At 66.0% G+C, this 41,414-nt stretch carries 43 protein-coding genes and 1 pseudogene; 24 read left to right on the plus strand and 20 right to left on the minus strand.

Translation table 11 applies throughout. From position 1 onward, the window contains the following. Positions 1 to 129 precede the first annotated feature (129 nt). Complete coding sequence (locus tag ABZV44_RS43945) at positions 130 to 1,878, minus strand: proline--tRNA ligase (RefSeq protein WP_354850833.1); 1,749 nt, start codon at positions 1,876 to 1,878, stop codon at positions 130 to 132. A gap of 58 nt (positions 1,879 to 1,936) precedes the next feature. Between ABZV44_RS43945 and yaaA the strand changes: the two genes are divergently transcribed. Next, the gene (gene yaaA / locus ABZV44_RS43950; protein WP_354850836.1) at positions 1,937 to 2,683 is read left to right on the plus strand and encodes a peroxide stress protein YaaA; all 747 of its coding nucleotides are present in this window, start codon (positions 1,937 to 1,939) and stop codon (positions 2,681 to 2,683) included. A 64-nt stretch (positions 2,684 to 2,747) separates the two neighbouring features. Next, the gene (locus ABZV44_RS43955) at positions 2,748 to 3,140 is read left to right on the plus strand and encodes an ankyrin repeat domain-containing protein (RefSeq protein ID WP_354850838.1); all 393 of its coding nucleotides are present in this window, start codon (positions 2,748 to 2,750) and stop codon (positions 3,138 to 3,140) included. 217 nt (positions 3,141 to 3,357) lie between these two features. Here ABZV44_RS43955 and ABZV44_RS43960 read toward each other — a convergent pair whose 3' ends face one another. Then, a complete protein-coding gene (locus ABZV44_RS43960) occupies positions 3,358 to 3,486 on the minus strand; it encodes a hypothetical protein (protein ID WP_354850841.1) in 129 nt (42 codons plus the stop codon). Positions 3,487 to 3,677: 191 nt separating this feature from the next. On the opposite strand from ABZV44_RS43960, the gene ABZV44_RS43965 reads away from it, so the two are divergent. Together ABZV44_RS43965 and ABZV44_RS43970 are read left to right on the plus strand one after the other, a co-directional pair. Beyond that, the gene (locus ABZV44_RS43965; RefSeq protein WP_354850844.1) at positions 3,678 to 4,949 is read left to right on the plus strand and encodes an alkaline phosphatase family protein; all 1,272 of its coding nucleotides are present in this window, start codon (positions 3,678 to 3,680) and stop codon (positions 4,947 to 4,949) included. Beyond that, on the plus strand, positions 4,949 to 6,037 hold the full coding sequence (locus ABZV44_RS43970; RefSeq protein ID WP_354850846.1) for an alkaline phosphatase family protein: 1,089 nt from the start codon (positions 4,949 to 4,951) through the stop codon (positions 6,035 to 6,037). Before ABZV44_RS43965 ends, ABZV44_RS43970 begins: the two co-directional genes overlap by 1 nt. Before the next feature lie 57 nt (positions 6,038 to 6,094). On the opposite strand, the gene ABZV44_RS43975 is transcribed toward ABZV44_RS43970, so the two are convergent. Together ABZV44_RS43975 and ABZV44_RS43980 are read right to left on the minus strand one after the other, a co-directional pair. Beyond that, the gene (locus ABZV44_RS43975; RefSeq protein WP_354850849.1) at positions 6,095 to 6,586 is read right to left on the minus strand and encodes a carboxymuconolactone decarboxylase family protein; all 492 of its coding nucleotides are present in this window, start codon (positions 6,584 to 6,586) and stop codon (positions 6,095 to 6,097) included. After that, complete coding sequence (locus ABZV44_RS43980; RefSeq protein WP_354850852.1) at positions 6,583 to 7,659, minus strand: dihydrodipicolinate reductase; 1,077 nt, start codon at positions 7,657 to 7,659, stop codon at positions 6,583 to 6,585. Before ABZV44_RS43980 ends, ABZV44_RS43975 begins: the two co-directional genes overlap by 4 nt. 56 nt (positions 7,660 to 7,715) lie before the next feature. On the opposite strand from ABZV44_RS43980, the gene ABZV44_RS43985 reads away from it, so the two are divergent. Continuing rightward, complete coding sequence (locus ABZV44_RS43985) at positions 7,716 to 8,204, plus strand: nuclear transport factor 2 family protein (RefSeq protein WP_354850854.1); 489 nt, start codon at positions 7,716 to 7,718, stop codon at positions 8,202 to 8,204. A 136-nt stretch (positions 8,205 to 8,340) separates the two neighbouring features. Here the strand turns inward: ABZV44_RS43985 and pip are convergent, their stop codons facing one another. Beyond that, positions 8,341 to 9,348 (minus strand): prolyl aminopeptidase, encoded by a 1,008-nt coding sequence (gene pip, locus ABZV44_RS43990; protein WP_354850857.1) that lies wholly within the window; start codon positions 9,346 to 9,348, stop codon positions 8,341 to 8,343. A 500-nt stretch (positions 9,349 to 9,848) separates the two neighbouring features. After that, complete coding sequence (locus ABZV44_RS43995; protein ID WP_354850860.1) at positions 9,849 to 10,322, minus strand: hypothetical protein; 474 nt, start codon at positions 10,320 to 10,322, stop codon at positions 9,849 to 9,851. 314 nt (positions 10,323 to 10,636) lie between these two features. On the opposite strand from ABZV44_RS43995, the gene ABZV44_RS44000 reads away from it, so the two are divergent. Further along, positions 10,637 to 11,077: a hypothetical protein gene (locus tag ABZV44_RS44000; protein ID WP_354850862.1), complete on the plus strand. Its 441-nt coding sequence runs from the start codon at positions 10,637 to 10,639 to the stop codon at positions 11,075 to 11,077. A 192-nt stretch (positions 11,078 to 11,269) separates the two neighbouring features. Here the strand turns inward: ABZV44_RS44000 and ABZV44_RS44005 are convergent, their stop codons facing one another. The 4 genes from ABZV44_RS44005 to ABZV44_RS44020 form a co-directional block, all read right to left on the minus strand. Continuing rightward, on the minus strand, positions 11,270 to 11,647 hold the full coding sequence (locus ABZV44_RS44005) for a hypothetical protein (protein ID WP_354850865.1): 378 nt from the start codon (positions 11,645 to 11,647) through the stop codon (positions 11,270 to 11,272). A gap of 278 nt (positions 11,648 to 11,925) precedes the next feature. Continuing rightward, positions 11,926 to 12,492 (minus strand): DUF2199 domain-containing protein, encoded by a 567-nt coding sequence (locus tag ABZV44_RS44010; RefSeq protein WP_354850868.1) that lies wholly within the window; start codon positions 12,490 to 12,492, stop codon positions 11,926 to 11,928. Positions 12,493 to 12,908: 416 nt separating this feature from the next. Beyond that, positions 12,909 to 13,442: a dihydrofolate reductase family protein gene (locus ABZV44_RS44015; RefSeq protein WP_354850871.1), complete on the minus strand. Its 534-nt coding sequence runs from the start codon at positions 13,440 to 13,442 to the stop codon at positions 12,909 to 12,911. Position 13,443: 1 nt separating this feature from the next. Next, positions 13,444 to 14,367, minus strand: coding sequence for a helix-turn-helix domain-containing protein (locus ABZV44_RS44020; RefSeq protein WP_354850874.1), 924 nt, complete (start codon positions 14,365 to 14,367; stop codon positions 13,444 to 13,446). A gap of 370 nt (positions 14,368 to 14,737) precedes the next feature. Between ABZV44_RS44020 and ABZV44_RS44025 the strand changes: the two genes are divergently transcribed. From ABZV44_RS44025 to ABZV44_RS44055, 7 genes are all read left to right on the plus strand, one after another. Then, positions 14,738 to 15,016, plus strand: coding sequence for a GreA/GreB family elongation factor (locus ABZV44_RS44025; RefSeq protein ID WP_354850876.1), 279 nt, complete (start codon positions 14,738 to 14,740; stop codon positions 15,014 to 15,016). Positions 15,017 to 15,653: 637 nt separating this feature from the next. After that, the gene (locus tag ABZV44_RS44030) at positions 15,654 to 16,604 is read left to right on the plus strand and encodes a hypothetical protein (RefSeq protein WP_354850879.1); all 951 of its coding nucleotides are present in this window, start codon (positions 15,654 to 15,656) and stop codon (positions 16,602 to 16,604) included. Positions 16,605 to 16,832: 228 nt separating this feature from the next. Next, the gene (locus ABZV44_RS44035; RefSeq protein WP_354850882.1) at positions 16,833 to 17,720 is read left to right on the plus strand and encodes an LLM class flavin-dependent oxidoreductase; all 888 of its coding nucleotides are present in this window, start codon (positions 16,833 to 16,835) and stop codon (positions 17,718 to 17,720) included. Positions 17,721 to 17,753: 33 nt separating this feature from the next. Then, positions 17,754 to 18,809 carry a dihydrodipicolinate reductase gene (locus ABZV44_RS44040; RefSeq protein ID WP_354850885.1) on the plus strand — a complete coding sequence of 352 codons (1,056 nt, stop codon included), beginning with the start codon at positions 17,754 to 17,756 and terminating at the stop codon, positions 18,807 to 18,809. Between the two features lie 151 nt (positions 18,810 to 18,960). Continuing rightward, the gene (locus ABZV44_RS44045) at positions 18,961 to 19,155 is read left to right on the plus strand and encodes a hypothetical protein (RefSeq protein ID WP_354850888.1); all 195 of its coding nucleotides are present in this window, start codon (positions 18,961 to 18,963) and stop codon (positions 19,153 to 19,155) included. Between the two features lie 497 nt (positions 19,156 to 19,652). Then, entirely contained in the window at positions 19,653 to 20,084 is a 432-nt protein-coding gene (locus tag ABZV44_RS44050) for a nitroreductase/quinone reductase family protein (protein WP_354850891.1), read from the plus strand. Positions 20,085 to 20,342: 258 nt separating this feature from the next. Continuing rightward, positions 20,343 to 21,581, plus strand: coding sequence for a thiolase family protein (locus ABZV44_RS44055; RefSeq protein ID WP_354850894.1), 1,239 nt, complete (start codon positions 20,343 to 20,345; stop codon positions 21,579 to 21,581). Between the two features lie 332 nt (positions 21,582 to 21,913). On the opposite strand, the gene ABZV44_RS44060 is transcribed toward ABZV44_RS44055, so the two are convergent. Then, positions 21,914 to 23,437: a carboxylesterase family protein gene (locus tag ABZV44_RS44060; RefSeq protein WP_354850897.1), complete on the minus strand. Its 1,524-nt coding sequence runs from the start codon at positions 23,435 to 23,437 to the stop codon at positions 21,914 to 21,916. Here ABZV44_RS44060 and ABZV44_RS44065 point away from each other — a divergent pair. Both ABZV44_RS44065 and ABZV44_RS44070 read left to right on the plus strand, forming a co-directional pair. Continuing rightward, entirely contained in the window at positions 23,421 to 25,004 is a 1,584-nt protein-coding gene (locus tag ABZV44_RS44065; RefSeq protein WP_354850899.1) for a hypothetical protein, read from the plus strand. The two genes, ABZV44_RS44060 and ABZV44_RS44065, sit on opposite strands and share 17 nt — an antisense overlap. 224 nt (positions 25,005 to 25,228) lie before the next feature. Next, positions 25,229 to 25,639, plus strand: a complete 411-nt coding sequence (locus ABZV44_RS44070) for a hypothetical protein (RefSeq protein WP_354850902.1) — start codon at positions 25,229 to 25,231, stop codon at positions 25,637 to 25,639. A gap of 129 nt (positions 25,640 to 25,768) precedes the next feature. Here ABZV44_RS44070 and ABZV44_RS44075 read toward each other — a convergent pair whose 3' ends face one another. Then, complete coding sequence (locus ABZV44_RS44075; RefSeq protein ID WP_354850905.1) at positions 25,769 to 26,785, minus strand: hypothetical protein; 1,017 nt, start codon at positions 26,783 to 26,785, stop codon at positions 25,769 to 25,771. Positions 26,786 to 27,476: 691 nt separating this feature from the next. On the opposite strand from ABZV44_RS44075, the gene ABZV44_RS44080 reads away from it, so the two are divergent. From ABZV44_RS44080 to ABZV44_RS44090, 3 genes are all read left to right on the plus strand, one after another. Continuing rightward, on the plus strand, positions 27,477 to 28,052 hold the full coding sequence (locus ABZV44_RS44080) for a hypothetical protein (RefSeq protein WP_354850908.1): 576 nt from the start codon (positions 27,477 to 27,479) through the stop codon (positions 28,050 to 28,052). Between the two features lie 388 nt (positions 28,053 to 28,440). Next, positions 28,441 to 28,671, plus strand: coding sequence for a hypothetical protein (locus ABZV44_RS44085; RefSeq protein ID WP_354850911.1), 231 nt, complete (start codon positions 28,441 to 28,443; stop codon positions 28,669 to 28,671). A 317-nt stretch (positions 28,672 to 28,988) separates the two neighbouring features. Beyond that, complete coding sequence (locus tag ABZV44_RS44090; protein WP_354850914.1) at positions 28,989 to 29,780, plus strand: CPBP family intramembrane glutamic endopeptidase; 792 nt, start codon at positions 28,989 to 28,991, stop codon at positions 29,778 to 29,780. Positions 29,781 to 29,837: 57 nt separating this feature from the next. Here ABZV44_RS44090 and ABZV44_RS44095 read toward each other — a convergent pair whose 3' ends face one another. Together ABZV44_RS44095 and ABZV44_RS44100 are read right to left on the minus strand one after the other, a co-directional pair. Next, positions 29,838 to 30,821, minus strand: coding sequence for a hypothetical protein (locus ABZV44_RS44095; RefSeq protein ID WP_354850916.1), 984 nt, complete (start codon positions 30,819 to 30,821; stop codon positions 29,838 to 29,840). Positions 30,822 to 30,890: 69 nt separating this feature from the next. Continuing rightward, the gene (locus ABZV44_RS44100; protein ID WP_354850919.1) at positions 30,891 to 31,721 is read right to left on the minus strand and encodes an oxidoreductase; all 831 of its coding nucleotides are present in this window, start codon (positions 31,719 to 31,721) and stop codon (positions 30,891 to 30,893) included. Between the two features lie 100 nt (positions 31,722 to 31,821). Between ABZV44_RS44100 and ABZV44_RS44105 the strand changes: the two genes are divergently transcribed. From ABZV44_RS44105 to ABZV44_RS44115, 3 genes are all read left to right on the plus strand, one after another. Beyond that, positions 31,822 to 32,397 (plus strand): helix-turn-helix domain-containing protein, encoded by a 576-nt coding sequence (locus tag ABZV44_RS44105; RefSeq protein ID WP_354850922.1) that lies wholly within the window; start codon positions 31,822 to 31,824, stop codon positions 32,395 to 32,397. A 224-nt stretch (positions 32,398 to 32,621) separates the two neighbouring features. Continuing rightward, complete coding sequence (locus tag ABZV44_RS44110; protein ID WP_354850925.1) at positions 32,622 to 33,467, plus strand: alpha/beta fold hydrolase; 846 nt, start codon at positions 32,622 to 32,624, stop codon at positions 33,465 to 33,467. A 143-nt stretch (positions 33,468 to 33,610) separates the two neighbouring features. Further along, positions 33,611 to 34,027 carry a VOC family protein gene (locus ABZV44_RS44115; RefSeq protein WP_354850928.1) on the plus strand — a complete coding sequence of 139 codons (417 nt, stop codon included), beginning with the start codon at positions 33,611 to 33,613 and terminating at the stop codon, positions 34,025 to 34,027. Positions 34,028 to 34,170: 143 nt separating this feature from the next. Here the strand turns inward: ABZV44_RS44115 and ABZV44_RS44120 are convergent, their stop codons facing one another. Then, entirely contained in the window at positions 34,171 to 35,067 is an 897-nt protein-coding gene (locus ABZV44_RS44120; protein WP_354850931.1) for a LysR family transcriptional regulator, read from the minus strand. Positions 35,068 to 35,115: 48 nt separating this feature from the next. On the opposite strand from ABZV44_RS44120, the gene ABZV44_RS44125 reads away from it, so the two are divergent. After that, positions 35,116 to 35,841, plus strand: coding sequence for an SDR family oxidoreductase (locus tag ABZV44_RS44125; protein ID WP_354850934.1), 726 nt, complete (start codon positions 35,116 to 35,118; stop codon positions 35,839 to 35,841). A 73-nt stretch (positions 35,842 to 35,914) separates the two neighbouring features. Continuing rightward, positions 35,915 to 36,838 (plus strand): NADP-dependent oxidoreductase, encoded by a 924-nt coding sequence (locus ABZV44_RS44130; protein WP_354850936.1) that lies wholly within the window; start codon positions 35,915 to 35,917, stop codon positions 36,836 to 36,838. Positions 36,839 to 37,276: 438 nt separating this feature from the next. Here the strand turns inward: ABZV44_RS44130 and ABZV44_RS44135 are convergent, their stop codons facing one another. The 5 genes and pseudogenes from ABZV44_RS44135 to ABZV44_RS44155 form a co-directional block, all read right to left on the minus strand. After that, positions 37,277 to 37,564 (minus strand): hypothetical protein, encoded by a 288-nt coding sequence (locus tag ABZV44_RS44135; RefSeq protein WP_354850938.1) that lies wholly within the window; start codon positions 37,562 to 37,564, stop codon positions 37,277 to 37,279. Positions 37,565 to 37,585: 21 nt separating this feature from the next. Then, positions 37,586 to 38,155, minus strand: coding sequence for a helix-turn-helix domain-containing protein (locus ABZV44_RS44140; protein WP_354850941.1), 570 nt, complete (start codon positions 38,153 to 38,155; stop codon positions 37,586 to 37,588). Positions 38,156 to 38,561: 406 nt separating this feature from the next. Further along, positions 38,562 to 39,017, minus strand: a pseudogene (locus ABZV44_RS44145) (sodium:proton exchanger); the annotation flags it as partial. 561 nt (positions 39,018 to 39,578) lie between these two features. After that, positions 39,579 to 39,782 (minus strand): DUF5988 family protein, encoded by a 204-nt coding sequence (locus tag ABZV44_RS44150; protein ID WP_354850943.1) that lies wholly within the window; start codon positions 39,780 to 39,782, stop codon positions 39,579 to 39,581. Positions 39,783 to 39,988: 206 nt separating this feature from the next. After that, on the minus strand, positions 39,989 to 40,123 hold the full coding sequence (locus ABZV44_RS44155; protein ID WP_354850945.1) for a hypothetical protein: 135 nt from the start codon (positions 40,121 to 40,123) through the stop codon (positions 39,989 to 39,991). A gap of 267 nt (positions 40,124 to 40,390) precedes the next feature. On the opposite strand from ABZV44_RS44155, the gene ABZV44_RS44160 reads away from it, so the two are divergent. Next, the gene (locus tag ABZV44_RS44160) at positions 40,391 to 40,789 is read left to right on the plus strand and encodes a PPOX class F420-dependent oxidoreductase (protein WP_354850948.1); all 399 of its coding nucleotides are present in this window, start codon (positions 40,391 to 40,393) and stop codon (positions 40,787 to 40,789) included. Positions 40,790 to 41,414 lie beyond the last annotated feature (625 nt).

Genomic DNA, 41,414 nt, shown 5'->3' on the forward strand with positions numbered 1-41,414 from the left:
ACGTCGTCGAGGGACAGCAGGTTCGAGTCCAGCGCACGCAGGGCGGCCAGCTCCGCGATGCGCGGTTCCACCAGATCACGCAATTCGATGGCGTGCGGAAGGTGATGCGCCACTCGGGATTCGGAAGCGTCAGCCGCGGATCTTGGCCGCGACCGAGGCCACGGCGGACTCGGCCGGGAGTTCCTCGGCGGTGCCGGCGAAGCGGTCGCGGAGTTCGATCTTGCCCTCGGCCCAGCCGCGGCCGACGACCACGATGTAGGGCATGCCGAGGAGTTCGGCGTCCTTGAACTTCACGCCCGGGGAGGCGGTGCGGTCGTCGAGGAGGACCTCGAAGCCGAGGGAATCGAGTTCGGCGGCAACCTGTTCGGCGCCGGCGCGGGCGCCCTCGTCCTTGTTGGCGATGACGACGTGGACGTCGAACGGGGCGACCTCGCGGGGCCAGCGCAGGCCCTTGTCGTCGTGCATCTGCTCGGCGAGCACGGCGACCATGCGGGACACGCCTACGCCGTAGGAGCCCATCGTGAGACGGACCGGCTTGCCGTTCTCGCCCAGCACGTCGACCTCGAAGGCGTCGGTGTACTTCTGGCCGAGCTGGAAGATGTGGCCGATCTCGATGCCGCGGGCGGCCTCCAGGACGCCGCGGCCGTCGGGCGAGGGATCGCCGTCGCGAACCTCGGCGGCCTCGATGGTGCCGTCGGGGGTGAAGTCACGTCCGGAGACCAGGCCCACGTAGTGCTTGCCCTGCTCGTCGGCGCCGGTGATCCAGGCGGTGCCGGAGACCACGCGCGGGTCGACGAGGTAGCGGACGCCGTTGGCCTGCAGGGCCTTCGGGCCGATATAACCCTTCACCAGGAACGGGTTGGCCTTGAAGTCGGTCTCGTCGAGCAATTCCACCTCGGCCGGCTCGACGGACGCCCCGAGGCGCTTGTCGTCGACCTCACGGTCGCCGGGGATGCCGACGCCGAGGATCTCGGTCTTGCCGTCGGGGTAGCGCAGCTTGACCATGACGTTCTTGAGGGTGTCGGCGGCGGTCACCTCGCGGCCCAGCACGTTGGCGGTATTGGCCCAGTCGACCAGCGTCGCGATGGTCGGCGTGTTGGGGGTGTCGTGGACGACGGCGTCGGCCTGTCCCTCGAGCGGGATCGCCGGGGGCGCGGTGGTGACCACGGCCTCCACGTTTGCGGCGTAACCGGATTCGCGGCAGATCACGTAGGTGTCCTCGCCGACGGGGCTGTCGGCCAGGAACTCCTCCGACGCCGAGCCGCCCATGGCGCCGGAGGTGGCGGCCACGATGACGTACTTGACGCCGAGGCGGTCGAAGATCTTCTGGTAGGCCTCGCGGTGGGCGTTGTAGCTGTTCTTCAGCCCGTCCTCGTCGAGGTCGAAGGAGTACGAGTCCTTCATGATGAACTCGCGCCCGCGCAGGATGCCCGCGCGCGGGCGGCCTTCGTCGCGGTACTTGGTCTGGATCTGGTACAGCGTGACCGGCAGATCCTTGTAGGAGCTGTACTCGCCCTTCACGGTGAGGGCGAACAGCTCCTCGTGGGTGGGGCCGAGCAGGTAGTCCTGGCCCTTGCGGTCCTTGAGCCGGAACAGGCCGTCGCCGTACTCGGTCCAGCGGTTGGTGGTTTCGTACGGTTCGCGCGGCAGCAGCGCCGGCAGCGAGATCTCCTGGGCCCCGATGGCGTTCATCTCCGACCGGACGACATCCTCGACCTTGCGCAGCGTGCGCAGGCCGAGCGGCAGCCACGAGTAGACGCCGGGCGCGATGCGACGCACGTAACCGGCACGCACCAGCAGCTTGTGGCTGGGCACCTCGGCGTCGGCGGGGTCGTCGCGCAGCGTGCGCAGGAACAGGTGGGAGAGACGGGTGATCACGGCTCAACACAGTAGCCGCTGCTCTCGCACAGTTCACAAGGCATTACCGTGTTGGCTCGTGCTGGTGCTGCTGCCTCCCTCAGAAACCAAGTCCGACGGTGGTTCGGGCGGTCCCCTGGACCTGGATTCCCTGGCGATGCCGCAGCTCACAGCGGTGCGCGACAAACTCGTCACCGAGTTGATCGCGCTGGCCGCCGATCCCGACGCCTCGCGTGCCGCGCTGGCACTGGGCAAGGGGGCTGACGCGGAAATCGCGCGCAATGCCGCCCTGCGCACCTCCGCCACCCGGCCGGCCCTGGACCGATACACGGGTGTGCTCTACGACGCACTCGACGCGGCCCGGTTCACCAAGGCCCAGCGCGCCAAGGCCGAGGCCCGCCTGGGCATCGGCTCGGCGCTGTTCGGGGTGATCCGCGCGGGCGATCCGATTCCGGCCTACCGGCTTTCGGGCGGGTCGAAGCTGCCGGGTCTGCCGACGCTGCAGTCGCTGTGGAAGGCGGTGCTGCCGGCGGCGCTGCGCGCGGAGGCGGCCGGGCACCTGGTGGTGGATCTGCGGTCGGGGACCTATCAGAATCTGGGCCGGGTTCCGGGCGCGGTCACCGCGACGGTGCTGACCGAGCGTCCGGACGGGAAGCGAACCGTGGTGAGCCACTTCAACAAACACCACAAGGGACTGCTGGCGCGGGCGCTGGTGCTGTCACGGTCGGAGCCGTCGGATATCGCCGGGCTGGCCCGGGTGGCCGAGAAGTCCGGACTGCGCACCGAGATCGCCTCGCCGACCGAGCTGCTCATCATCACTTCCTGAGCAACCCGATCTCCTATAGGGAACTTCGCTCGGCCGCGGCGGTCCCGCTGGCTAGAGTGGCCTGGTGGAACCCAAAGACCTGGATCCGGAAGTGCTCGAACTGGCGAGCAAGATCTTCGATCTGGCCCGCAGCGGCGATGCCGCCACCCTGGGCGCCTACCTCGACGCCGGGGTGCCGGTGAACCTGACCAACGACAATGGCGACACGCTGCTCATGCTGGCCGCCTACTACTCGCACCCGGAGGCGGTGAACGCCCTGCTGGAACGCAAGGCGGACCCCAACTTCGGCAACGACAAGGGCCAGACCCCGCTCTCGGGCGCGGTGTTCAAGGGCTCGGACGAGATCGTCCACGCCCTGCTCGCGGCCGGGGCCGATCCGAACGCGGGCAGCCCGTCCGCGCGCGACGCGGCCGAGATGTTCGGGCAGACCAAGTATCTGGCGCTGTTCGACAAGTAGGGTGACCAGCCAACTCTCGTAACTCTCAGGGGCTTCGCCCTCGGACCTCCTGAGAGGCACGACTCTCGTAGCTTCCAGAGGCTTCGCCCCTGAGCCTCCTGAGAGGCACGACTCTCGTAGCTCTCAGGGGCTTCGACCCCGAACCTCCTGAGAGGCACGATGTCCGGCCCGCGGGCGAGATCGCCACGCAGGCACAACTTTTCGCATGTTCGGCCGGTTACTGCGTCCGCTGCTGATAGGTGCGGAAGGCCGACAGCGCCCAGAGGAAGGCGAGCGCTGCCAGGGCGGTCAGGTAGCGCGCACGCGCCAGGAAGGTGATGTAGTTGGCCGCCCCGAATCCCGGCATGTCGCCTGCGGATTTGAAGACCTGCCCCGAACTGGAGACCGCGCCGGCCGGGTGCCCCCGGACATCGGCGACAAGCAGCCTCGGTCGCGATAGATTGGTCGAACGTCCAATAGTTGAGGCGTTCATCTAATTCTCATTCGAATTCGCCCCACTGGTTACTCGCCGGTAATCGCCGGCGCGATGTATGACTCGTGACAGATTCCCCTCGAAGTACCACCAACCGCCGAACCGTCCTCGCCGGCGCCGGAGCCCTCGCGGTCGGCGCGGCCCTCGGCTCGACAGCCCCCCGCGCCACCGCCGCCCCGCTGCCCGCGCCCGCTGCCTCCGGGATCGACCACATCATCGTGGTGATGATGGAGAACCGCTCGTTCGACCACTATCTGGGCTGGCTGCCCGGGGCGAACGGCAAGCAGGCCGGTCAGATCTTCACCGACCGGAACGGCGTGGCGCACAAGACCTTCCACCTGGCCACCACTCAGGGCTGCCAGTACAACGACCCGGACCATTCCTTCGAGGGCGGGCGCGTGGAGTACAACAACGGCGCGTGCGACGGCTGGCTGCGCGCCGGAACCAACGACGAATTCGCCATCGGCTACTACGAACAGGGCGATCTCGGCTTCTATGGCAATGCCGCGCCGGCCTGGACGGTCTGTGACAACTATTTCTCGGCGATCATGGCCGAGACGTATCCCAACCGCTTCTATCAGCACGCCGCCCAGACCGACCGCATCCACAATTCCTCGACGATCTCGACGCTGCCGACCATCTGGGACCGGCTGGCGGACGCGGGTGTGCCGGGGCGCTACTACTTCTACGACACCCCGTTCCTGGCACTGTGGGGCGCGAAGTACCTGTCCATCAGCCGCCCGTTCGCGACCTTCCTGGCCGACTGCGCGGCGGGCACGCTGCCCGCGGTGTCGTTCGTCGACCCCAAGTTCCTGGACGAGGACACCGGCACTTCGGCCGACGATCACCCGCACGCGGATATCCGCGCGGGGCAGGCGTTCCTGAACCAGGTGTATCAGGCGGTCACCAAGAGCCCCGCCTGGTCGCGCACGCTGCTCGTCATCAACTACGACGAGTGGGGCGGCTTCTTCGACCACGTGCCGCCGCAGGTCGCGCCGGATGCCAACCCGGACTGGGGGCTGCGCGGATTCCGGGTGCCGTGCCTGGTGATCTCGCCGCTGGCCCGGCGCGGGCACGTGGCCCACGATGTGTACGACCACACCTCGGTGCTCAAGGCCATCGAATGGCGGTGGGGGCTACCGTCCCTCACCCCGCGCGACGCCGCCGCCCGCAATATCGCCGAGGTGCTCGACTTCGGCAGCGCCCCGAATCTCGCTGCGCCGCAATGGAATGTGCCGCCCACACCGCCCGGGGTGTGCGCTCCGGCCGTGGTCGCCGACCTCGAAGAGTGGAATACCTTGCGCGCCTTGGCCGCATCGACGGGATGGAGTCTGTGATGCGCCGGTTCGGCCAATTCATCGTGGTGCTGGTGTTCACGATCGCCGCGCTGGCGGTGGGCTACGGTCCGCACGCGACGGCGGATCCGGGCGCGCCGCACATCTTCGTGATCCAGTTGGAGAACAAGGGGTACGACGAGACCTGGGGACCCGCCTCGGCCGCACCGTATCTGAGCAAGACGCTGCGGTCGGAGGGGGTGCTGCTGAGCCAGTACTACGGCACCGGGCACAACAGTCTGGACAACTACATCGCTCAGCTGTCCGGTCAGGGACCGAACGCCGAGACCCAGGCCGACTGCCAGATCTACAGCGACTTCGTCGGCGCGGGAACGGTTCCGCCCGGCCAGGCCGTCGGTCAGGGCTGTGTGTACCCCGCGTCGGTGCAGACGCTCGCCGGGCAACTGACGGGGGTGGGCCGCAGTTGGAAGGGCTATATGGAGGATATGGGCACGCCCTGCCGTCATCCCGCCCTGAACAGCCAGGACACCACCCAGAAGGCGACCGTCGCCGGCCAGTACGCGGCCCGGCACAACCCGTTCGTGTACTTCCACGAGATCATCGACTCGCCCGCCTGCCGGCAGCAGGTGGTCGATCTCGGTGCGCTGAAGAGCGATCTGGCACAGCCGGATACGACGCCGAACTTCGCCTACATCACCCCGGACCTGTGCGACGACGGGCACGACTCCCCCTGTGTCACGGGCGCCCCGGGCGGGCTGGCGTCGGCGGATCTCTGGCTGCGGCAGTGGGTTCCGGTGATCACCTCGGCGCCGGCCTTCCAGCAGAACGGGATCCTGATCATCACCTTCGACGAATCCGATGGGCCGCAACAGGATTCCTCGGCCTGCTGCGGTGAGGGCCCCGGGCCCAACAGTCCGCTGCCGGGCATCGTGGGTCCGGGTGGCGGCCGGGTGGGCGCACTGGTGATCTCACCGAAGTCGGTGACGCCGGGCACCTTCAGCGACACCCCGTACAACCACTATTCACTGCTGGCGAGCATCGAGGATCGCTTCGGCCTGCCCTATCTGGGCTTCGCCGCCTCCCCGGGACTGCCGCGCTTCGGAACCGACGTGTTCAACAAGCGGAACTGACGCGGCTGCCGGTCGGGGTGCTGCCGAGCAGGGGCGGGCAGCACTCCGGCCGGTGTTCTACTGCTGTGCCGTATGACCGGGAAGGACGCAGACAGCGTCCAGGCCCAGCACGTGGTTGAGGCGGCCGAAGGCCAGCCAGGAGCCGAGGCACATGGACAGTTCGACGATCTCGGCGTCGGAGTAGAGCGACTTCATCCGCTCGAAGAACTCGTCGTCGAGGTTGTGGTGGTCGAGGGCGTAGCGCTCGGCGTACTCGGCGGCCATCCGGGTGCGGTCGTCGAAGGACTCGGCGGTGCGCCACTCGGTCACGCCGTCGGCGAAGGACTCCTCGACCTTCTCGCCATTGCGATCGGTGCGCCAGTCCAGGCAGAACAGGCAGCCGTTGATCTGGGCGATGCGCAATCGCGCGGCCTCGAATTCGCGCAGCCCCAGGGTGCTGTGCGAGTAGACGGCGAGGGAGAAGTTGGAGGCCGCGACGCCGATGCCGGGCACCATTTCGCCCCACACGTAGCCGATGGGGTCCTTGCCCTCGGGAATGTCGATGATCATGCCGATGGGTTCCTTCCGAGAGTGCCGAACGGCAGCGGGACGTCGAGGGCGTCGTACAGGCCGGGCTCGGCGTCGGCCAGCCACGGGATGGCGTTCACCAATCTGCCCACGGCGGTGGCGTTTCCGCCCGCGGAGTGATTGCCGTCCTCGTCGGTGGCCTGCACGGTGATCTCGATGCGCGGGCGGCCCTCGATGAGCACGCGGTGCGCGCCGGCGCCGCTGGGCGGGTGCGGCCAGTCGGGGGCGCAGCTCGCGTGGATGCGGGTGATGTGCTCGATGACGATGCGCGGGCTGCCGTCGACGATGCCCTGCACCTCGAACCGCACCGCGCCCTGGGTGCCCGCCTCGAATTTGCCCATGCGCTCGGTCTCGACGGTCTCGTCCAGCGCGCGCCGCTCCACCACCTCGCGAATGTCGGTGAGCGCCACGCCCAGTCCGCGCGCGATCATCCGAATCTGCCCGCCCCACACCATGGTCGGGATGGTGGGCGCGAGCATGGGCGGCTGATAATCCAGGGGCTGGCCCATGCCGACCAGGTAGCGCACCGAGTCGGGCTGGTCGTAGGTGGAGTAGTCGAAGATCTCCTGGCAGCGCAGCACATCCACGCTGCTGCCGAGGCCGCTCATGAGCAGCGGCAGGACGTCGTTGCCCCAGCCGGGGTCGATGCCGGAGACGAACAGGGCGCCGCCGCCCTCCGCGATGGCCGCCGACACCCGGTCCTGCAGTTCGATCGGGGCGCTGCGGTGGTCGTAGAGCGCGTAGAGCGCGGGCGTCACCACCACGGCCCCGGTGCGCAGGGCGCGTTCGATGTCGGCGAGAGCGTCGTCGGGACGGATGTCGCCGGACGCGGCGTAGACGATGGCGCGGGGTCCGGCCGCGAGCGCGGCGTCGACATCGGCGGTGGCCGCGATCCCCACCGCGGTGTCCAGCCCGGCGAGTTCACCGGCGTCGCGGCCGACCTTGGCCGGGTTGTGGACCAGGACGCCGGTCAGCTCCAGACCCGGATGCGCCGCGACGGCCCGGATGGCGGCACGGCCGACATTGCCCGTGCCCCAGACCAGGGTGGAAATCATGTCCGAAACGTAGCAAATGCTTGGTAGGTAGATGTCCGATTCGGCTACATTGCGGTATGGATTTTGCAGCTCTCGAATCGATTCGCGCACTCAAGTATCGCTACCTGCGCACGCTGGACCTGAAGCAGTGGGACGAGTTCGGGGACACGCTCTGCGCGGACATCGTCGGGTCCTACGGATCGCCGTCTGGCGGACTGCCGGCCCAGTTCACCAGCCGCGACCAGATCGTGGATTTCATGCGCGGCGCGCTCAGCGGGAACATCATCACCGTGCACGTCGCCAACCATCCGGAAATCACGGTCGACGGCGATACCGCTTCCGGCAGTTGGTGTCTGGAGGACACCGTGATCGCCGCCGACTATGGCCTACTGATCCGCGGCGCGGCCTACTACCACGACACCTACCGCCGCGAGGACGGCGTCTGGCGCATCGCGAGCACCGGCTACCAGCGCATCTACGAATCCAAGATGTCCACCGACGCGCTGCCCGGCTACGCCCTCACCGCCAACCGCTGGGCCCCGGCCGCCGAGCCCCAGCAGGGCTGACGTAGATGGATGACGGTTGAGAACCGGCCGGTTGGCATGACAGCGTGACGGATATCTGCCGAGGTGCCTGGCGCAGCGCGCGATCGAGGTGTCGGAGCCGAACGGATGTTCCCCATACTCGATGATCGAGGCACGGCTACCACGGCGGGTACCCGTTGCCTCCGGTTGCCGCCGTCCAGCTGATCCGATCGGTATCGGACTGTGCGAAGCGGGCGATGGCGCGGGCGACCGCCTCGCCCATGGCGGGGCTGCCGGTGTGGCCGGAGTCGTCGATGATGTGCAGGCGGGCGTCCGGCCAGACTTTGGCGAGTTCCCACGCGGTTTCGAGCGGTGCGCTGAGATCGAGGCGGCCGTGGATCAATTCGCCGGGAATCCCGGCGAGCCGACCGGCTTCGCGCAGCAGTACGCCTTCGTCGAGCCACGCCGCGCGTGCGAAGTAGTGCGTGCAGATCCGGACGAAGGCGAGCATCGCGGTCTCCGGCTCGCTGCTGTACTGCCCAGGGCTGCCCAGGGATTCGTGCGCGATGACCGCGTCCTCCCAGCGACACCACTCGATCGCGGCGCTGCGGCGTACCACCGGGTCCGGGTGCTCCATCAACTGCCGGTAGCCCTCGACCGGGTCACCGTCGCTGGGCAGCGCGGCCCGGAACCGCGCCCATTCGGCGGGTAGCAGCCGCGCGACACCCCGGTACAGCCAGTCGATCTCGCGGCGGCGGGTGCTGGTCACGCCGACCAGCACGATCCCGGTGACCCGCTCCGGGTACCGCTCGGCGTAGGCGAGGATGAGCGTCGAGCCCCAGGACCCGCCGTACAGCAGCCATCGGTCGATGCCGAGGTGGGTGCGCAGCCGCTCCATATCGCCGATCAGGTGCTCGGTGGTGTTCACCGCCATGTCGGTGTCCGGATCGGCGGCGCTCGGAATGCTGCGTCCGCAACCCCGCTGATCGAACTGCACGATCCGGAAGACGTTCGGATCGAACGACTTCCGCGCCCGCGGGCTGCTCCCGCTGCCCGGCCCGCCATGCACCACCAGCGCGGGCCGGCCCGCAGGGTTACCGCTGGTGCACCAGTACACCTGGTTTCGGTCACCGACCTCGAGCAGACCGCTGGCATACGGATCGATCGAAGGAAAGGACGTCGGCACGTTGGCCAAGGTTAGCGGAGTCACGCAGCATCGACGACGACGTTGACCTGGCCGTGGCACCAACGTACGGAACGAATTACGGGAAAGGACCTGGTCCAGTGGTATCCGCCCATCGGCAGCTGCGGACTTCTGCGGCGCACAGGGTTCCGGTCGCTGGCGCCTCGCGCTGGCCGGTTCGGTCAGCGCGGTAACGACAACATGCCCTCGACGTTGTGTACCACCGCAAGAGCACAACCCATCAGCAGATGCGGTACTCCGTCCGGCAGGAACTGCGGCAGCATGGCGGCGTAGAAAACGCCGACCTTCGGATTGAGCAGATTCGTGCCCAGCCCGCGCGCCCAGGCGCCGAACGCGCTTTCGATGCAGATTTCACCCGCTCATCGGCATGATGGCGCCTTCGGCGGGCCCGGGATGAATACGGCCAGTTGATCGCCCCGGCAACTCAATGAGCAACGACCCAAGAACACATGTCCACAAATAGCATGGCCAGCTGGGCGAACTCAGTCCCGGGCAAGCGGATTCGGCCCTGGTTCATGCGCCACGATCCAGCGACCGGTTGCCGGGACCGCACACAGCACGAGAATCAGCAGACTCACGATGATCGGAATGAACAAGAAGCCGAAACCTCTGTTGAAGAGCTGTGCAACGCTCGCGATCAGTGCCACCCCTGACGCAAGGATCAACAGGAAACGACCCGTTTTCATGTACGACACCAGAAGGAATCCGCCGACCGACCAGGCCAGCCCGATGACGACGGCGACGATCCCCATGACGATCAGGTCTGTGTACCGGCCGATCTCGACTGGCGATTCGCGGGCTTGATCTTCGAGTCCGACGACCGTTAAGAGAACCCACATGATTCCGGCGATTCCGGTGAGTGGACCGAGGATCAGCGCGGTCATGGCTGCAGTGACGGCGGTCGCGCCGTGTGGGGCCGGCGCCGGTAACTCCGGTTGATCGTGCGGATCTTTCACACCCGTTCCCCTCGTCGTTTCGCGCGAACCTACCTCGCCGTGCCGGGAGTTGCGGCATAGAAATTGCATACGCGGTTCGAACGGGGTCATCCGGCAAGCCAGGAGCAGGCTGCGGGCGCCGGAACCGGCGCGAACACACGATCGTCAGGATCGATCTTCTCGACCGCGGCCCGATGGTGGTTTCACCGATTGCGTCGACTTCGTGCTGTCTGATCGTATCGTCAACTGACTCAAGGAAACTCGCCCCTTCAAGCCCGCAACGTGTAATGTCCGAGCTCGGGTCGGACTGAACTTCGAGGGGAGAGCGAATGAGAATGCGTGCCTTCGCTGGCATGGCCGTGGCCGCAGCAGCGATTTCTATGGTCGGTGCGGGTACCGCCAATGCTGATGCGGTGAATCCGAACGACTACATGATCGGTGACACCGTCTACTTCAACACGGGTCCCGCGCAGTGCTCGATCAAGTCGGACGGCACCGCGGGTTGTGACATCGCGCCCGGCATCGCCAAGTGGCTGAACATGATTCCGGTGACCGATCTCGCCATCGATGTGCCGTTCCTGCCCGCGCACCCGACCTTCGGCGTGTTCGGTCCTTACGGTCGTTCCGATGCCAGCACCCTCCCGCAGGGCAACGGATACGGCTCGACCATCAGCTACGCGGGCGCTACGTGCAGTGGCGGCGGGCGCGGCGCGATCCAGTGCAATTCGAAGGGACACAGCTTCAGCTTCGGCTGGTCCGGCACCACGACCACCTAGACCGGATTACGCGGCCGCCTGATCATTTGGTCATTTACGTGGGTAGGGCGGCAAGAGCAGCGTGCACTGGTGACGGCCGAGCGGCGATCTGCCCGTTGATCTTTCGAGGTGCCGCGCTGGCCGGTTCGGTCAGCGCGGTATGCGGCAGAAGCGGATGCTCGAGCCGCATGAAACTGCGTTGGAGCGCAACAGCTAAGCGCGTCGGCAGTTCTTGACGGTGGCCTTCGGCTCAGGGCCGTTGGAGGCCTCCTCGCTCCATTCCAGTACTTTGATGTGGACAGTACATACGACACGGTCGCCCGTTCCAAGGTCCGCAATGTCGGGCTGGAGTGGCGAATCGATGCTGGCGCCTGGTTTTCCTTTCACGGCCAGGGTCGGTGTCTGGTCTGGCACACTCGTGATGTAGCACGGCGCCCCGGGCTGACAGTGGACAACGAATGGCACGTCGCCATCCCCGGTCGGCTCGGCCTCGGAGTCGCGCAGGCTGCGCAAGATTAGCCAGATTGCCCCCAGCGCGATCACACAACCGATCACAGCGCCGAGCAGAACCCACGCGGCATCGCCGAACATACGTCGCACATGATCCCCTTCGCTCCCCCGGTGATCCTATTGGTTGGATCGGTGGTAATTGCGACAGAAGTGTGGAGATCCTGTGCCAATCCGCAAAGCCGATACTCAGAGCCCGAGCTAGGCGCGGCATTCGGCATAGAAGACGTTCTGTGCGTTCGGCCGGCCTCGGATCGGAACGGCCAGTTGATCTTCCGCCACGCCGCGCTGGCCGGTTCGGTCAGCGCGGTATGGGCATGAGCGTGCATTCGGCCGCGGCTGTTTCAGGACCGTGATCAGGCTCAGCCCATGGGCGGGTTCGTGTGCAGGATTTGTTCGGCGATCCATTGAACCCGGGCCGAGGTAATCCCGGTTCGCTGCTCGACAGCCAGTGGATGATCGGTGGGTTCCAGCTCCACGAGTGGCCGGTCGCCGATCGGCTGGGTATGCAGTTTGGTCTTCAGGTTCAAGGTGGTCGGTTCATACAGGGGCAGCGCCGTGGACAACCACCCGAAGTACGTTGGCTCCTCGACTCTCTCGGGCTTGTCCCACAGCGCCGACATCCGCTCGAAGCTGGCTTCACTGACAGATACCCAAACACCCCAGTCGAATTCAGCGTCGAGGTCGCTGATCGGAATGACCAGTCGTGCCCGGACGAAGAAGTACGATCCCGCGATCACGCATTGTTCTTCTCCGAGCACACTGCCGGGCTGATCTGCGGCTTCGACGTTCCAGTACGCGGGGGCCGGCGTGCCGTAGCCGAGTGGGGGACCATCGTGCGGTTCGGCACAGCGGGAGCAAGTGTACGTGGAGCCGGCTATCACGCTCGGAAGCGTACCGGTGCAATTCGAGCGCACGGTCATCGGCATGAGCGCGCACTCGAGTTCGCTGGAGCCAGCTGGCCATGGGCCTCACATGGTTCTGGAGACGGTTGCCCGACCGCGGGGCGATATCAGTAGATCCCCGGCATCTCGCCGTTGAGCAGAACCTGGATGAAGCACTAATTGTTCGATCTGCCCATGGTCGGAGCGGGGGCCGGGTCCGCGCTCGCCGCCGCGCTCATCATGGCCGCCAGCACGGGCGACACTCGATACCCCCACCGCCACTGTATTTCTGGTGCTCACATTTATCTCCTGGATCCTCGAAGCCGGCATGGTGTTTTGAGCGCGCCGCCGATGACGGCCGCACTCACCGCAACCACGCCAAACGCACCACGAATCACGTTGCGCGACAATTCGTATGCCATATTCCGAAATCCTTCCCGCGATGAATGGATGGTGGGGCGTCAGCGCACGACCGAGTAACGCACGCAAGCGAATTCGCCGTTATGGGCGACTTCCGCGGTCTTCAGTTCGAGACGGCGGGGGAGCAGGGGTGCGCCCGCGCCCAGCGTGACGGGGGCGATGGAGACGATGATTTCGTCCAGCAGGCCCTGATCGGCGAATTGGCCGACCAGCTCGCCGCCGCCCATCAGCCAGAGGTCTTTGCCGTCGGCGGCCGCGGCCATCTCCTTGTGTACGACCTCCACCGGCTTCGAGGTCAATCGGACGTCGCGGCCGTCGTCGGAGGCCGGGAACTCGCGATGGGTGAACACCCAGGTCGGCATGTTGTAAGGCCAGGGCTCGGTGGAATTCTCATTGATCCATTGGTAGGTGCTCGAGCCCATGGCGATCGCGCCCGCACCAGCCGCGAACCGGTTCAGTCCCAGCGGGCCGTCCCAGTCGACCTGCCGAGACAGCAGCCAATCCAGGTTGTGGTCGGGCGTCGCCAGGAAGCCGTCCAGGCTGGTAGCGGTGTGGTAGACGGTCTTGAAGGTCACGTCATCCTCTCTGGTGTAGCCATTCGATGGGATCGCCGTCTCCGATTTCGGTTCCGGCGATGGATAACTCGGTTCGCAGCCAATGCCGTACGAGATACCTGCGGTGGGTGGAGTAGCTGAGGATGTGGGCGATCACGCTGCCGATGACGAAGCTCTGCGGCGGCTCGCACAGCGCATCGATCAGGGTGTCGTCCCACCCGCCACGCCGGGTGAGATCGCGGATGTTATCCAGCCACCGAACCGCCACGCGCTCATGGCGTTTCGCCAATTCCGGGAGAGCGTCATCGGCGGCCGTCGGGATGTCCTCGCCGTCGATCGCGGCCAGCCACACCTCCTTCGACTCGATGAGATGGGCGAGCACGGTGGCAATGGATTCCTCGGGCCCCCGGAACGACTCCACCAGCAGGCCCGGAAATCGCACCCGCCGGTACTGCGATTCGTCGAGTTGCGCTGCCATACTGAGGAGTTCGCGGGTGTCGTCGATATCGTGATGGATCAGCAGGGTCGTGGGATCCAGCACGGCCTGTTCTTTCGGCGCACTCGTCACCCACAGCGACATGGGCGGGTGAAAGTGGATGCCATTGCTCGTGGGCAACCACCGTCGGCGCTCGTCCGCGGGAGTCAGGCTCGGCGGATGCCCGAAGGCGGCGCTGAACGCGCGGCTGAAACCCTCCACCGAGTCGTACCCAGCCGCGAACGCGACGTCGGTCACCGACTTACCCGTCGACAGCTCCCACGCCGCCCGCTCCAGCAGCACCCGCCGCTTCAGCGCCACCGGCGGCTCGCCGGTACCGCGCGAGAACTGCCGGGTGAAATGGAACGGCGAAACGAAGGCATCAGCCGCCATCGCACCGAGCGTGGTGTTGTTCTCGTCCAGCACCGCGTCGAGCAGTTCGCGTAGTCGATCTCGTCCGGTCTTGGCCACACGACGAGTCTGCCAACGCGGCCCCGAAACCCGCTTGACCGATCTTGCTCAGGCTCCGACGCCACCTCGGCGTACCGGTTCAGGCCGTACTCACACTGCAACATGATGCGCTCCGCCAGCGACGGATCAGCAGGGCCAGTTGACCTTCGCCTGCCTCTCACTGGCCGGTTCGGTCAGCGCGGTATGCGGCAGTAGCGGATGTTTGGCACCGCAGTGAGTTCGGTCCTCCGATCGCGCCAGTCCGTTCGGTCAGACTTCCTCGCGAGCCGGCAGAAAGTCCCGGAATTCGGTTGAAACGGTATCGGCAAATCACGAGATACCAAGGCGGGCAAGGCTAATCCCGGCCTGTCCACCTACGGAAAGGTGGAGAGTGAACCTCCTCCCCAAGACCAAGATCGTGCTCGTCGGGTCGGGTCTCATCCTGACCAAGGTCAACGAGGATGGCACCACCGCTCGCCATTTTGACGGCACGATTGCAATGCAGTTCCGCTACGTGATCGTGCCTGATAGCGAAGCTGATGCGATCTCAGACAGATACTCGGAAAGCCTGCCCGCGAGCCAGGCTCTCTTGGGGCACCTGGTTGGCGACATCGTCGAAACCACAATCGATGACATGCCGATCCGCGTGCGAGTGCAGAGCATCGATTGACGGGCGGGCGGGCGGTGCTGCGGTCCGCGCCTCGACCATTCGAGGAGGACCGCCATCCACGACCGCCCGCGGGATCCGGCGGTACCGATGACGCAGCGCGGCAACAAGCAGGCGCGGCCCATCGCGCCTGTAACCGGGCCAAGTCCGACCGGATGCCCGACGACGCCGGCGCGACCGTCCGGGCCTTCGTGACCGACCGGACTTGGTGAATACGCGGCTGGCCGGTTCAGTCAGCGCGGGCAGCGGCATGAGAGGGCGCCAATAGCGTGCACTGTCGGCGGTTGGTCAGCCGCCCGGGATGCCCGCGGCCCGTTGATCTTCCGATGCCCGCGCTGGCCGGTTCGGTCAGCGCGGTATGCGGCAAAATAGTGCGTTCGGTTCAGGACCGGCTACCTGTTGCCGCGGGCCATCATCGACACCTGGTTGGCCGATGATCTGCAGTGCCTCGCTGATCCGCAACCTGAGCAGCCCGGCATGGCGACCAACGCGAAGTCCCGTGGGTTGTTCGAAGCGCGGGCCGCGCACAGCAGCGCCACGAACTGCCGCTGACGAACAGCGGTGGCGTCGCGAAGCGGGCCCTGTCAGCCGGTCCTACTACAGTGGCTGCGACAAACGATGACGATGGGGGCGGCCAAATATGGTTTACGACATCAGCTTTCATCCGCTCGATATCCGACTGGCGCAGGAACGGGTCATCCCGTTCCTCGCCGGCCACGGTCGCGACGGGGACATCGACGATTTGGTCGCTGACGCTGTCCGTCAGGCGAAGGTCCGGTTCCGGGCCAACGCGTGGGGCATAGGCATCCACTACGCCACCACCAACCCCTATCTCGTCCACGCTCATTACGGACGGCCGTTCTACGTGACCTCGCCCGATCCGTCCGTGGTCGCCGAAACCGTTGTCCGCTACACTTGTTCCAGCGTCGACGACGTCGACGACCTCGCGCGCAGCCAGCTCGCGCTGCTCGACCCGGCCCTGCTGTCACGAGTCGAACCCGACATGAGCGGCACCCTTCCCAATGACGAGCGCCTCGCGGGCGGATTCCGTTGGAAACTCGATCTGCTGCGCGCCGCCGCGGCCGCGCTTCGCACGGGCCGCGACACTATCGTCAGACCCGATGGCGAAAAAGCCTCCCCAGCGGGCCTACTGGCCCGCAACACCATCTTCGTGCTCGTCGAGTTCCTTACGGCGCTGCTGCCTGGGTGGATCGAACGCGGCACGATGTGGCCGACAAAGCTTGCCGAGCAGGCCACCATCGACAGTTCTGTGCCGATGACCCACAACACCGCGTTGCTCGGATCTCTCGTCAGCGAATTCCCTTCGCTGGACTGGGAAACGAACTGGACGATCACCACCAACTATTCCGTCGGCGGCTACGCCCCGCCGACGCAGGTCGCTACTCTGCGGAACTGGTTGTCCGGTAACGCCGAGCAGCTCACCACGGTCGGTCACCGATGGGACAACCACCCGTATGTGCGCACGGCGTTGCGCAAGATGGACGAAGCGCTGGCTCTCGCGGAGCTGACCGGCACCGGTTTCGTCGAGGCCACCGACATCTATGTTCCTATGCAGGGCATCATCAACTGACCCTCCCGGCTGGCCGCCACGGCGGAACCCTTCGGCCGGTATCACTGTCCAAGCCCGTTCACCGAAGCGGCAGTCCATATTCGCCCACCCGTGCTCCGCCGGAACTGCACGCTCATCGGCATGAGCGCGCACTGCTGATGTCGAGCTGCGCTGAATCTGTTGACCGCCATCGCTTCTCGAAATCGAAATCGCCTGACCGGGGTCGGGTGGTTCTGAGAGGGTCGCCGTATGAAGATCGGTGTTGCGCTTCCGCAGATGGCTCCCGGGTACGGACCGGGTACGACGGTCGACTGGGCTCGGCGAATCGACGCGGGTCCGTTTTCGAGTGTCTCGGTGGGCGAGCGGGTGACGTTTTCGAACCCGGAGATGGTTGCGACGCTGGGTGCTTGCGCGGCGGTGACGGAGCGGGTGCGGGTTCTGGCGAACCTCTGGGTGCTGCCACAGCACCCGGTGGCGATGGTCGCACAGCAGATCGGGACTCTCGACCAGCTCGCGAACGGACGTCTCGAGGTGGCCGTGGGCGTCGGCGGTCGCGAGCACGACTACCGCGCTCTCGGCGCTGATTTCAAGGGACGGCACCAGCAGCTCGACGACAAGGTGGCCGAGTTGAAGTCACTGCTCGCCGGTGAGCCGCCGTTCGAGGGTGCGGACCCGGTCGGGCCGGCGTGCGTGCAGCCGGGCGGGCCGATCATTCTCGCCGGCGCGATGGGTCCGAAGGCGATGCGTCGGGCGGCGCGGTGGGCGGATGGCATCTCCGGCTTCAGTATTCGAGGCGATGCGGAGGAGATCGCCAAGGCGGGCGAGTTCGCCGACCGGTGCTGGGCCGAGGCCGGTCGTGCGACGACCCCGCGCAAGGTCAGTGGCTGCTTCACCGCCCTGGGCGTCGCCGATGCCTCGGAGGCGTTGCACGCCTTCACCGCTCGCTACCTCGGCTTCCTCGGACCCAGGCTGGCCGAGATGATCGCCGCCTCGACGCGGGCGTCGAGTCCCGAGGTGCTCGCCGACATTCTCGACGGCGCGGAACGGGCCGGGTGCGACGAGTTCATCCTGGTCCCGGCCGTCACCGACCTGAAATTCCTCGAGGTGGCGGCCGAGGTGGTGACCGCACGGCCTTGACGCTCGAGGAATGGAACCTGTTCTATTCCATGCATGACGCTGCGAGTGATCCAGTGGGCCACCGGTGGGCTTGGCCAGGCCGCGATCGGCCAGATCCAGCTGCACCCGGACCTCGAGCTCGTCGGGTGCTGGGTGCATTCGGAGGCCAAGGTCGGCCGGGACGCCGGTGAGCTCGCCGGGATCGGCCCGATCGGTGTCACCGCCACCAACAGCATCGACGAGATCCTCGCGATGGACGCCGACTGCGTCCTCTACTCGCCGCTGATGCCGAATCCTGAAGAGGTGGCGGCGATTCTGCGTTCGGGCAAGAACGTCGTCACGCCGCTGGGCTGGTTCTGGCCGACCGCGGAGGAGAAGGAGAGGATGACGGCCCCGGCCCGCGAAGGCGGCGTGACGCTGCACGGGACCGGGATCGACCCGGGCGGTGCCACCGAGCAGCAGCCGCTGTTCTTCACGGGCCTGTCCAGCGCAATCACGTTCGTCCGCGGTGAGGAGTACTCCGACATCCGCACCTACAACGCCCCCGACGTCGTACGCCACCTCATGGGTTTCGGTCAGTCGCCCGAGCAGGCGATGAACGGTCCGATGCTGGCGTTGCTGGACAACGGGTTCGACCAGTCGGTGCGGATGTGCCTGGACGCGCTCGGCTTCGCCGACGCCGAGATCCGCAGCAGCCGCGAGATGGCGGTCGCGACCGCGCCGATCGACTCGCCGATCGGCGTGATCCAGCCCGGCCAGGTCGCCGCCCAGCGCTTCGCCTGGGAGGCATTCATCGGCGACACCAAGGTCGTCAGGGTCGCGGTCAACTGGCTGATGGGCGATGAGAACCTCGACCCGCCTTGGAAATACGGCGACGGCGGCGTCCGGTTCGAGATCGAGGTGAAGGGCGATCCCGACTGCTTCGTGACGATCCACGGATGGCACCCGACCAGCGTGGCGGCCGGCCTGCAGCGAAACCCCGGCATCGTCGTGACCGCGGCGCACTGCGTGAACTCGATCCCCTACGTCTGCGCTGCCGAACCCGGCCTGCTGACCTTCGTCGACATGCCCGTGGTCACCGGTCGGGCGCACCCGGACCTGGCGCGCTGATCGCGCCGGCCGTCTCGCGCCGACTGGATCTCGCTGTGCCCGTTGATCTTCTGATGCCCGGTGCCTGAGGTCCGCTGTCAACGCTGAAACGGATCGAAAGCGTGTTCTCTCATCAGTTCCGGCGCCTGATGAGCGAAAAGGAGTGGTCGAATTGGCTGATGAACAGCTGAACCCGGTAGCGGACGAAGACGCGTACGACGTCAATCTGGACGAACCCGTCATCGACTCCGCTGTGCCGACCACTTGGCAGGAGTTCGCCGAGGACGCCCGGACAGGGCAATCGGCCATGGTCATAGAGGGGTTCGGGAGCGTCACTCTTCCGGGGGCGGCGCGCTTCACCGGGTAGACATTGTCACTCGTCTTGGATCGTCACGCCGCCCGCATCGAGCGGACGAGGGATAACGGTGTTGATCAAAGTCGATACGGCTCCAGCCGCACGCCACACGAAGGACCTCGAAGCATGAGCATGACGCAGACATTGACCACTTTCGGGGGAATCACTGTCGCAACACTTCTCACCGCATGCGAGACCGCCGACGGCAGTCGCGCCCAGATCCCCATGTACGTATGCAATGAGGCCATCGTCGTGCAGCCGCTGGGTTACAAGGATGGGGACACCGTCGTCATCACCGGCCGAGGCGACTGCCGACCCGCAGAAGGCACTGCCGGACAGGACAATACGATGAGAGGTCCCTGGCTGAAGCGTCCGAGTCCAGGCTGTCGCGTTTATCCAATACTGCGACTCGGCCATCCTGGTTGCCTTGTGCTCGGCGTCCGCCTGCAAGTACTCGATTCTTACTGGCCGAGTTCTCCGACCGGCCGAACCTCGACACAGGAGACCCCTTGCCACCAAACCTAGCCTTGAAGGCAATGAACATCGCGCACCGCGGCCTGCTCCGCGCGAGCGGCGGGAAGCTGGGCAACTCCTTCAGCGGCATGCCGTCGCTGGAACTGACCACGGTCGGACGGAAGTCGGGACGATCGCACACGGTGATGCTTACCGCCCCGCTGATCGATGGCGACACGATCGTCGTAGTGGCGTCCCGCGGTGGCGGTCCGGTCCACCCGGCGTGGTATCTGAATCTGCGAGACCGGCCCGAGGTCGACGTGTCGTTCCGCAGCGGCCCCCGTCGACGCATGACCGCCCGGACGGCGACTGTGGAGGAACGGGCCGAGCTATGGCCGAAAGTGATCGCGAGATATGACGGCTACGCCGCCTATCAGCAGCGCATCACTCGCGAAATTCCGCTGGTCCTGCTCACCCCACGGGAGTGAACAGATTCAACGCAGACCGATCACGGGCCCTTACACACGAACCCGACGCGGCGGGCGCCCCTTGGCATTGGCAGAACAACCGCACGGTCGATCGTCCGTTACGCGGCGGATCCGAGCAGCCCAATCTCGAAGGACAGCGGTCTCGGCGCCGTCGGTCTGCGCTGGTGTGGCGGATTTCCTCGGAATCGAGGCAAGATCGGAAGCGGCAACGACGGCTCGCTCGTTGAGACCCTGAGGACACTGTCGAAGGAGATCGTGATGGCGGAAGCGTTTGTGCTCGGTGGTGTTCGGACCCCCTTCGCCCGGTACGGTGGTTCGCTGTCGCACATTCGGGCCGACGACCTGCTGGGGATGACCATGAAGGGTGCGTGCGAACGCGTCGGCGTGGGTCTCGATCAGATCGAGGACATTGTCGCGGGCTGCGTCAATCCGGCCCACGAAGGTATGGGTGATGTCGCGCGGTGGGCGGCGCTGGCGGCGGGATTCCCCGACACGGTGGCCGGGGCGACGATCAACCGGTTCTGCGGGTCGTCCCTGAGTGCGACCATCAATATCGCGCACGCGATCAAAGCGGGGGATCTGGGCGTCGGAATCGCCTGCGGCGTCGAGTCGATGTCGCGGTCGGGATGGGCGTACATGAAGGGCGACACCCCGTTCGGCCCCCGTGGCCCGGTCATCCTGCTCGACACCATGTGGGCGGGTGCGGGCGGTCCCGCCAATCCGGCGCTGCTGGAGCGCAATGCTTACATCGGAATGATCGAGACAGCACAGAACGTCGCCGACCGCTACGGGCTGACCAGAGAGGAAATCGACGCGTTCGCGCTCCGGACGCAGCGAAATGCCAAGGCGGCCAGGGATTCCGGGCGGCTGGCCAGGGAGATTATGCCGATCGAGATCGCCGCGACGAGGAAGACCCCCGCCCGCCTGTTCGAGCACGACGAATTCATCCGCGACGACACCACCGCCGAACGGCTCGCGGCACTGCCCCCGCAGCCGGGGACGACGCAGATGACCGCAGGTAACTCGACTCCCCTGACCGACGGAGCCAGCGCACTGGTGCTGGCGTCGGGTGAACGTGCAGGCGAACTCGGCGTCGAACCGCTGGCGCGGGTGGTGTCGTCCGCGGTGTACGGGATCGATCCGCGCTACATGGGTCTGGCTCCGGCGTGGGCGCTGCCGCTGGCGATCCAACGTGCGGGCCTGGCACCCGAGCAGATCGACGTGTGGGAAGTACACGAGGCATTCAGCGCCCAAGCCCTGGGCGTGCTGCGTGAACTGCCCAACCAGCTGGACGGTTTCATCATCCCCGACGAGAAACTGACACCGAACGGCGGCGCGGTGGCAATCGGTCATCCGTTCGGCGCCACCGGCGCCCGCTACGTCCTGACCTTGGCCACCGAGCTGCGGGAACGCAATGCGCGCTACGGCGCGATCGGAGTCTGCATCGGATCCGGTCAAGGAGTCGCAATCGTCCTCGAAAACCCGTCCGCCGCCTGAGAAATCAACAATGTACGGGGTTCCCCCCGGGAGGTCAGGAGACGACCTCGATGAGGTTGCCGGTGGCGTTGTCGAAGACGAAGCCGCTCAGCCGTTGTCGCTCTCGACGCATGTGCCACTGCGGTCAACAGCAGTGGCGGACGTTCCGCCGGCCTCGGATCGGCACGGCCAGTTGATCTTCCGACGCCCCGCGCCGGCCGGTTCAGTCAGCGCGGCATGCGGCAAAGTAGTGCGTTCACAATGCGCCGTGGCGCATGGGTTGGTCAGTGGCTGTTGCCCGGGTTCGGGTTCGGTGCGCCGCAGATCTGATGCTGGGCACCGTTGCCGAGACCTCACTGCGCGAGCAGCGGCAGCGCCGGGAAGGTGAAGTCTTCCCACAGCAGACGCGAGACTCCCTCCGGGTAGGCGGTGACCGTCGACGGCGTGTCGAAGATCTGCGCGAGGCGGTGATTGGCGTCGTACGCGGGCCAACCCGGGTTGCCGTGGGCGGCGAATGACGTCCACGACCCGCGGATTCGCGCCGACAGCTCTACCGCCTCGGGCGAGGGCGGGTCGCCGATCAGCATGGCGGTCTGCCCACTGCTCAGGTTGCCGAAAACGAGCGGCACGTCCAGCCCGTGGCACGCGCCGAGAGCGCCGCCCATCCCCGGGGCAGTCCAGATCAGCTCGTAGAGGTAGGCCCGGCCGCCGCCGGCGATCTGCGCGTCGGCGAGCCGGACGCTCGGCATGCGGAACAACCAGTCGGCGTTGACCAGCTCGTAGAGCTCCTCGTCGGCCGCGGCCGGGAACGCCTCCCGATACCGGCGTGCGCCGTCCGGCCCGGCGCCTAGAACGTGCAGCGCGGTCTCGGTCTGCTCGTGCGTGACCTGGCCGAGCACACCATCGATCAGGCTGAACAATCTCTGCTCGTCCCGCGTGTGCCCGACGAGAAGCTCGACGTCCCGGGCCGCGCCCTCAGCCAGCGCCTGCCAGGGGGTCGTGGGCAGCACGTCACCGTCGACGACCGGCGCATACGGAATCGGCCGGTGGGTGATCTTTCCCCAGCGCTCCCGCCACCGTTCCATCTTGGCGAAGACCGCGTCGCCAGCGGCGGGTAGCAGGTCCGGTGCCACCGCCGACAGCCCGGCCACCGTGGGCGCCACCCCCAGCTCGGCGGCGAAGGCCGTGGTGAGGTCGGCGGCCAGCTCGGGAGAGAAGAACGTCCCCGGCACACTCTGTGCGACCGCCCGACGGAGGAGCCCGGCGGCGCGCGGCATCGCGAGCACCGCGGCGACCGATCCGGCACCCGCCGACTGTCCGAACACCGTCACTCGGTCAGGGGCGCCGCCGAACGCCCGGATGTTGTCTCGCACCCACTCCAGGGCCGCGACCTGGTCGAGCAGTCCGCGGTTGGCTGGGGCGCCCTCGATCTGGGCGAACCCCTCGACGCCAAGACGGTAGTTGAGGGTCACGACCACAGTCCCGCTCGCGGCGAGGTGCCCGGCGTCGTATTCCGGCAGGCCGGAGTGGCCCATGGCATAGCCACCGCCTGGAATCCACACCATCACCGGTAGCTCGGAGGCCGAATCCGGTTCCGGCGTCCAGACATTGACCGTCAGCCAGTCGTCTCCGGTGGTGTCCTGAGAAACCGCGAGTGCGGCGGACTGCGGAGGCGGCGGGCCGAAGGCGACGGCGGGCCGCACCCCATCCCAGCCGCGCACCGGCTGCGGCGCAGCGAAACGCAGATCGCCGACTGGCGGCTCGGCGAACGGGATGCCTCGGAAGACCGCGAGCCCCGCCTCCCAGCCACCGCGCAGCGCACCGGCCGCCGTGCGGACCTCGGGCCCGGACTCAGCCCGCGTGCTGGATGCGGCCATTTCGCTCTCCCTCTCCATGGCTGTTCGGCCGAGCATCCCAGCGCGAGAGAGCTGGCGCAAACCATTAAGGGCCACTTCATATCTCAATTGCCCTGAACAGCCTTCTGCCGTTACTGAACCAAGTGGTTTGCGACCATCGCACCCAACGGACTGGCCAGAACCGGTGATCGCACGGCAACCGGCAGTTGCGGACGTTCCGCCGGCGTCGGATGAATACGGCCAGTTGTACGGACTGCAACTGCTCGAAATGGTCTCGCAGGGCTGTGCTTTGGGCGCAGCTCGTGGCGGTTGTAATGCCGGTAATCTGGTCGGGGCATCGAGTCGTAGCTCCGGTCGGCATAGGGGGATGATGGTTACGCCACCGCACGACAACAGCCAACCGCTCCCGGATCGGGAGCGCAGCCAGCGCGAAGCACTCACCCTCGCAGACCGGATCGCGCTGTATGCGCAGGCGGCCGAGATCGAATCCGAGATCGAGGTCGAGATAGCGGAACCAAGAGCGGCTGCGGCCGCACTCTACGAGCGCATCGTCGGCGTCGACACCGAGCGCTCCGCACCCGACGCCGCGCTCGACGACCTGGACTCCGCCACCCGGCTGTCGCTATCCCTGCGGCTGTGTTCGGCAGCCTTATCCCAGTATTCCCAAGTCCTGCATCCCCGCCACCCTGCACTACGGCCCATGTACCCGACCCTGGTGTCCGCCTTTGTGGCCAATCACACCCGCTCCGAACTGGCGGCATTGGCGATATCGATGGTCGAGGAGGAACATTCCTACGCCACAACGCAATTCGGGCAGACGGACCCTCGTTCCCTCGCCGCGCGGCGCGATACCGCCTGGGTCTACACAGCATCCGGGCGCATCGACGAGGGGCTTGCACTGGCGCACGCGGGCGTCGCGGATGCCGCACCGAGTCTGGACCCGGACGGCCTGGATGCGCTGCGCAGCAAAGTATGTCTGGCCGTATGCCTGTCGCGGGCCGGGCAACCCGACACCGCCATCGGAATCTGCGAGCAGGTGCTCACCGAACCACGCCCCCACGAATCCGCACCCTTGGACATTCCGATCACCCGCCTCGCCCTGGGGCTCGCACAGCTCGCCGCCGGGGGTCTGGACGCCGCCACAGCGACCTGCGAGTCCGCTGCCGCCGAGCTCTATCATTTTGTCCGGCGGACCCCGATGTCGGAAGAAGCACACCAACTGGCCATACCGGCCGGGTGTCTGCAGCGGTATTGCTCTCTCCACACCGAGGCCCTCAGCGGCCCGCCACACAGGCGGCTGACGGAGTCGTTGCCGATCGAAGAACTCGAAGGCATCAAGATCGAAGAACTCGAGGGCATCGAGCGGAACATCGCAGTGTTCATCGCTGAATTCGGAGTTGAAGAATTCGACATCAAAGTCCGCGACAAGCTCGCCTCCTGCTACGAGTTGCTGGATCGTTCTGCAGACGCCGCCGCGATGTACGCGGCGGCGGCGAACCGCAGCGCCGCCGCATATGGGCCAGCGGACGACCAGACCCTGGCCCTGAGGGCACGGCAGATCCTGGCCGGCTGGGACGCCGAAGCCTGACTCCGACACCACTGAGTCGAGGCCGAACTGGTCACCCTCGCTGTCCCACATCACCACTCACAACACCGTGACGCCCTCGGCCGGCTCGAACCGCGCGCAACTCGGCAGTAGCGGATGTTCCGCCGGCGTCGGATCGGCAGGGCCCGTTGATCTTCCGATGCCCCGCGCCGGCCGGTTCAGTCAACGCGGTATGCGGCATGTGCGGACGGATCAGGACACACCACATGTTCGCCGCGCCTTGCGAGCTGGGCGTGGACCAATGGCCGTCATGGGACGAGATGTATGTCTACACCGCCATGGCGCGAGTGCCGGACACCGTGGCGGCCGAGGCAGGCGACTATCTAGTCGTCGATGACATCGACAACAAGCAAGTTGATGTGCGAGTGCCGCTGAATCGGCGGCCGAACGGTATCTGGATCGGAGACCACGACCTGCATCGGACGCCGATCAGGCTACATGTGTACAGGAACGACGGATCCGGTCTCTCGGAAGGGAATTCCCACTACGCATCCCTGCGGCTCATGATCCTTGTCAACTGGTCGTTGTGGTGGGAAAACGGATCACCGGGCAGGGCCATGCTCGATGAAGCGCTCGCAGGTCTCGACCGAAAAGGTTGGTACGTGCGGGAGCAGTAAGGCCCAGAAACAGAGAGAAGGTCCTGTCCTCGGCAGTAGCGGACCAACACGCCCGCCCTGTCCGCGATTTCGCCGTCGGCACCAAGATCCGCCACCCGGACTACCTATCGAAGGTTGCTTTACGCGGCACTAACAGCGTTCATACTGACGCGCGAAAGGCTCCGACTCCGGTGAAACCTCGCGCCCGGATGCCGGGCAGCCGCCGACAAGGACGGCCAAAACGGGGCCGTTGCGCGTAAAGATCGTGTAGTCGATCACGGCATCGGGCTGGGCCAAGTGGCGAAGATGCCGATCGGCGAGTTGTGTCGCCTGCACAGCGCTGAATTTCTTTCCAGCGGGAGGGAATACCGTGACGCCCAGTGTACGGCCCGCTGTGTCGGGCGGGTCGTATACCGACACCTCGACGATGGCCGGGGTGGGTTGATCGGTCAGGAACCACTCCCACAATTCGAGTTCGCTACTGGACGGAAAACGGGGGCGGCGGTCCGCGTGGGTCAAGCTGGGTGCCAGGCTCGAGGAGTAGTTCCCATGCAGGCTGTCCGAATGAACGGGGGACACCGTCCAGTTGTTGGATGCCAGTTCGGGAAAGTCTTGGATGATTCGGCGCATCGCCGCCGTGGCGCGGTGGGGTTCCGCCTCGGACCCCGCTCGGACACTGATGAATCCGGTCAGGCCGTCCGCGTCGCCGGTGGCTTTGACGCCGGACCAGTGAATCTCCGCGCCGGTCTTGGCTGCTGATAGTCGGGCCCAGGTGTATGCCGCGTTCGCTTCCAGGTCCACGTTCCGCCAGCTCCCGAAATAGGAGTCCGTCATCCGGTTGATCTGCAGCAGTTTCGAGTCGCCTCGATAGTGCGGCGGAAGCTGCTGGGCGCCCATAGCACGCACCACAGACGCGGCCTCGGCTGGTGTGGCGCCATCCTCGAGCTGCACGTCGAGCCGGGAGATGTAGTACGAGTTGTCGCCGTACGGGCTGTACTGGAATTTATGTGATGCGTCGGCTACCCCTGGAAGGGCCTCGATGGCCGTCTCGATCACCTCCGACCACCTGTCACGCTCGGCCTGATCGGGCCCTTTCGGAAAGAGTGAACATCCAGTCAGCAGGACTGCCGCCACCATCAACGCGATGGTGGGCACGGTGAAGCGCATAGTGTTGATCTTGCCAGAAGTTGGCATGTCAGGTCGCTGAGGAAGGACATTCTCGAATGTCCTTGGTGCGGTTCTGGATTGACTTCGACTGGGGCTCACCGGAGCAGCACCGAAACAGTTACGGCATCAACCATTCTGGACGCGGCACTAGTGATAGTCGGAAAGCCGCATGGTTCATCACGGAGGCCATGCGGTTCGATCGAGGAGATTGCGGAACCGCCGGCTCCTTCGGACTCCGGCGACCCGGACAACGACGACGATGTGCCGAACACGGTGGTGTACAAGGGTGTTCGGCCCTACATCAAGCCAGATAAGGGTCGGCGGCGCGGAGGTGACGCGACCACCAGGCGAGCCGTGTGAGAACCCGCCCGCCGATCGAGGTCCCGCTCCTGCCCGAAGACGGGTTCAGCAAAGGTGGCGATGGTCAGCGGATGACCATCCGAAGCTCCGACTGCCGCACTGACAAGCCCGCACGCTAACCAGTCTGAGGGAAGTGATTTCGCGTATCTGCGCGTGCTAAATGCACGGTAGGCCGGGCGCACCAGCGTCTACCGCACGAGCGTACTGGTTTGCTCCACCGGATAAGCTCGCCCTGGTGCTCCTCCGTCCCGTCGAGGGTATACCTGATGGCCTGACCTCACGAGCCCGATCGTATGTCAGCAGACACGGCGTCAAAGTCGAGGTCCAACCTGTGGAAGACCACCGGCAATGGTGGCTCGAGCGAGGCATTCCCGCAGGATTGATCGACCGCATGACGGCCAACCAGAAGAAGTGGGCCGGCCTGCATTTGCCACCCGCGCCGCAGTACGACGGCGGCCCACGCTATTTCTATCCGGATTCCCCCGAATCAGACACGGCGGGATGGTGGTTCGAAGCCGGCACACAACGGACCGCGGTGCCCCTCAGTTTCATGATCGGCCCGTCCGGTGAATCGGAATCCAAGCCGACAGGGCGGGGTGGGCACCTTTGCATTCGACCATCGAGGGCTGGGTGGAATCACTCGCTCTGGCTGACCACGCATCGACGCGGGGCGCGCCAGATCACCAGGCTCATCGGCGATGAGCTCGACGGTATCGACTTGGACAACTACGAACCGGTGCGCGAGGTGATGGGCCTCGCGGACACGTGGTGGAGAGGTTCGGACTCGCTGGTGGCGCTGTACAACGGGGAGGCCGAGGGCCTCGATTTCCCCAGGGCACGTGTTGCGCCGATCTACTCGGGCCTCGATAAGTGGGGGCTGCACGACGGCGTCACAGCCGATGCGTAGCCGAGATCGTTCGGGATGTGCCTGGTCGGTGCTCCCAATCGGCTGCCCGCAGGAACACCTGCATCGCGAACTTCTTGTTCCGTCGATAGCACGCACGCTATTCCGCAATAGCGGACGGTCTGAACCGCACCAGGTTCCGACCGCCGGGATCGGCGGCCGCGATGTCCGAGTCGCCCACCAAGATGAACGGTGTGCTCAGGCCGCCGCCCTGGGCGGGAAACACCGCTGCGCTGCCGAGCGAATGGGCCGGGGGACAGTTGCTTTCGGGGCCATGTAATTGGGGGCAGGGTGGCGGGATCCATCCGGTCAATTTGTGAAACGTGTGCATTTATATTGTTCGTGCGGTGGGTGCCCCGCCCGGCCGCGAGCTCACGAAAGGTGTTCTGCCATGCGTACTCTCATCGCTGTGGCCGCTGTGGCTGGTGCATTGTCCGCCGGGATCGGACCGGCTGCCGCCGCGCCGTTGCCGCTGATCGACGTGTCGGGAACCCCGGCGGCGACCGACACGGTGGGGTCGGGCAGCAGCCTGACGGGCAGCGCGTCGCAAAGCGCTCAATGGTTGGAGAGGCTTTTGTGCCTCAACCCCAACTGCTCGAGCTTCGATGGGCACATCGGTTAAATGCGCGCCGTCGCCGGATGGCGATTGCCGAGGACCCGAAGGTAGTGCATCGCCGGTTGGGTTTGCTCACACACGTCGCGATCGGGCCCGAAGGATGATTTGAAGACATCTCCACGCGAGGACGCATCGATCCGTCCTGAACTCGGCAGTAGCGGACGTTCCGCCTGCCTCGGATCGATACGGCCAGTTGATCTTCCGATGCCCCGCCCTAGCCGGTTCGGTCAGCTCGGTATGCGGCAGCAGCGGATGTAGCGGCGACGCCCTAGTGTCCTGCGCCGGCAGCGATTTAGTTGTACGGCAAGCTGGTGCGATGGGTTATGAGCTCGATTCCGGGCGGCGTCCGCTGCTGTTCCGCGTTGGTCACCGCGATGTCGTTGCCGTTCATCGGCTTGGGAGCGGTCGTCGACAGTGTGCGGGTGGGCGCGCTGGGGTTGCCTGCAAGCGCGGTGATGTTCGTGGTGCCGGTGCTCGCGGCGGTGCTCCTCGTGTACCGCGACGAGGGTAGGACGGCGGTGTGGGCGTTGCTGCGGCGTGCGTTCGACTATTCGGCCGCTCCCCACAAGGCGTGGTACCTGGCAGCGGCAGGGTTGCCGGTGGTCGCCGCAGTAGCGGCCCACGGGATCGCCCGCGGGTTCGATGAGGCCGACGGGGGTGTTCCGATTGCCTTGGCGGCGTTGCCTTTCGTGGTGATCGCAACGTGGTTCGCGGCAACCTGTGAGGAGCTGGGGTGGACTGGCTATGCGACCGATCCTCTGCAACAGCGCTGGGGGCCGGCGTGGACAGGCATCGCCCTCGGAATCTATTGGGCGGTATGGCATCTGGTGCCGCTTGCCCAGGTCGGGCACGAGTTCTGGTGGATCGCTGGGTGGTTCGCTGGAACCGTAGCCGGGCGAGTGCTGATTGTCTGGCTGCACAACGTGACCGGCCACGGCGTCCTGGCTGCGATTCTGTTTCACGCCATGCTCAATGTGACCGCCGTGGCGACACCGGATTACGACGAGCCGATCGTCCTGATTATCGGCGGAGCGCTCCTGACCCTGGCCGCGACGGCAGCCGCCTGCAGTTGGCGAACCGGACGGCACAACCATCTGAGTCTGTCCAGGCCGTAGAGCAGCCGATCGCGCTCAATTCGGCATGACAGGATATTCGTCAGCAAAGAGCAGGGGTCACAGATGTGGAAGCATTTCGGGCTGTGCGAGTTGCTCGAGGGTTTTCGCGAGGCTGCTATCGGTGCGGCCGAAAACGGCGTCGAAGTAGGCCAGCAGGGATGAGCGTTGGAGGTCGATCGAGCGGCTTGGCTCGATCGAGCCGATTGCGGCGTTCTTCGCGTCTTCGGGGAGAAGGCCCGCTGCGGCCAGTTCTGCCGCGATCACCTGTTCGTCGGTGAAGGACATGTGGCGGGTGCCTGCGATGCGCAGGGGCAGCTTCAGTCCGGTGTTGGTTGCCCGATTCGGTTCCCACCCCGCGTGCCCGTACCACGGCGAGGTGTCGCTGGCGAGCATCAGCAGCGGCCGGTCGAGGCCGTCGGTGGCAACGGAGCCGAGTACGGGGCCGTCCAGATTGACGCCGGCGGCGACGCGCGTGTCGTCGTGCATGGTTTGAGCGGTGGTCGACCCTCCGAGAGAATGGCCGAACATGCCGACCTTCGTCAGGTCCAGATCATCGGCGAGGTGTTGCGGTAGCGCAGCAGCCGCATCGGTGGAATGTCCGGCCGCGGCGGCGAGCTGATCGAGAACGAAACGCGTATCGGCGACTCGGGTCGGAAGCAACTGGTCGGACAGGACGCTCAGCGGCGAATCCGTGGGCACCGCACTGTGTTCGGTGTGCCCATCGGGGAATTGGACCGCGAATGCCTCATGAGTGTGGTTGACGGCGACCACGACGTAGCCGTGGCTCGCAAGATCCTCGGCTTGAAAGGTGTTCAGCCCGGCGGTGTCGTCCGATCCTGGCGAGTTCAGCAGGATCGGGAACCGCCCGCCGATTCGGGCCTGCTCGTCGCTGCGGCCATGACTCGGCGCGAGCGCCCAACTGTCCGAAGCGACACCGGCCTGGGTCAGGCCGAAGCGCTGTTCTTCGCGGGCGCCCGGCGCCATCCACGGTGCCAGGGGCGAGGTATCGGCGTCGTCGGCTGGATACCAGATCTGCACCATCAGTTCGCGGCGGTGGCCGGGATCCCATGGATCGGCGCGAGAGTGTGTTTGCTGTCGGTCGTGGAACTGTCAGTCGCGAATTCCGGTGACGCGTTTGATGATCGCGTCGAAAGCGCGGTCGGGCAGAAGCCATTTCACGAAGATCAGCGGGCGGGCGCCGAAGCCGACGGTGTAGCGGGTCTTGGGGCGGCGGGCGGTGACGGCCTTGCCGATCGCGTCGGCGATCACCTGGGGCGGAGAGTTGCGTCTGGCGTTGGCTTCCGAACTCAACAAGGTGGCTACGGCCTGGGCTTGGGAAGCGTAGGCGGTGTCGCCGGAGACCTTGCGCAGGTTATTGGCGGCGATGCCGCCCCATTCGGTGGCGATGCCGCCGGGCTCGATCACCACGACGTTCACCCCGAATGGCTGCGCTTCCAGGCGCAGGCAGTCGCTGAGTCCTTCGAGGGCGAACTTGGTGCCGTGGTACCAGCCGCCGAGCGGGGTGTAGATCTTGCCTCCCATGGAGGTGATGTTCACGATCGTGCCGGAACGCTGTTCGCGCATGTGTGGCAACACCAGCTGCGCCAACCGCGCCGCGCCGAAGACGTTGACCTCGAACTGATAGCGGGCCTCATCGAGAGGCACGTCCTCGATCGCGCCGTAGGAGCCGTACCCGGCGTTGTTGACCAACACATCGATACGCCCGGTCTCGCCGATGATCCGTGCGATACCCGCGGTCATCGACGCGTCGTCGGTGACGTCCATGGCCAGCGGGCGGACGGCGTGGTCGGCGAGTTTCTGCAGGCGGTCGATGCGCCGTGCCGCGCCGTAGACGGTGTAGCCGAGGTCGGCCAGTTTGCGGGCGGTGGCCTCGCCGATGCCGGAAGAGGCTCCGGTGACGAGAGCGGTCTTGGTGGTCATGCTGCCTCCCAACGGTAAGATGAACTGCGGTTCATGTTCTATGATGAACCTCAGTTCACGTTATTGGCAAGTACCGATCGACCACCGTGAGAGACATTTCATGCCCCAGCCCCGAACCCCGCGCGCCGACGCGGTCCGCAACCGCACCAAGATCTTGTCCGCCGCCCGCGAACAGATCACCGCTCACGGCCCCGAAGCGGGCATGGACCAGATCGCCGCGGCGGCAGGGGTCGCCGTCGGCACTTTGTACCGGCACTTCCCGACGAAGACCGATCTGGTTGCCGCCGTGGTCATCGAGTACGTCACCCACGTTGCCGATGATGCCGAGGCCGCTTGTGCGCGTGTGGAATCCGGAGCGCGCGCACTGGATGAGATCACCGGATTCCTGGCCGGAGTCGTCGAGTTGACCGCCACCAACCAAGCCGCCAAAGCCGCCGCACAAGCCCTGGGCGCGGACCCCGCCGCCAAGGCTGAGGAAGACCGCGCCACCACCGCGCTGGCAACTCTCATCGAAGCAGGCCAGGCAGCGGGCGACATCCATCCCGACGTGACGGTCGGCGACATCTACCTACTGTTCTCCGCCGCCCCGACCGGCCAACCACATAACGCCCGCGCTCGATGGCTCACCCTCGTCCTGCCCGGCCTGACGACCCATGCCCGGACCAGCAAACCCTGACACACCCAGACGGGGTGGGACACGCCGAACTCGGCATGAGCGCGCACTGCCGGCGGCCGTACGGCGCTCTGCTCGTTGATCTTCAGATGCCACGCACTGGCCGGTTCGGTCAGCGCGGTATGCGGTAGAAGAGGACGTTCTGCGCGGCCGTGTATCTGGTTCGCGAGTGACACGCGAGTCTTGCCCGTTGTCGGAAGGCGCTGTGGGCGAACAATGTTGGGTTTGTGCTGACGGGCTGCGTGACTGCTTCGTCTCGCTGCGGACCCGCAGATGTATGTCAGGATCGAAACATGGCGGTTTGCATCGAGAGCGTCGTGTCGGCCGACGGGACGCGCATTGCCTTTCAGACACAAGGGGCGGGGCCGGCGCTGGTGATCGTTCCCGGTGCGTTGGTCACCTTGGACACGTATCTGGAGCTGGCCGGGCTGCTGGCTCCGGATTATCGGGTCGTCGTGATCGAACGACGTGAATACGGATCGAGCGGAAATGGCCCGCGCCCAGCGGAGTTCGCCGCGCAAGCCGCCGATCTGGCGGCGGTCCTGGCCGCGGTGGGTGAACCGGCTTTCGCGTTCGGGCACTCGGCGGGCGGTCTGGTCACCTTGGAGGCGATGCGGCGGGATGCGTCGATGGTGCGGCGTCTCGCACTGTACGAGCCTCCGGTCGCGCTCGCCGGCCCGCCATTGACGCCGACGCTCGAGAAGATTCGGCTCCACATGGACAGCGGACGACCCGAGGACGCGATCATCGAATTCTTCACCGCCATCACCGATCCCGTCCCTCCCCGCGCGGCCCTGCAACCGCTCGCGGACGCTCTCGCCTTCCGCGCGCCCGGATTGGTCGCCGATCTCGAATGCCTCACGGCGATGGACCCCGATATCGCATCCTGGTCGGCCATCGAGTTGCCCACCCTTCTCCTCGCCGGCGAGATCACCGATCCCTACGGCACGGCCAGCGTTGACCTGCTCCAGGGGTCGCTGCCCGATGCCCGCACCGTCACCTTGCCCGGACAACGTCATCACCCCGACGACGTCCCCGCGGTGGCCGGCGCACTGCGCGAATTCTTCCGCTGAACAGGGCTGGGCGCAGCGGTGGCGAGCGACCGGAATCGGCGAAGCGGCCGCGTCATCGGTTGTGCGGCAACAGACATCGATCTCGCTCGCAACCTCACGTGAACGGTTGACCTGAACCGCGGTCGAGGTTGCACAGTGGCCGGATGCGACTGAATCAGATCACGATCGGTACCACCGACCTGCGCCGGTCCGAGCGGTTCTATGAACTGCTCGGACTCCAGCTGATCGTCAAAGAGAACCACTACCTGCGGTTCCAATGTCCTGAGGGCGACAGCACGTTTTCGGTCGAGCTGGTGGACTCCGTGCCCGGCGGCGCGCAGGTGTCCATCTACTTCGAGTCCGATGACCTCGACGACCAATGCGCCCGGCTACGCGCTGCGGGCGTGGATTTCGACAGCCTGCCCGCCGACATGTCGTGGCTGTGGCGAGAGGCATGGCTGCGCGATCCCGACGGCCACCGTCTTTGCCTGTTCCATGCCGGAGCCAATCGCCTGAACCCGCCATGGCGGATCCCCGACCCGGCATCGCGGTCATGGCCAAGTCCCGGGGCGGCGGAATAATCGCCCGCATGCGAACAGCTCGGGACCGTCGACGCACGTGTTCCCGCACTGGAATTCGGCAGATGCGGACGCTTTGAGCCGCGAGCAGTCTCGGCGCCGGCCGGTTCGGTCAGCGCGGTCCGCGGCATTTGCGATGCTATCGGCTAGAGGCGCATCGCCGTACGGACGAGGTCGGCGATGGCTTTGGATCTGCTGTGTGGTGGCCAGGCGATGACGGTCGTGACGGCCGGTGCGTCCGGCACCGGCACGATGGCGTGATCGTCGCGTAGTTGGGCTCGGAGCGACTCGGGCATGACCGCGCAGGCCCGTCCGAGCCTGATCAGCTGGATCAACTGGGTGTGGTCGCGAACCTGCGGTCCGGGGCCGTCCGGATAACTTCCATCCGGTCGAGGCCAGCGCGGCAGGGGCAGGTCCGTCAGGGCGTTGACCTCGGCCATCGACATGTGGGGCCGGTTGGCGAAGGGGTGCCCGGCGGGCAGGACCACGACCTGCTGTTCGGTGTGCAGGTCCTCGGTGTCGAATCCGGCGGTCGTGTCGTAGGGCCGGAGGAGCAGAGCAACGTCGGCACGCCCGTTGCGTAGCAGGTTTTCCGGTTCGCCGGGCCCGCACAGCACCACCTCGACCGCGACAGCGCAGGGGTCGGCGGCGTAGGCGTCCAGCAGCTTCGACAACAGTTCGCTGGACGCTCCTGCCTTGGTGGCCAGCACCACGGAGGGCCGGTCGGCAGCGGCGCGGCGGGTGCGGCGCTCGGCGGCTTCGACCGCTTCGAGGGCGAGGCGGGCTTCCCGCAGCAGCACCGACCCGGCCTTGGTCAACGTGATCGCGCGAGAACTGCGGTGCAGCAGAACGACTCCGAGCCGACGTTCCAGCTGCTGGATCGCCCGCGACAGCGGTGGTTGCGCCATCGAAAGCCGTTGTGCCGCCCGCCCGAAGTGCAACTCTTCGGCGACGGCGACGAAGTATCGCAACTCCCGCGTCTCCACCGTGTCATCGTATCCGGCGCTCACCACGATCAATACCCGTGCGGTATCGCCGCCCACCCGACCGGTCTTGGACGCTCCACCCGAGTCCGCAACATGATCGACGGCATGAGTGAACGGACGATCGCGCTGGTGACCGGCGCGAACAAAGGAATCGGATACGAGATCGCGGCGGGCCTGGGCGCGCTCGGCTGGCGAATCGGGGTGGGCGCGCGGGATCGAGAACGCCGCGAGAGTGCGGTGGCGAAGCTGCGCGCGGCTGGAACCGATGCTTTCGGCGTGCCGCTCGACGTGACCGACGACGCGAGTGTGGCCGCGGCGGCCGAGTTGATCGCCGACCATGCCGGAGGGCTCGATGTTCTGGTCAACAATGCCGCGATCACCGGAGGTTCGCCGCAGACACCGACCACGGTCGATCCCGCGACCGTGCGAGCTGTCGTGGAAACCAACGTGATCGGGGTCATCCGGGTCACCAACGCGATGCTGCCTATGCTGCGCGCCTCGGCCTCACCGCGGATCGTCAACATGTCCAGCAGTGTCGGCTCGCTCGCCCTGCATACCACGCCCGGCATCGACATGGGCCCGGTTCCCACTGCGTACTTGGCCTCGAAGACCTTCCTCAACGCCGTCACTATCCAATACGTCAAAGAACTGAGCGGCACCAACATCCTGATCAATTCCGGCTGCCCCGGTTTCACCGCCACCGATCTCAACAACTTCCAAGGCGTCCGCACACCACAGCAGGGGGCGGCGATTGCGATTCACCTCGCGACCCTGCCCGACGACGGACCGACCGGCGGATTCTTCGACGACGCCGGAACAGTGCCCTGGTGACGGGCACGCCGGTGCGAACCATTCCCGTTCTCGAAGTCAGCCGTGCCTAGCGCTCCAGAGGAGAAGCAAGACAATGACAAAGGCAGTCAGGTACGACGAATTCGGCGGAATCGACGTCCTGCGGATCGAGGAGGTCGACCGCCCCGTGCCCGGGGAAGGGCAGGTCCTCGTGCAGGTGAGAGCAGCAGGCATCAACCCCGGTGAGGCGGCATTACGCACCGGCGCGATGACGGACATCTTTCCCTCCATCTTTCCGTCCGGGCAGGGCAGCGATCTCGCCGGAGTCGTCGTCGAGATCGGTGCCGGAGCCGGCCGATTCGCGCCCGGTGACGAGGTGATCGGATTCTCCGAGCGGCGAAGCGCCCAGGCCGAGCTGGTCCTCGTCGACGTCGACAACCTCACCCCCAAACCGAAGAACGTCCCATGGGAAGTGGCGGGCGCCCTATACATTGCCGGCGTGACCGCGTGGGGGGCAGTGCATTCCGTACAGCTCGAGCAAGGCGAGAGCGTCGTCATCTCCGGAGCCGCCGGAGGAGTCGGCTCATTCGCCATCCAGCTCGCGCGCCGTGCCGGAGCCACGGTCATCGGTCTGGCGAGCGAGCGCAACCACGAGTGGCTGCAAAGCCACAGCGTGATCCCCGTCGCATACGGTGACGGCGTCATGGACCGGATCAAGGCCGCCGCACCGGGCGGCATCCATGCCTTCATCGACACCTACGGCGACGGGTACGTCGAACTGGCCCTCGCTCTCGGCGTCGCAATCGAGCGGATCGACACCATCATCGATTTCCCAGCAGCCGCAAAGTATGGGGTCAAAACCGAACCCGGGCCCAACGGCAGGCCGGGCGCCGAGGTCCTCGCCGAACTGGCCGGCCTGATCGCCGACGGACACCTCGAAGTCCCGATCGCCAGCGTCTACCCCTTGACGCAGGTTCGTCAGGCCTACACCGAACTCGAACGCAGACACACCCACGGCAAAATCGTTCTGAGGCCCTAGCCGGCGCCACACAGTGCGGCGCGCTTCCAGGGGACTGCTCGACCGCGGGGGCTGATTCCCGTCAGCACGGTTGTCTGCCACCCCAAGACCACGACACCGCCGACTACACATCCGGTATTCGGCATAATGGCGCGTTCGGCCAGCCTCCGGCCAATAATCGCCGCGGCCATCCCGACGCCCTCTACTTGAAGCAAGCTCTAGTGAGCCCGGTGCGCGGACCATGGCAGTGGGGTAGGTGATAGGCCCGTACCGGGCACCCCGGTGCGGGCCTGTTGCTTATGCGGCTGACACAGTTCTCGGTCGACGGCGACGGGTCGGAGCCACAGCACCAGCCATCACCTCATCGGCAGTTCAGTGCGTTCGGCCGGCCTCGTGGCAGATGCCCACGGCATCTTGGTCTTTCGGAGACCAGCGGTCGAGGCGCGCGAGAATCGGCGCTCAGTCGAGCAGGAACTTCAGGCGATCATCGGCTTGCCCGGCCGCGATCTCGACGATGTCGGCCGTCACGACATCAGCCGCGACGAACGGGTCTTGCGCGACCCGCCACTGGAGATCCTCCGCCGAGGTGTTGTGCGCCAGGACCGCTCCTCCGACACCGGGTTTGATGCTGCCGACCAGCAGGAACACCTCGTCATCGAAGCCCTGTCGGATCCACTGCTGGTGGCCGGTCATGTGCTGTGGCGCGTCGGCCTTGTTGGCGGAGAACTTCAGCAGAACTACGAACATGGTTGTCTCGCTTCTATTTCGTCAGTCGTCGATGTGGGTGTCGAGCCAGTCGTGGAGCCGCTGGACCTCACGGCGGATGAACTGCTCATCGTGGAAGGCGTTGGCCAGGGTGGCCACACCCTGGCTGGCGGCGAGTACGTGCATGGCCAGGTCGTCGGCATCGTCGCGATATCCGAGCCGGGTGAACTGCTCGCCCAGCCAATCCCGGAACAGGGTGAACAGCCCGCCGGCCGCGCCGAGGGCGGTGTGGTCGAGCTTGGCCAGCTCGCTGGTCAAGGTGCCGACCGGGCAGCCGTAGCTCTGGATATCGGCACGGTTGATCAGCAGAATGTCGATGAATTTTCGGATGCGATCGGCCGGGTCGGGAGCCTCCGATTCCCAGCGCTCGAGCATCGCCCGGGTGTCGGCGAGGCGGGCCGCGATGACCGCGTCGAGCAGGTCGTCTTTGGCTTTGAAGTGGTGATAGAAGTTGCCTCGCGACAGATGGACGACATCGGCGATGGACGCGAACGAGGTCTGCTCGAACCCCCGGTGGTAGAACAGCTCGTCCGCGGCGGCAATGATCTGCTCGCGAGTCGTCTTGCCGCTCAACGAAGTACCTTGCGTGTCGGTTTCCCCAATCGTGAACTGCGCACTGCATGCCTCCTCTGATCAGCGGGACTCCACATCTAGGTCGCGCGTCCTAGACACGAGGCTAGGACACGCGACCTAGACGATCAAGTTCAAGATCGAGTCCGCGGCGGTGTCTCTGGCAGTCTCGGCGACCCAACTGCCAGACGACGCCGTTGGTGATCAGCGGTGCGGTCGTGGCGGCGCGCCCCGGGTGAAACCGTTGACGTCGAAGAAGATTCGCGTCCCTGCGCTGCCGAATCGCGTGAATCACGATGGGAGCCAACGACACTTCCGAAGATCTGGGAGCGCGGGTACCGGCGCTTCACCGGTACCCACGCTCGGGCCCGATAGCGTCGGCGCGGTCATGGTGCCGCTGTGAGCGTCCTCATCTGCGGCCTGCCATGGCGGTTTGCGGTTCGGCGGGCTCGGTGTCGCCGGTGCGGAACGGTGCGGCGAGCACGCCCGGCAGGTGCTTTCGGTTGATGGTCAAAGCCGCGATCGCGATTGACGCGTAGACGCCGGTCAGAATCAAGCGGCCGTGGGTGCCGGTGACGGGGAACTGGATTGCGAACAGCGCCAGCAGCGTCCAGGCTGCCCACCGGTGGAATCGCAGCGCAAGGATCACCGCGACCCCCATCAGGGTTTGCGCCGCGGTGAGCAGCAACTCCTCGGTCTGGCGTGAGTCCAGCGCGAGCGCCGTACCGCCGCCACCGGCGAGGTAGGCCATCGGGAGAGATCCGATCAGCAGCGTCCACTGGTTGACCTTGCTGGAGATGAGGGTGGCGATCGCGGCGGTGCCCTTGCCGCGGGCGGCGAAGATGATCGCGATCACGAATTCGGGGGATCCGCAGGACCGTCGGCATTGCAGTGCAGTGCGTTGGCCGACCGGCGCCGACGGCCGCGCTTTCGTAAGGATGTGCAGGGACCGCGGACGCACCGCACTCAACGTGTCAGTGAACGGTGCCGCAAGTCATCTGATCGCACGCCATTCGGCCACTTAGACAATGCGACCGGCTCGAACCCGCACACCGATACTTCGGACAAGCCACATCCCGGACCCACCAAACAGCCCAACTCCGCACCCACACCGACGCCTTGGCTAAAGGGGCGGCAGAAGAGCGCGCTGCTATGCGGGCATGAACGGCCAACCCAACCGTTCTGAACGTGCACTACAGCTGAGGAATTGGCGCGAAATTGCTGTTCTACAGCGGATTGTGCGGGATTGCACCGGTCGAACGAAACTCGGCATTTCCGTGCACAGTTGGCGGGCCCGGTCGGGTGAGATGATCCCAGCCCGTTGATCTTCGGAGCGCTCGCGCTGACCGGTTCGGTCAGTGCGGCATGCGGCACGACCGGACGGTTGCCCACGCCTCGAGTGAGCAACCGGTCGCGCCGGTTATATCTACTCCGCAAACTCGGTTCGTTCGAACCACTCGTACACAGGCAGCCGCCCCTCGGCGGTATCGGTGAACCTTGGGGTGCTTTTGTAATGTTCGTAGCCGGCACGACGCTCGATCTTCACCTCGAAACCGGGCGGGGTTATCGGGACGATTCGCGTGGGCATGTCATCTGGTCCGCCTTCGATGAAACACTTCGTCGACATCATGCGCTCCTCTCGTTGATTGACCAGCTCAGCGGCATTCTATCGATCAGTTGATGACAGGAGTGGGGCAACGGAATACTGCTGATGCACATCCTTCGTTCGACAGAAGAGGATGTCCTGCGCGGCCGGAGCATCACTGGGCGGCAGTTCAGGCCACCGGCGTCAAGGCGGGGGTTGCCAGATGCTGTCGATCACCGACCGCGGCGCGGTCAGACTGCCCCCAACCCGAGGTCGACGAGGGCCGGGACCGCTATGAGCCCCAGCGCCACCAGCAGGCCGGCGATCCGCTGGCGTTCGGTGATCGGCCTGCCGGGCGGCAGCGTCCGCCCGGCCGGAACGGGCATGTGCAGCTTGGTGGTCCGAGCACGATACTGCGGTAGCGATCTGAAATCTAGCGACGCTAGACAAGCTGCTGGAGTCGGTGTTACCGTTGCTCCAGTTTCTAGCTCTGCTAGACATCAGGAAGGGGAAGCCGAGAATGTTCAGTCCCACTGAACCGCCGACGCAGGACGCGCGGGACGGGCAGGCAACAGCTTGTGCTTCCCGCACACAACAACTTCCGGCTGATCGCCGGGCACACCTGATTTCGAATTCACCGAGGAGTAAATGACATGACCTTCACCATCAATGAACAGCAGTTCCTCGCGGAGGCCGGGATCGGTCGGCTGGCCACGGTGTCGCCTGACGGCGTTGTGCAGAACAACCCGACCAGCTATCGGGTGAACGCCGACGGCACGATCGACATCGGGGGAATGCGGATGCGTGCGAGTCGGAAGTATCGCAATGTCGAGGCGGGCAGCCGGGTGTCGTTCGTCATCGACCAACAGGTTTCATTGGAGCCATACGTGATTCGCGGCATCGAGGTACGCGGCACGGCCGAGGCGCTCGATGACGAAGAGCCACCGTTCCAGCCCCAGGAACGCGCGGTCATCCGAATTCATCCCGAACGGATCATCTCCTGGGGCATCGACGGCGGATCCTTCGACTTCGTCAGTCGCGGTGCCGAGTAGAACATCAAACAAGACAGATCAAGAACGCTCCGACGTTGACGGCGGGCGGAAGGATCCAGGGTAAGCAGGGTAGAGCGGAATAGCCGGCCATGGCCTCGGACCGTTGCTCGGCTACGGGAGCCGATGCCGGTTCGGCTGTGGCCACGCCCGCACTGGCGGTGATGACGGTTGCAATCGCTAGGGCTGTTGTCAGTGCACTCGATTTCTTGGTCATGGCAACCTCCGCTGTAGTGGTACCGGACGACCTCGCCGAGTGCACTCGATTGCGCTCGGACCGCTGGACACCCGGCGGGGCGGAATGCTCGAACACCAATTAACCCGCTCAGGAGGGGTCCTCCGCAAGGGCTCCGTCCGGACATCGGACTTTGCCGGCGAAGAAACCCCGCTTCCGCCCTCCGCTTGACCCCGGACACGCTGTGCCCCAAGCACTTGCCGGTTAACACGTCATCGAAGCCCGCCGATCTTGACTCGACAGTGGCGGGGGGGGGGGGGCCCGCGCGGCCCCGGGGTACCGTGCCGTACGCTGGCGGGGAGTGGGTGACCGCCTGCGCTCGCGCTTCCGAGGCGGCGGGCCAGCCCCCGGGGTCCGGGGGAACGCTGTCGGCGATGCGCCCCGGGACGGTCC

The organism is Nocardia sp. NPDC004860 (assembly GCF_040609015.1).
Lineage (GTDB): Bacteria > Actinomycetota > Actinomycetes > Mycobacteriales > Mycobacteriaceae > Nocardia.

What these genes read in the sequence shown, in the direction of transcription:
- ABZV44_RS43960 (WP_354850841.1), bottom strand. Translation starts at nt 3,486, where the DNA reads ATGCCGGGATTCGGGGCGGCCAACTACATCACCTTCCTGGCGCGTGCG.
- ABZV44_RS43970 (WP_354850846.1), top strand. Translation starts at nt 4,949, where the DNA reads ATGCGCCGGTTCGGCCAATTCATCGTGGTGCTGGTGTTCACGATCGCC.
- ABZV44_RS43975 (WP_354850849.1), bottom strand. Translation starts at nt 6,586, where the DNA reads ATGATCATCGACATTCCCGAGGGCAAGGACCCCATCGGCTACGTGTGG.
- ABZV44_RS43980 (WP_354850852.1), bottom strand. Translation starts at nt 7,659, where the DNA reads ATGATTTCCACCCTGGTCTGGGGCACGGGCAATGTCGGCCGTGCCGCC.
- ABZV44_RS43985 (WP_354850854.1), top strand. Translation starts at nt 7,716, where the DNA reads ATGGATTTTGCAGCTCTCGAATCGATTCGCGCACTCAAGTATCGCTAC.
- ABZV44_RS44000 (WP_354850862.1), top strand. Translation starts at nt 10,637, where the DNA reads ATGCGTGCCTTCGCTGGCATGGCCGTGGCCGCAGCAGCGATTTCTATG.
- ABZV44_RS44005 (WP_354850865.1), bottom strand. Translation starts at nt 11,647, where the DNA reads ATGTTCGGCGATGCCGCGTGGGTTCTGCTCGGCGCTGTGATCGGTTGT.
- ABZV44_RS44010 (WP_354850868.1), bottom strand. Translation starts at nt 12,492, where the DNA reads ATGCCGATGACCGTGCGCTCGAATTGCACCGGTACGCTTCCGAGCGTG.
- ABZV44_RS44030 (WP_354850879.1), top strand. Translation starts at nt 15,654, where the DNA reads ATGGTTTACGACATCAGCTTTCATCCGCTCGATATCCGACTGGCGCAG.
- ABZV44_RS44035 (WP_354850882.1), top strand. Translation starts at nt 16,833, where the DNA reads ATGAAGATCGGTGTTGCGCTTCCGCAGATGGCTCCCGGGTACGGACCG.
- ABZV44_RS44040 (WP_354850885.1), top strand. Translation starts at nt 17,754, where the DNA reads ATGACGCTGCGAGTGATCCAGTGGGCCACCGGTGGGCTTGGCCAGGCC.
- ABZV44_RS44055 (WP_354850894.1), top strand. Translation starts at nt 20,343, where the DNA reads ATGGCGGAAGCGTTTGTGCTCGGTGGTGTTCGGACCCCCTTCGCCCGG.
- ABZV44_RS44060 (WP_354850897.1), bottom strand. Translation starts at nt 23,437, where the DNA reads ATGGCCGCATCCAGCACGCGGGCTGAGTCCGGGCCCGAGGTCCGCACG.
- ABZV44_RS44070 (WP_354850902.1), top strand. Translation starts at nt 25,229, where the DNA reads ATGTTCGCCGCGCCTTGCGAGCTGGGCGTGGACCAATGGCCGTCATGG.
- ABZV44_RS44075 (WP_354850905.1), bottom strand. Translation starts at nt 26,785, where the DNA reads ATGCGCTTCACCGTGCCCACCATCGCGTTGATGGTGGCGGCAGTCCTG.
- ABZV44_RS44085 (WP_354850911.1), top strand. Translation starts at nt 28,441, where the DNA reads ATGCGTACTCTCATCGCTGTGGCCGCTGTGGCTGGTGCATTGTCCGCC.
- ABZV44_RS44090 (WP_354850914.1), top strand. Translation starts at nt 28,989, where the DNA reads ATGAGCTCGATTCCGGGCGGCGTCCGCTGCTGTTCCGCGTTGGTCACC.
- ABZV44_RS44095 (WP_354850916.1), bottom strand. Translation starts at nt 30,821, where the DNA reads ATGGTGCAGATCTGGTATCCAGCCGACGACGCCGATACCTCGCCCCTG.
- ABZV44_RS44100 (WP_354850919.1), bottom strand. Translation starts at nt 31,721, where the DNA reads ATGACCACCAAGACCGCTCTCGTCACCGGAGCCTCTTCCGGCATCGGC.
- ABZV44_RS44105 (WP_354850922.1), top strand. Translation starts at nt 31,822, where the DNA reads ATGCCCCAGCCCCGAACCCCGCGCGCCGACGCGGTCCGCAACCGCACC.
- ABZV44_RS44115 (WP_354850928.1), top strand. Translation starts at nt 33,611, where the DNA reads ATGCGACTGAATCAGATCACGATCGGTACCACCGACCTGCGCCGGTCC.
- ABZV44_RS44125 (WP_354850934.1), top strand. Translation starts at nt 35,116, where the DNA reads ATGAGTGAACGGACGATCGCGCTGGTGACCGGCGCGAACAAAGGAATC.
- ABZV44_RS44130 (WP_354850936.1), top strand. Translation starts at nt 35,915, where the DNA reads ATGACAAAGGCAGTCAGGTACGACGAATTCGGCGGAATCGACGTCCTG.
- ABZV44_RS44135 (WP_354850938.1), bottom strand. Translation starts at nt 37,564, where the DNA reads ATGTTCGTAGTTCTGCTGAAGTTCTCCGCCAACAAGGCCGACGCGCCA.
- ABZV44_RS44150 (WP_354850943.1), bottom strand. Translation starts at nt 39,782, where the DNA reads ATGATGTCGACGAAGTGTTTCATCGAAGGCGGACCAGATGACATGCCC.
- ABZV44_RS44155 (WP_354850945.1), bottom strand. Translation starts at nt 40,123, where the DNA reads ATGCCCGTTCCGGCCGGGCGGACGCTGCCGCCCGGCAGGCCGATCACC.
- ABZV44_RS44160 (WP_354850948.1), top strand. Translation starts at nt 40,391, where the DNA reads ATGACCTTCACCATCAATGAACAGCAGTTCCTCGCGGAGGCCGGGATC.